The sequence below is a fragment of the Rhizobium sp. RU36D genome (assembly GCF_900176345.1).
GTDB lineage: Bacteria > Pseudomonadota > Alphaproteobacteria > Rhizobiales > Rhizobiaceae > Allorhizobium.
The window spans coordinates 1-56,445 of the sequence record NZ_FWXU01000031.1; the positions used below are offsets into that span (position 1 = coordinate 1).

At 62.2% G+C, this 56,445-nt stretch carries 55 protein-coding genes (1 of these 55 only partly in view); 36 read left to right on the plus strand and 19 right to left on the minus strand.

The features are described 5' to 3' along the window. Window positions 1–150 precede the first annotated feature (150 nt). On the minus strand, window positions 151–1,734 hold the full coding sequence (locus B9A97_RS25690) for a peptide chain release factor 3 (RefSeq protein ID WP_084368685.1): 1,584 nt from the start codon (window positions 1,732–1,734) through the stop codon (window positions 151–153). A 102-nt stretch (window positions 1,735–1,836) separates the two neighbouring features. On the opposite strand from B9A97_RS25690, the gene dut reads away from it, so the two are divergent. The 5 genes from dut (at window position 1,837) to B9A97_RS25715 (ending at window position 6,139) form a co-directional block, all read left to right on the plus strand. Next, window positions 1,837–2,298 carry a dUTP diphosphatase gene (gene dut / locus B9A97_RS25695; RefSeq protein WP_244564362.1) on the plus strand — a complete coding sequence of 154 codons (462 nt, stop codon included), beginning with the start codon at window positions 1,837–1,839 and terminating at the stop codon, window positions 2,296–2,298. 2 nt (window positions 2,299–2,300) lie between these two features. Continuing rightward, a complete protein-coding gene (locus B9A97_RS25700) occupies window positions 2,301–3,188 on the plus strand; it encodes a GNAT family N-acetyltransferase (RefSeq protein WP_084368687.1) in 888 nt (295 codons plus the stop codon). Window positions 3,189–3,299: 111 nt separating this feature from the next. Further along, window positions 3,300–3,914, plus strand: a complete 615-nt coding sequence (locus tag B9A97_RS25705; protein WP_084368688.1) for a LysE family translocator — start codon at window positions 3,300–3,302, stop codon at window positions 3,912–3,914. Between the two features lie 106 nt (window positions 3,915–4,020). Then, the gene (gene cysK, locus B9A97_RS25710) at window positions 4,021–4,989 is read left to right on the plus strand and encodes a cysteine synthase A (protein WP_084368689.1); all 969 of its coding nucleotides are present in this window, start codon (window positions 4,021–4,023) and stop codon (window positions 4,987–4,989) included. Between the two features lie 109 nt (window positions 4,990–5,098). Beyond that, entirely contained in the window at window positions 5,099–6,139 is a 1,041-nt protein-coding gene (locus B9A97_RS25715) for an HWE histidine kinase domain-containing protein (protein ID WP_084368690.1), read from the plus strand. A gap of 43 nt (window positions 6,140–6,182) precedes the next feature. Here the strand turns inward: B9A97_RS25715 and B9A97_RS25720 are convergent, their stop codons facing one another. From B9A97_RS25720 to rsmI, 9 genes are all read right to left on the minus strand, one after another. After that, window positions 6,183–7,715 carry a YifB family Mg chelatase-like AAA ATPase gene (locus B9A97_RS25720; RefSeq protein WP_084368691.1) on the minus strand — a complete coding sequence of 511 codons (1,533 nt, stop codon included), beginning with the start codon at window positions 7,713–7,715 and terminating at the stop codon, window positions 6,183–6,185. A 173-nt stretch (window positions 7,716–7,888) separates the two neighbouring features. After that, a complete protein-coding gene (gene gshB / locus B9A97_RS25725) occupies window positions 7,889–8,836 on the minus strand; it encodes a glutathione synthase (RefSeq protein ID WP_084368692.1) in 948 nt (315 codons plus the stop codon). Between the two features lie 96 nt (window positions 8,837–8,932). Further along, window positions 8,933–9,400 (minus strand): cupin domain-containing protein, encoded by a 468-nt coding sequence (locus B9A97_RS25730; RefSeq protein WP_244564364.1) that lies wholly within the window; start codon window positions 9,398–9,400, stop codon window positions 8,933–8,935. 164 nt (window positions 9,401–9,564) lie between these two features. Then, the gene (locus B9A97_RS25735) at window positions 9,565–10,689 is read right to left on the minus strand and encodes a sn-glycerol-3-phosphate import ATP-binding protein UgpC (RefSeq protein ID WP_084368694.1); all 1,125 of its coding nucleotides are present in this window, start codon (window positions 10,687–10,689) and stop codon (window positions 9,565–9,567) included. 1 nt (window position 10,690) lies between these two features. Further along, on the minus strand, window positions 10,691–11,539 hold the full coding sequence (gene ugpE / locus B9A97_RS25740; protein WP_084368695.1) for a sn-glycerol-3-phosphate ABC transporter permease UgpE: 849 nt from the start codon (window positions 11,537–11,539) through the stop codon (window positions 10,691–10,693). Window positions 11,540–11,548: 9 nt separating this feature from the next. Then, window positions 11,549–12,433: a sn-glycerol-3-phosphate ABC transporter permease UgpA gene (ugpA, locus tag B9A97_RS25745; RefSeq protein WP_084368696.1), complete on the minus strand. Its 885-nt coding sequence runs from the start codon at window positions 12,431–12,433 to the stop codon at window positions 11,549–11,551. A gap of 76 nt (window positions 12,434–12,509) precedes the next feature. Continuing rightward, entirely contained in the window at window positions 12,510–13,826 is a 1,317-nt protein-coding gene (gene ugpB / locus B9A97_RS25750) for a sn-glycerol-3-phosphate ABC transporter substrate-binding protein UgpB (RefSeq protein ID WP_143530716.1), read from the minus strand. A gap of 145 nt (window positions 13,827–13,971) precedes the next feature. Then, a complete protein-coding gene (locus tag B9A97_RS25755) occupies window positions 13,972–14,343 on the minus strand; it encodes a YraN family protein (RefSeq protein WP_084368697.1) in 372 nt (123 codons plus the stop codon). After that, window positions 14,330–15,235 carry a 16S rRNA (cytidine(1402)-2'-O)-methyltransferase gene (rsmI, locus tag B9A97_RS25760; RefSeq protein ID WP_084368744.1) on the minus strand — a complete coding sequence of 302 codons (906 nt, stop codon included), beginning with the start codon at window positions 15,233–15,235 and terminating at the stop codon, window positions 14,330–14,332. Before rsmI ends, B9A97_RS25755 begins: the two co-directional genes overlap by 14 nt. 268 nt (window positions 15,236–15,503) lie before the next feature. Between rsmI and dnaN the strand changes: the two genes are divergently transcribed. From dnaN to B9A97_RS29950, 7 genes are all read left to right on the plus strand, one after another. Further along, the gene (dnaN, locus tag B9A97_RS25770) at window positions 15,504–16,622 is read left to right on the plus strand and encodes a DNA polymerase III subunit beta (RefSeq protein ID WP_084368699.1); all 1,119 of its coding nucleotides are present in this window, start codon (window positions 15,504–15,506) and stop codon (window positions 16,620–16,622) included. Window positions 16,623–16,734: 112 nt separating this feature from the next. After that, window positions 16,735–17,328 carry a phospholipid N-methyltransferase PmtA gene (gene pmtA, locus B9A97_RS25775; protein ID WP_084368700.1) on the plus strand — a complete coding sequence of 198 codons (594 nt, stop codon included), beginning with the start codon at window positions 16,735–16,737 and terminating at the stop codon, window positions 17,326–17,328. 19 nt (window positions 17,329–17,347) lie between these two features. After that, a complete protein-coding gene (locus B9A97_RS25780) occupies window positions 17,348–17,956 on the plus strand; it encodes a histidine phosphatase family protein (protein ID WP_084368701.1) in 609 nt (202 codons plus the stop codon). Continuing rightward, window positions 17,935–18,627: an orotidine-5'-phosphate decarboxylase gene (pyrF, locus tag B9A97_RS25785; protein WP_084368702.1), complete on the plus strand. Its 693-nt coding sequence runs from the start codon at window positions 17,935–17,937 to the stop codon at window positions 18,625–18,627. Before B9A97_RS25780 ends, pyrF begins: the two co-directional genes overlap by 22 nt. A gap of 36 nt (window positions 18,628–18,663) precedes the next feature. Then, entirely contained in the window at window positions 18,664–18,951 is a 288-nt protein-coding gene (locus B9A97_RS25790) for a DUF1330 domain-containing protein (protein WP_084368703.1), read from the plus strand. A 135-nt stretch (window positions 18,952–19,086) separates the two neighbouring features. Next, on the plus strand, window positions 19,087–20,067 hold the full coding sequence (locus B9A97_RS25795) for a complex I NDUFA9 subunit family protein (protein ID WP_084368704.1): 981 nt from the start codon (window positions 19,087–19,089) through the stop codon (window positions 20,065–20,067). Window positions 20,068–20,248: 181 nt separating this feature from the next. Beyond that, entirely contained in the window at window positions 20,249–20,407 is a 159-nt protein-coding gene (locus tag B9A97_RS29950; RefSeq protein ID WP_179145400.1) for a hypothetical protein, read from the plus strand. A 91-nt stretch (window positions 20,408–20,498) separates the two neighbouring features. Here B9A97_RS29950 and B9A97_RS25800 read toward each other — a convergent pair whose 3' ends face one another. Then, window positions 20,499–21,371, minus strand: a complete 873-nt coding sequence (locus B9A97_RS25800) for an undecaprenyl-diphosphate phosphatase (protein ID WP_084368705.1) — start codon at window positions 21,369–21,371, stop codon at window positions 20,499–20,501. Between the two features lie 153 nt (window positions 21,372–21,524). On the opposite strand from B9A97_RS25800, the gene B9A97_RS25805 reads away from it, so the two are divergent. The 16 genes from B9A97_RS25805 (at window position 21,525) to B9A97_RS25880 (ending at window position 38,015) form a co-directional block, all read left to right on the plus strand. Continuing rightward, window positions 21,525–22,217 (plus strand): glutathione S-transferase family protein, encoded by a 693-nt coding sequence (locus B9A97_RS25805; RefSeq protein WP_084368706.1) that lies wholly within the window; start codon window positions 21,525–21,527, stop codon window positions 22,215–22,217. Between the two features lie 12 nt (window positions 22,218–22,229). Further along, entirely contained in the window at window positions 22,230–23,390 is a 1,161-nt protein-coding gene (queG, locus tag B9A97_RS25810) for a tRNA epoxyqueuosine(34) reductase QueG (protein WP_244564363.1), read from the plus strand. After that, window positions 23,387–24,265 carry an SDR family oxidoreductase gene (locus B9A97_RS25815; RefSeq protein WP_084368707.1) on the plus strand — a complete coding sequence of 293 codons (879 nt, stop codon included), beginning with the start codon at window positions 23,387–23,389 and terminating at the stop codon, window positions 24,263–24,265. Before queG ends, B9A97_RS25815 begins: the two co-directional genes overlap by 4 nt. 368 nt (window positions 24,266–24,633) lie before the next feature. After that, on the plus strand, window positions 24,634–24,996 hold the full coding sequence (locus B9A97_RS25820; protein ID WP_084368708.1) for a septal ring lytic transglycosylase RlpA family protein: 363 nt from the start codon (window positions 24,634–24,636) through the stop codon (window positions 24,994–24,996). 93 nt (window positions 24,997–25,089) lie between these two features. Further along, window positions 25,090–26,379: an RsmB/NOP family class I SAM-dependent RNA methyltransferase gene (locus B9A97_RS25825; RefSeq protein ID WP_084368709.1), complete on the plus strand. Its 1,290-nt coding sequence runs from the start codon at window positions 25,090–25,092 to the stop codon at window positions 26,377–26,379. A gap of 124 nt (window positions 26,380–26,503) precedes the next feature. Further along, window positions 26,504–27,814, plus strand: coding sequence for an imelysin family protein (locus B9A97_RS25830; protein ID WP_084368710.1), 1,311 nt, complete (start codon window positions 26,504–26,506; stop codon window positions 27,812–27,814). A 43-nt stretch (window positions 27,815–27,857) separates the two neighbouring features. Continuing rightward, window positions 27,858–29,393 carry a di-heme oxidoreductase family protein gene (locus B9A97_RS25835; RefSeq protein ID WP_084368746.1) on the plus strand — a complete coding sequence of 512 codons (1,536 nt, stop codon included), beginning with the start codon at window positions 27,858–27,860 and terminating at the stop codon, window positions 29,391–29,393. Further along, window positions 29,393–30,493, plus strand: a complete 1,101-nt coding sequence (locus tag B9A97_RS25840) for an imelysin family protein (protein ID WP_084368711.1) — start codon at window positions 29,393–29,395, stop codon at window positions 30,491–30,493. Before B9A97_RS25835 ends, B9A97_RS25840 begins: the two co-directional genes overlap by 1 nt. Before the next feature lie 3 nt (window positions 30,494–30,496). After that, window positions 30,497–31,579 carry a DUF1513 domain-containing protein gene (locus tag B9A97_RS25845; protein ID WP_084368712.1) on the plus strand — a complete coding sequence of 361 codons (1,083 nt, stop codon included), beginning with the start codon at window positions 30,497–30,499 and terminating at the stop codon, window positions 31,577–31,579. A 42-nt stretch (window positions 31,580–31,621) separates the two neighbouring features. Then, window positions 31,622–32,074, plus strand: a complete 453-nt coding sequence (locus B9A97_RS25850) for a TspO/MBR family protein (RefSeq protein WP_084368713.1) — start codon at window positions 31,622–31,624, stop codon at window positions 32,072–32,074. A gap of 66 nt (window positions 32,075–32,140) precedes the next feature. Beyond that, window positions 32,141–32,590 (plus strand): PaaI family thioesterase, encoded by a 450-nt coding sequence (locus B9A97_RS25855; RefSeq protein WP_084368714.1) that lies wholly within the window; start codon window positions 32,141–32,143, stop codon window positions 32,588–32,590. Beyond that, window positions 32,587–33,225, plus strand: coding sequence for a 5'-methylthioadenosine/S-adenosylhomocysteine nucleosidase (locus B9A97_RS25860; RefSeq protein WP_084368715.1), 639 nt, complete (start codon window positions 32,587–32,589; stop codon window positions 33,223–33,225). The genes B9A97_RS25855 and B9A97_RS25860 overlap by 4 nt, the downstream gene beginning before the upstream one ends. A gap of 110 nt (window positions 33,226–33,335) precedes the next feature. Then, a complete protein-coding gene (gene guaA / locus B9A97_RS25865; protein WP_084368716.1) occupies window positions 33,336–34,898 on the plus strand; it encodes a glutamine-hydrolyzing GMP synthase in 1,563 nt (520 codons plus the stop codon). Between the two features lie 172 nt (window positions 34,899–35,070). Then, window positions 35,071–35,745: a FadR/GntR family transcriptional regulator gene (locus tag B9A97_RS25870; RefSeq protein WP_280164099.1), complete on the plus strand. Its 675-nt coding sequence runs from the start codon at window positions 35,071–35,073 to the stop codon at window positions 35,743–35,745. Between the two features lie 10 nt (window positions 35,746–35,755). Continuing rightward, window positions 35,756–36,958, plus strand: coding sequence for a mandelate racemase/muconate lactonizing enzyme family protein (locus B9A97_RS25875; protein WP_084368717.1), 1,203 nt, complete (start codon window positions 35,756–35,758; stop codon window positions 36,956–36,958). Window positions 36,959–37,154: 196 nt separating this feature from the next. Beyond that, window positions 37,155–38,015, plus strand: a complete 861-nt coding sequence (locus B9A97_RS25880; protein ID WP_084368748.1) for a DMT family transporter — start codon at window positions 37,155–37,157, stop codon at window positions 38,013–38,015. Window positions 38,016–38,123: 108 nt separating this feature from the next. Here the strand turns inward: B9A97_RS25880 and B9A97_RS25885 are convergent, their stop codons facing one another. The 6 genes from B9A97_RS25885 to B9A97_RS25910 all read right to left on the minus strand — a co-directional run bounded on the left by B9A97_RS25885 (window position 38,124) and on the right by B9A97_RS25910 (window position 44,530). Continuing rightward, a complete protein-coding gene (locus B9A97_RS25885) occupies window positions 38,124–39,128 on the minus strand; it encodes a TRAP transporter substrate-binding protein (protein WP_084368718.1) in 1,005 nt (334 codons plus the stop codon). A gap of 46 nt (window positions 39,129–39,174) precedes the next feature. Next, on the minus strand, window positions 39,175–40,452 hold the full coding sequence (locus B9A97_RS25890; protein WP_084368719.1) for a TRAP transporter large permease: 1,278 nt from the start codon (window positions 40,450–40,452) through the stop codon (window positions 39,175–39,177). Next, window positions 40,452–40,985, minus strand: a complete 534-nt coding sequence (locus B9A97_RS25895; protein ID WP_084368720.1) for a TRAP transporter small permease — start codon at window positions 40,983–40,985, stop codon at window positions 40,452–40,454. Before B9A97_RS25895 ends, B9A97_RS25890 begins: the two co-directional genes overlap by 1 nt. Window positions 40,986–41,003: 18 nt before the next feature. Continuing rightward, window positions 41,004–42,164 carry a fumarylacetoacetate hydrolase family protein gene (locus B9A97_RS25900; protein ID WP_084368721.1) on the minus strand — a complete coding sequence of 387 codons (1,161 nt, stop codon included), beginning with the start codon at window positions 42,162–42,164 and terminating at the stop codon, window positions 41,004–41,006. 177 nt (window positions 42,165–42,341) lie between these two features. Next, the gene (locus B9A97_RS25905; protein ID WP_084368722.1) at window positions 42,342–43,058 is read right to left on the minus strand and encodes a FadR/GntR family transcriptional regulator; all 717 of its coding nucleotides are present in this window, start codon (window positions 43,056–43,058) and stop codon (window positions 42,342–42,344) included. A 32-nt stretch (window positions 43,059–43,090) separates the two neighbouring features. After that, complete coding sequence (locus B9A97_RS25910; protein WP_084368723.1) at window positions 43,091–44,530, minus strand: FAD-binding oxidoreductase; 1,440 nt, start codon at window positions 44,528–44,530, stop codon at window positions 43,091–43,093. 219 nt (window positions 44,531–44,749) lie between these two features. Between B9A97_RS25910 and denD the strand changes: the two genes are divergently transcribed. From denD to B9A97_RS25925, 3 genes are read left to right on the plus strand one after another with little or no spacing between them, the layout of a single operon-like run. Then, window positions 44,750–45,733, plus strand: coding sequence for a D-erythronate dehydrogenase (gene denD / locus B9A97_RS25915; protein ID WP_084368724.1), 984 nt, complete (start codon window positions 44,750–44,752; stop codon window positions 45,731–45,733). Further along, window positions 45,730–46,653, plus strand: coding sequence for an NAD(P)-dependent oxidoreductase (locus tag B9A97_RS25920; RefSeq protein WP_084368725.1), 924 nt, complete (start codon window positions 45,730–45,732; stop codon window positions 46,651–46,653). Before denD ends, B9A97_RS25920 begins: the two co-directional genes overlap by 4 nt. A gap of 1 nt (window position 46,654) precedes the next feature. Continuing rightward, the gene (locus B9A97_RS25925; protein ID WP_084368726.1) at window positions 46,655–48,439 is read left to right on the plus strand and encodes an IlvD/Edd family dehydratase; all 1,785 of its coding nucleotides are present in this window, start codon (window positions 46,655–46,657) and stop codon (window positions 48,437–48,439) included. A 73-nt stretch (window positions 48,440–48,512) separates the two neighbouring features. On the opposite strand, the gene B9A97_RS25930 is transcribed toward B9A97_RS25925, so the two are convergent. Further along, the gene (locus B9A97_RS25930) at window positions 48,513–49,370 is read right to left on the minus strand and encodes an FkbM family methyltransferase (RefSeq protein WP_084368727.1); all 858 of its coding nucleotides are present in this window, start codon (window positions 49,368–49,370) and stop codon (window positions 48,513–48,515) included. Window positions 49,371–49,571: 201 nt separating this feature from the next. On the opposite strand from B9A97_RS25930, the gene msrA reads away from it, so the two are divergent. Next, window positions 49,572–50,078, plus strand: coding sequence for a peptide-methionine (S)-S-oxide reductase MsrA (gene msrA / locus B9A97_RS25935; protein ID WP_084368728.1), 507 nt, complete (start codon window positions 49,572–49,574; stop codon window positions 50,076–50,078). Window positions 50,079–50,406: 328 nt separating this feature from the next. On the opposite strand, the gene B9A97_RS25940 is transcribed toward msrA, so the two are convergent. Beyond that, on the minus strand, window positions 50,407–52,941 hold the full coding sequence (locus B9A97_RS25940) for a methyl-accepting chemotaxis protein (protein WP_084368729.1): 2,535 nt from the start codon (window positions 52,939–52,941) through the stop codon (window positions 50,407–50,409). Between the two features lie 385 nt (window positions 52,942–53,326). On the opposite strand from B9A97_RS25940, the gene B9A97_RS25945 reads away from it, so the two are divergent. From B9A97_RS25945 to B9A97_RS25960, 4 genes are all read left to right on the plus strand, one after another. Further along, window positions 53,327–54,289, plus strand: coding sequence for a GGDEF domain-containing protein (locus tag B9A97_RS25945; RefSeq protein ID WP_084368730.1), 963 nt, complete (start codon window positions 53,327–53,329; stop codon window positions 54,287–54,289). Between the two features lie 72 nt (window positions 54,290–54,361). After that, complete coding sequence (locus B9A97_RS25950; RefSeq protein ID WP_143530717.1) at window positions 54,362–54,712, plus strand: ArsC family reductase; 351 nt, start codon at window positions 54,362–54,364, stop codon at window positions 54,710–54,712. Window positions 54,713–54,717: 5 nt separating this feature from the next. After that, window positions 54,718–55,191: a Cys-tRNA(Pro) deacylase gene (ybaK, locus tag B9A97_RS25955; RefSeq protein ID WP_084368732.1), complete on the plus strand. Its 474-nt coding sequence runs from the start codon at window positions 54,718–54,720 to the stop codon at window positions 55,189–55,191. A gap of 73 nt (window positions 55,192–55,264) precedes the next feature. Continuing rightward, a protein-coding gene (locus B9A97_RS25960) for an aminopeptidase (RefSeq protein WP_084368733.1) crosses the window boundary here: on the plus strand, window positions 55,265–56,445 show its 5' portion. 73 nt of this gene lie beyond the right edge of the window; the window shows 1,181 of its 1,254 coding nt (coding positions 1–1,181); its start codon is at window positions 55,265–55,267; its stop codon lies beyond the right edge, outside the window.

Genomic DNA, 56,445 nt, shown 5'->3' on the forward strand with positions numbered 1-56,445 from the left:
TCCCCTTTCGTGTCCGAGATCGTCGCCAAACGCTCGAACACAAGTAGAATCAACACCGTGCGCCATGTCCACCAAATTTAAACCGGACAGCAGTGGGTCAAGCCCGACCATGACGGAGGAGAGATTGCCGCACCTTGCCAGCTATTTGAATCACGCCGCCTTGGCGACGTGATATTCCTTGATGGCAACCATCTTGATCGCGGGATAGCGCTCGGCCTCATAGCGAAGGGAGAAACTGTCCTGCGCCATGAAGACGGGGTCGCCATCCAGGTCACGGCAGATATCGCCGCGCCGGGCGGTCATGAACTTATCGAGATCCGCAGGCTGATCGGCCGAAATCCAGCGGCAGACCGAGAAGCGCGAGATTTCGAACGAGACCGGCAGGCCATATTCGGCCGATAGCCGCTCCTTCAACACGTCGAGCTGGAGCGCACCGACTACGCCGACGATGGCCGGCGAGCCGTCTTCCGGCTGGAATAGCTGCACGACGCCCTCTTCGGCCATCTGCTGCAGGGCTTCCTTCAGCTTCTTTGCCTTCATCGCATCCTCAAGCCGCACGCGGCGCAGGATTTCCGGCGAAAAGTTCGGCACGCCCTGGAAAACCAGATTTTCGCCTTCGGTCAGCGTGTCGCCGATCCTGAGCGTACCGTGGTTCGGGATGCCAACCACGTCGCCGGCAAAGGCGGTATCGGCGAGCTGGCGTTGCGAGGCGAAGAAAAATTGCGGTGCGGTGAGGCCGATCTGCTTGCCGGTGCGGGCCAGTCGCGCCTTCATGCCGCGCTCCAGCTTGCCGGAGCAGATGCGGGCAAACGCAATGCGGTCGCGATGGTTCGGGTCCATGTTGGCCTGGATCTTGAAGACGAAGGCCGTCATCTTGTCTTCCGCGGCGTGCACCGTGCGAATATCCGCCACCTGGTCACGCGGCGGGGGCGCAAATTCACCCAAGGCCTCGATCAGGTCGCGCACGCCATAGTTCCGGAGCGCCGAGCCCCAGAAGACCGGCGTCATGTGACCTTCCAGGAAGGCCTGGCGATCAAACGGACGGCAGGCTTCGATGGCAAGCTCGGTTTCGCTGACAAAGGCCTCGCGCTCGTTTTCCGGCAGGCGGTCCGCCACGCTTTGCGGGCCATTGACCGGCGTCGGCTTGACCTCGGTATCGGAGCCGCGAACCGTGTTTTCGGCCAGGTGATAGGATCCGCAGAAGGTCTTGGAGCGACCGATCGGCCAGGTGATGGGCGCGGTGTCCAGCGCAAGCTTTTCCTCGACCTCATCAAGGATCTCGAAGGGATCGCGGCTTTCGCGGTCCATCTTGTTGACGAAGGTGATGATCGGGATGTCGCGCATGCGGCAGACTTCGAACAGCTTCAGCGTCCGCGGCTCGATACCCTTGGCGGCATCGATGACCATGACGGCGGCATCCACGGCGGTCAGGGTGCGATAGGTGTCGTCGGCGAAGTCTTCGTGACCCGGTGTGTCCAGGATGTTGAAGACATTGCCGTCATATTCGAAGGTCATGACCGAGGTGACGACCGAGATGCCGCGCTCGCGCTCGATCTTCATCCAGTCCGAACGGGTCTGGATGCGGTCTTTCTTGGCCTTGACCTCGCCGGCGAGCTGGATGGCACCGCCGAACAGCAGCAGCTTTTCGGTCAGCGTCGTCTTGCCGGCGTCCGGATGCGCGATAATAGCGAAGGTGCGGCGACGGGAGACCGCCTCGGCGAGTGTTTCGGCCATGATATGAATCCTGTGAATTGCGGCCGTATCTAACGACTCAAGCCCCGTATTGCAATTGATCTTGGCCTATCAGGGGCAAACTAATGACGGATGACCAAGCCCATGACCCCTGCTGCGACGCTCAATCTTCAACGCCTGCCCCATGGTGATGGCATTGAACTGCCTTCCTATGAGACCGCGGGCGCCGCCGGCATGGACCTGCGCGCGGCCCTGACGGAGGACGCGCCGCTGACGCTTGCCCCCGGCCGGCGCGCGCTGGTGCCGACTGGCTTCGTGTTCGAAATCCCCGCCGGCTTCGAGGCGCAGATCCGCCCCCGCTCCGGCCTCGCCTTCAAGCATGGCGTGACCTGCCTCAACACGCCGGGCACGATCGACAGCGATTATCGCGGCGAAGTGAAGGTGCTGCTGATCAACCATGGCGAGGAGGATTTCGTCATCACCCGCGGCATGCGGATCGCACAGATGGTCATTGCGCCGGTGACGCAGTTGCCTGTGCTGGAAGTGACGGAAACGACCGAGACCGCGCGTGGCGCCGGCGGTTTCGGCTCGACGGGCGTCAGCTGAGCATGTCCGGGCGTGAAGGACTGGTCTTCCGGCAGGATTATTTTGACGATGCGGCCGGTTGGGCGGCGCTCAAGCAGTTGCTGATCGATATCTTCAACGTCGATATAAGCCCTCTCGACCGCCTCGGCGGCCATGATCCCACCAGCTTTCCCAGCGCCTATTTCGATGCGGCCGGGCGGTGTGTCGCCAATCTCAGCGCCTTTTCGATGCCGCTGGTCATCAACGGCCACCCGGTCAAGGCTGCGGGCTGGCAGTCCGGCGCGGTGCGGCCGGAGTATCGCGGGCTTGGACTTTACCGGGAACTGATCGCGGCAACCTTGGCGTGGTGTGATAACCAAGGCTACGAGGCGATCGTGCTTTATACCGACAAGCCCGGCCTTTACGAGCGTTACGGCTTTCGGATCGTGCCGCAATACAGTTTCCCGGGTTCTCCCCCGCCATCACTGCCGGACAGGCAGCCTGTTGCCCGGGACCTCCACCTTGAAAACGATCTTGGTCTCGTCCAGACAGTGCTTTCCGGCCGAACCCCGGTGTCGCGGCGACTTGCCGTCGTAGATCAGTCCAGACTGTTCCCGCTCAATTGCCTGTTGCAGGAGAGTGTGCGGCTGTCGGCCCTGCGCCACGATAGCGTCATCGTCGCGTGGCGGCGGCCCGAGCCCGGCCTGTTCGAGCTTCTCGACGTGGTTGGCCCTGAGATCCCAACCCTGGCAGAAATATTGGCAGAAATCGGACAGCAGCCCGAAAGGGTCGAAAGCTGCATTCCATCCGACCTGCTGGACTGGGACTCGCCAGCCGTGGCCAACACCGGCTCACTTGTCTTCATGATGCGGGCACCGGATGAACTCTTGCCGGCCGACCCATCCTGCCTCTCACCCCTGGCGGATTTTTGAGGCGGCAGACAGCCAGGTGAGAGCCGCCGCCGACGCTTCTGCCCCAAACCTCGGAATCATTGCGAGGCGATTGGAGAAGCGGTATGACCTGTCGCGAGGGGAGACGCACACATGACTATCACCACGCTGCTGGCCTATGCCGGCGCCTTGTTTATTGCGGCTGCCATTCCGGGACCTGGCATGACGGCCATTGTCGCGCGCGCGCTCGGCTCCGGCTTCCGTCCCACATTCTTCATGGGGCTTGGGCTGATCCTCGGTGACGTGTGCTACCTTACTGCCGTCATCCTGGGGCTGGCGCTCCTGGCCCAGACCTTCACCACACCGTTTCTCATTCTCAAGTATCTGGGTGCACTCTATCTGCTCTACATCGCCTGGAAACTCTGGACAGCGGGCCTGCTCTCGCAGAACATCGAGGCCGACCGGTCGAGCAGCCATGTCGGCATGGCCTTCCTGTCGGGTCTTCTGGTGACGCTGGGCAATCCCAAGACCATGCTGTTCTATGTCGCGCTGGTGCCGACCCTGATACCGCTCAATGAGATCGGTCCCAGAGATTTCGCGATCCTGGTCGGGCTTACCTTCGTGGTGCTGATGGCGGTTCTGCTGCCCTATATTCTGCTGGCCGCCAAGGCGCGGCTGTTGCTCAAGCGGCCCGCCTCGTTGAAGCTTCTCAACCGCTCGGCTGCGAGCGTGCTGGCGGGCACCGCCGCCTATATCGCCGCCCGGTAACATCTCGAATTTTCCTGCGTCCTGCCGGACTGCAGGTGTCTGCTTCTGGCGAGGACGGGGTCTCGGCCCTATCTTGTCATCAACGAAACCAATAGGAGGAACACCCATGTCCGACGTCAAGAAGCCCGGCCGCGGCCGCGTCTATGGATCGATTACCGAGACAATCGGCGACACCCCGCTGGTGCGCCTGGACAAGCTGGCGAAGGAAAAGGGCGTGAAGGCCACGCTTCTGGCCAAGCTCGAATTCTTTAATCCGATCGCCTCCGTCAAGGACCGCATCGGCGTCGCCATGATCGAAAGCCTTGAGGCCCAGGGCAAGATCATCCCCGGCAAGAGCGTGCTGATCGAGCCGACCTCCGGCAATACCGGTATCGCGCTCGCCTTTGCCGCCGCCGCCAAGGGCTATCGGCTGATCCTGACCATGCCCGAGACCATGTCCATCGAGCGTCGCAAGATGCTGGCGCTGCTGGGCGCCGAACTGGTGCTGACCGAAGGCCCGAAAGGCATGAAGGGCGCGATTGCCAAGGCGCAGGAGCTGGCGGAGGCCACGCCTGACGCCGTTATCCCGCAGCAGTTCGAGAACCCGGCCAATCCGGAAATCCACCGCAAGACAACGGCGCTCGAGATCTGGAACGACACGGACGGCGCAGTCGATCTGTTCGTGTCGGGCATCGGCACCGGCGGCACGATCACCGGCACCGGCCAGGTGCTGAAGCAGATGAAGGACTCGGTGAAGGTGATCGCCGTAGAGCCGGCCGACAGCCCGGTTCTTTCGGGTGGCAACCCCGGCCCGCACAAGATCCAGGGCATCGGCGCAGGCTTTGCGCCCGCGATCCTCGACACCGAAATTTACGATGAAGTCGTGACGGTCACCAATGACGAAGCCTTCGAAATGGCCCGGCTGGTCGCTCGGCTTGAAGGCGTGCCGGTCGGCATTTCCTCCGGCGCGGCACTGACGGCGGCGGTGAAGGTGGGCAGCCGCGAGGAGAATGCCGGAAAGACGCTCGTCGTGATCATTCCGTCCTTTGCCGAGCGCTATCTCTCGACCGCGCTGTTTGCCGGATTGGGCGACTGAGGCGGTCTGGACAGGTCGGAGGCACCTATCTTATAAACACTATACAGACAGCTTCTGTGGCATGGCAAAGCCGCGTCGCCTTCAGACGGCATTGGTAAAGACGAGTTGCATGCACGGACTGTTGATCAATCTCCCGGCGTTCCGGGCCATGCGCTCGCCGCCTTCCGGGGCGGCGGTCGCCTTGAGCTACCTTTACAGCCTGGCGATTTTCGCCATTGCGCTGGTATCGCGGCTTTGGCTCGACCCCTATATGCTGGCCGGCTTCCCTTACGTTACGTTCTTTCCGGCCGTGGTGATCACCGGCTTCGTGTTCGGCGTACGCCAGGGAATCCTGGTGGCTTTCCTGTCGTTTTTCGCATCCTGGTACTATTTCATACCGCCGTATCATTCTCTCGAACCGACATTCGGCGCCTTGCTGGCCATGTCGCTGTATCTGTTCGTGGTGATCACGGACCTGCTGTTGATCTTTCTCGTCATGAAGGCCTACCGGGCCGAATCTGAAGCCCGCGCGGAGAACCAGCGCATGGCGGATGAGCGCGAGGTGATGGCACGAGAACTCGACCACCGCCTGAAGAACATCTTTGCCGCCATGAATGCGGTCATCAATCTCTCGGTCAAACACGCCTCCAGCCCCGAGGATCTGGCCAAGGGCTTGCGCGAGCGGCTGAGCGCCATGGGCCGGTCGAATCTCCTGCTGCGCGGCCTCGGCGAGGACGAGGAAGCGACCTTGGAGGCTGTGATCGTGCAGGCGCTCGAGCCTTTTGGGCTCGTTGGCACGGCACGCCTCAGCCTCGAAGGCCCGAAGACTGCGGTCAGCGGCCAGGCGGTAATCATCCTGAGCCTCATCCTTCATGAGCTCGGCACCAATGCCGCGAAATACGGCGCTCTCTCGGTTCCCGACGGCACGGTCAGCGTTCGCTGGTCGTGGGAGGATCAGCAGAACGAAGAGCCGGCAATCCGGATTGCCTGGACGGAACGCGGCGGTCCGCCACCTGCCGCGCCTCAGGGCATGAACCAGGGCTTTGGCTCCACCCTGCTGACCCGGCTTCTGGCGACAGCACAGGGCAGGTCCGTCAGCGAATTCCCCAGTGAGGGTGCCGAGGTCACGCTGTACTTGCCTTTGTCATCCCTCAATCCCGGCATAAAATAGGGCTAAAGCTGACCGTACTCGCAGCGCTTCGAACTGCCGGCCTTCAGGCGACCGCCATCAGTCGGTCCGAGGGGATGCGATAGGAGATCGCCTCGGCGAGGTGGATCCGTCCGAGCTTCTCCGATCCATCGAGATCCGCCAGCGTTCGCGCCACCTTCAGGACCCGATGATAGCCACGGGCGGAGAAGCGGAATTTTTCGGCCGCGTCGCGGAGCAGTTGCAAGGCCCCCGCATCGGGCTCGGCCAGCGCCTCGATCATCGAGGTCGGCGCGCGGGCATTCAGCGCGATGCCGGGAATATCGAGTGCCTGGAACCGTTCGCGCTGCCGCTCGCGGGCTCGCTCGACGCGGCGCGCGACATCCGCGCTACGCTCTGCCGGCATCGGCCTGATGAGATCGACGGCCGTTACCGCCGGTACGTCGATGCGGATATCGATGCGATCCATCATCGGTCCCGATATGCGCGCCTGGTAGTCCGCGGCGCAGCGGATGCCGCGGGCGCAGGTCTGGCCCGGTTCGCCGGCCATGCCGCAGCGGCAGGGGTTCATCGCCGCGATCAACTGGAAACTCGCGGGATAACTGACCCGGTGATTGGCCCGCGCGATGATGCATTCCCCCGTCTCCAACGGTTGGCGCAGCGCATCGAGCACCTGCGGCTGGAATTCCGGAAGCTCATCCAGAAACAACACGCCGTGATGGGCGAGCGATGCCTCGCCTGGCCTTGCCCGCAATCCGCCGCCGACCAGCGCCGCCATGGTGGCGGAGTGATGCGGGGTGCGGAACGGCCTGCGGTCCGAAAGCTTGCCGCCGGATAGTTGCCCCGCGACCGAATGGATCATCGAGACGTCGAGCAGTTCCGTCGGCGAAAGCGTTGGAAGGATGGATGGCAGCCTGGCCGCCAGCATTGATTTGCCCGAGCCAGGAGGGCCAACCATCAGCAGGTTGTGTCCTCCAGCCGCGGCGACTTCAAGCGCGCGCTTGGCGCTTTCCTGGCCCTTGATATCGGCGAGGTCTGGCAGATTGGCCGGCGACGCCCGCACGGCCGGCACCGGCCGCGACAGGACCTGCGTGCCGCGGAAATGGTTGGCCAGCGCAATCAGGCTGCGCGGCGCCAGTATATCCATGCCCTCGCCGGCCCAGGCCGCTTCCGGCCCGCTTTCGGCGGGGCATATCAGGCCTTTGCCTAGGGCATTGGCGCCGATCGCCGCCGGCAGGGCACCGGCAACGGCGGCAATGCTGCCGTCGAGATTAAGCTCACCGATTACCACGAAGTCCGCCAGCGCATCCGCCGGAATGGCGCCTAAGGCCGCCATCAGGCCGAGCGCGATCGGAAGGTCAAAATGCGAGCCTTCCTTGGGCAGGTCTGCCGGTGCCAGATTGATGGTCACCCGCTTGGGTGGAAGCACCAGTCCCGAGGCGTGCAGGGCCGCCTGCACCCGCTCCCGGCTTTCGGCCACGGCCTTGTCGGGCAGACCGACGATCTGCATCCCGATCTTGCCGGGCGCCACCATGACCTGAACATCGACGGGCACGCCCTCGATGCCCTGGAATGCAACCGTACTGACACGCGCTACCATTGCCTGCCCCCATCCGTCCCATCAGGGCCACGAAATACATCTCTCGCGGGTTACCGGTTGAAGATTGGCACGGAATACGGCAGAAAACAAGAACAATAACGGAACAAATTTCCGTCTATGGTTGCATCAGGTTGAGCACACGGAACAAACCGGGTTCATGGCCTTCCGACGGCTCAGGCGCGTTTCTTTTCAATGGCATCCCACAGCAAGGCTGCGATATCGGCGCCGCCGAATTTCTTGACCTCGCGAATGCCGGTGGGGGAAGTCACGTTGATCTCGGTCATGTAGTTGCCGATGACATCGATGCCGACCAGCAGGAAACCGCGCTCGCGCAGCGCCGGTCCGATCCGGGCACAGATTTCCTTTTCGCGCGCTGTCAGTTCCGTCGGCATCGGCGTGCCGCCGGCATGCATGTTGGAACGTGCATCGTGCTCCGCCGGCACGCGGTTGATGGCACCGACAGGCTCGCCATCGACCAGGATGATGCGCTTGTCGCCCTTGCGCACATCAGGCAGGTATTCCTGGGCGATGAAAGGCTCGCGGAACATCTGGCTGAACATTTCCAGCAGCGACGACATGTTGCGGTCGTCGCGCGTAGAGTGGAACACCCCTGCCCCGCCATTGCCGTAAAGCGGCTTCAGGATGATATCGCCCATCTCGGCCCGGAAGCTGGCAATCTCCTGGGGATCGCGGGTGATCAGCGTCTTCGGCATGAGGTCGGCAAACTCGGTGACGAAGATCTTTTCCGGCGAGTTGCGGACCCAGGCGGGATCGTTGACCACAAGCGTCTTGGGGTGGATGCGCTCCAGCAGATGGGTCGAGGTGATATAGGCCATGTCGAATGGAGGGTCCTGGCGCAGCAGCACTACATCCATGGTCGAGAGGTCGATGCGCTCGGGCGCGCCGAGCGTGAAATGATCGCCCTTCACATCGCGCAGCGTCATCGGCTCGACGGTTGCGATCACCTTGCCGTCCCGCAGCGACAGCTGGTTCGGGGTGTAATGGAACAGGTTGTAGCCGCGGGCCTGGGCTTCGAGGCTCATGGCAAAGGTCGAATCTCCCGCGATGTTGATCGTGGAGACGTGATCCATCTGGATCGCAACATTCTTGATTTTCGCCATTGCCTGCCCCTCGGTTAAAAGCAGCAGAGATTTAGGCCGACGGCCTGGCGATGGCAACGGCGGCCTGGCTCAATTTTTCTGCGTGTGGCTTCAGCGTCAGCCGCTTAGCGCCGCAAAGCTCTTCTGCCGCATGGCATTGCGGATCTTGAACAGCGTGGCGAGCGGTTCCGGGAAGGGTTTGCGCAGGAAGGCGATCTTGCGCACATAGCTATCGATCTTCCAGGTCGACCAGGTGCCGTGGCGGAAATAGGCGATGTCACCGGCTCTCAGCACCCGGACGGAGCCGTCCTCCGCCGTCACCTGGACCTCGCCTTCCTGGATGATCACCGTCTCGTCCCAGTGGAAGAACCAGCGGAACTCGCCCGCGGTGCAGTCCCACAAGGCGGTCACGCCGGCCTCGTCGCTACTTTGGGAGTGATCGGCGGCACGGGCGACAGGATTTCCCGCAAGCACCCATTCGGGATTGATCGGAGCCGATTTCAGCGCCAGGCGGTCCACGTGGCTCGCGACGACGGGATCCGGCGCCTGTGCCTCGACAGCCTGATCACGGCGACGCATCGCCATCAGACCAACCACGCCCAGGAAAATCATTTTTACAGGCATGACATCACCCTCGGTATCCAACGATCTGAAGGAGATATCGGATGCGGGTAAACGTCAGGTTCACGCCCTTGGGTAGCGGCATGAACCAAATCGATACAACGTGAACGAAATGCTAGCGACCGCCGTCAGTTGAGCGTCTCGGCTAGGGCCAGGCTGACCGTTGCTGCCTCGACATCACGGTTAAAGGGTGTTTCGATGCGCTTGCCCTTGGCCGCATCGAAGAAGTGCAGCCGATCCGGCGCGATGCCGAGATGCATGTGGCCGGTAATTTCCGCGGCCAGCGGCAGCACCGCGGTCAGCGGCTGGTCGCCCAGCGTGCCATGCACCAGCCTGTTGGCGCCGAGTTCTTCGACATAGTCGACCTGGAACGGCAGGTCGGCGACGCTCCTGGTCAGATCGCGGCGGTCGCTCAGATCTTCCGCACGCAGGCCGACCGTAACAGGACCGTTGACGGCGATGGAGGTTCCAAGCTCGATGGTCGCAGGTCCAAGGGTCAGGCGGGAGCCCTCGACATCGCCCTTGAGCAGGTTCATCGCCGGGGCGCCGATGAAGCTCGCGACGAAGGTGGATGCAGGGCGGTGATAGACCTCCAGCGGCGTGCCGATCTGCTCGATTTCGCCGGCATTCAGCACCACCAGGCGATCCGCCAGCGTCATGGCTTCCAGCTGGTCGTGGGTGACGTAAATCGCCGTCGTCCCGAGCCGCCGCTGCAGCTTGCGGATTTCGCCGCGCATGGTCACGCGCAGCTTGGCATCGAGGTTCGAGAGAGGTTCGTCGAACAGGAAGGCCGCGGGCTTGCGCACGATGGCGCGGCCCATGGCAACGCGCTGGCGCTGGCCGCCGGAGAGGGCCTTCGGCTTGCGCTGCAGATAGGGTTCGATCTCCAGCATGCGGGCGGCTTCCGCGACGCGCGCCTCGATCTCGGCCTTCGGCGTCTTGCGGTTGCGCAGGCCATAGGCCAGGTTGTCATAGACGCTCATATGCGGATAGAGCGCGTAGTTCTGGAACACCATGGCGATGTCGCGGTCGGCCGGTTCCATCTGGTTGACGACGCGGCCATCAATGGAAACCGTGCCTTCGGAGATGGTTTCCAGACCGGCCACCATCCTGAGCAGGGTGGACTTTCCGCAACCCGATGGCCCGACGAGCACGATGAATTCCCCATCACGGATCGAAATCGACACGCCGCTCACGGCTTTCACGCCGCCCGTATAGACCTTGCCGACACCGCCAAGTTCGATGGCCGCCATGTTACTTCTCCGTTTCCACGAGACCTTTGACGAACAACCGCTGCATCACCACCACCACCAGCACGGGGGGCAGCATGGCGAGCACGGCCGCCGTCATCACAATATTCCATTGGGGCACGGCATCGGCCACGTCGGCCATGCGCTTGATGCCCATTACGATCGTGTAGTAGCCACTGTCGGTCGTCACCAGCATCGGCCAGAGATACTGGTTCCAGCCATAGATGAAGAGAATGACGAACAGCGCCGCGATATTGGTGCGCGACAGCGGCAGCAGAATATCGCGGAAAAACTTCATCGGCCCGGCGCCATCGACCCGTGCGGCCTCCATCAGTTCCTCAGGCACGGTGAGGAAAAACTGCCGGAACAGGAAGGTAGCGGTCGCCGAGGCAATGAGCGGGATCGACAGACCGGCATAGGAGTTCAGCAGCCCGAGATCGGCCACGACCTTGAAGGTCGGCACGATGCGCACCTCGACCGGCAGCATCAACGTGATGAAGATGATCCAGAAGGCGAGCTGCCGCAGCGGGAACCGGAAATAGACGATAGCAAAGGCCGAGGTGATCGAGATGACGATCTTGCCGATGGCGATGATGAGCGCCATGGCGAGGCTATTCAGCATCATCGGCCCGAGCGGCGGCGCGCCTGACGTGGTCATGCCCGTCGTCAGCATGCTCCAGTAGTTGCTGAGGGCATGGGGACCGGGCAGCATGGGCAGCACGCCGGTCATGAAGTCGTTCGGCCCGCGCGTCGAGGCGATGACGGCCAGGTAGACCGGAAAGGCGACGATGACGACGCCGATGATCAGCACCAGATGCGCGAGCAGCGTCAGGATGGGTCTGTGTTCAACCATGATGGACCCTCAATATTCCACGCGCCGCTCGATGAAGCGGAACTGCACGAAGGTGAGTATGATGACGATGCCCATCAGCACGACGGACTGGGCAGCGGAAGAGCCGAGATTGAGGCCGATGAAGCCGTCCTGGTAGACCTTGTAGACGAGGATGTTGGTCGCCTGCGATGGCCCGCCTTCGGTGGTGGAATGGATGACCGCGAAGGTGTCGAACATGGTGTAGACCACGTTGACCACCAGCAGGAAAAAGGTGGTGGGCGACAAAAGCGGGAATACGATCGTGAAGAAGCGCTTGGCCGGTCCGGCGCCATCGATGGCGGCCGCCTCACGCAGCGATTGCGGAATGGCCTGGAGGCCAGCCAGGAAGAACAGGAAATTGTAGGAAATCTGCTTCCAGGTGGCGGCCAGCACCACGAGGATCATGGCATCGGTGCCATCGAGACTGTGGTTCCAGTTATAGCCCATGCCACGCAGCAGATAGGGCATGATGCCGATGGTCGGATTGAACATGAACCACCAGAGGGTACCCGCCACGGCCGGCGCCACGGCATAGGGCCATACCAGCAGCGTCGTATAGAGACGCGCGCTGCGGATCATGCGATCGGCGGCGATGGCCAGGAGCAGGGACAGGCAGATCGACAGGAAAGCGACGCTGACGGAAAACACCACCGTCACCTGAAGGGAGGCCAGGTAGCGCGGGTCCTCGAACAGTTCGACATAGTTCGCAAGACCGACAAAGGCCGTCGAAAGGCCAAAGGCGTCCTCGCGCAGGAAGGATTGCCAGAACGCCTGACCCGCCGGCCAGATGAAGAAGGTCAGCGTGATCGCCAACTGCGGCGCAAGCAGCAGATAGGGCAGAAGACGGCTGTTGAAGATGGCGCGCTTGGTTTGCATCGGAAAATCCAGGGGGCGGATGTGAGGAGGCCCGCGTCTGACGACGCGGACCTCCTTATTTCCTGGAGCGCAGGGCTCAGTTGGCGGCTGCGAAGTCGGCGATCAGCTTGTTGCCACGCTCGACCAGGGTGTCGAGGGCCTGCTGGGCGGTCTTCTTGCCCGACAGCAGTTCCTGGAACTCCTCGTCGATGACGGCGCGGATCTGGACGTAGTTGCCGAAGCGCAGACCCTTGGAATTTTCGGTCGGTGCGTTCAGCGTGATCTGCTTGATCGAGACGTCGGAGCCGGGGTTCTTCTCGTAGTAGCCTTCGGACTTGGACAGTTCATAGGCAGCCGTGGTGATCGGCAGGTAGCCGGAGAACTGGTGCCAGTCAGCCTGAACCTTGGCAGATGCGAGGTGGGTGAAGAAATCCGCTACACCCTTGTATTCTTCCTCGTTGCGGCCCTTCAGGACCCACAGCGTTGCGCCACCGATGATGGAGTTCTGCGGAGCGCCCTTCACGTCTTCGTAGTAGGGCAGCATGCCGTAGCCGACCTGGAAGTCCTTGGCATTGGCGATAACGCCAGCGCGGGAAGCAGACGAGTTCATGTAGATGGCGCATTCCTGGCTGTAGAACTTCGGAGGCGCATCATTGCCGCCGGCCGGGCCGCCATACTGGAACACGCCAGCATCCTGCCACTTCTTCAGGTTTTCCCAATGCTTGACCTGAACCGGGCCATTGACGGTCAGCTTGCTGTCGGTGCCGCCGAAGCCGTTTTCAAGCGTGCCGATCGGCTGGTTGTGCCAGGCCGAGAGGTTTTCCAGCTGTACCCAGGAGATCCAGCCGGTCGTGAAGCCGCACTTGGCAGCGCCTGACTCCATGATCTTCTTGGAGAAGGCTTCCACATCAGCCCAGGTCTTCGGCGCGACTTCCGGATCCAGGCCGGCCTTCTTGAAGACGTCCTTGTTGTAGTAGAGGATCGGGGTCGAAGAGTTGAACGGCATGGACAGCATGTTGCCGTCGGTGTCGGTGTAATAGCCGACGACGGCCGGCAGGTATTCCTTCGGATCGAACTTGGCGCCAGCATCCTTCATCAGTTCGTAGACCGGGTAGACGGCGCCCTTGGCGGCCATCATCGTGCCGGTGCCGACTTCGAAGACTTGGACGATGGCGGGCTGCTCGCCGGCGCGGAAGGCAGCGATGGCAGCCGTCATGGTCTCGGCATAGGAGCCCTTGTAGGTCGGAACGATCTTGTACTTGTCCTGCGAGGCATTGTAGCCGGCAACGATCTCTTCAAGCTTGGCGCCGAGTTCGCCGCCCATGGCATGCCACCAGGCGATTTCGGTTGCGGCCAGCGTGGACGATGCCGACAGACCAAGGGCCATAGCGGCCATGGAAAGTTTCTTGAACATGGTAAAATCCTCTCCGCCAGAATTGGGGTGAGGATTGCATTAGTGGCTGCATGTGACGCCAAATTAATAGTTTGATGTCACTTTTGTTACAAAGCACAGCTGTGCAACGCAAAACTATTCCTCTTCGTGCCTGCCGTTGTGAGGATCAGAACGCGTCGGGAAAATGCCTGGGCCAGGCGAAGGGTGCCACGGCCAGGATATCGTAGCGTTGGGTCAGGAGATGGGCGTCCTTCTGCTTGGCCAGCCATAAGTCGCTCGCCGCACGGATCCGGCGCTGGGAGGCGGCGGTGACCGCATCGACCGAGCTTGCGGCATCGCGCCGCGCCTTCACTTCGACGAAAGCGACCACGCTGCCCTTGCGGGCGATGATATCGATTTCGCCAAGCCTAGTCCGGTGGCGAAGAGCCAGGATGCGATAGCCTTTCAGCATAAGGTAGAGGGCGGCGACATATTCCGCCCTGTGGCCCTGACGCTCAGCCTTGCGTCTGCTGGGGTCTGCGCCTTCAGGTCGCGCCACGCGTGCCGTCCTTCATCGCCAGCAGCCGCTGATACAGGTCCTTCTTCGCAAGCCCGGTGCGGCGCGAGGCCTCAGCCGCCGCCTTTGCCGCCGGAAGATCACGAACCAGCTCCGCCAGCAGGGCATCGACGGCCCCATCCTCCATCGGCTCTTCGGCCAGTGGCGGGCCGATGACGATGACGATCTCGCCCTTCACCACCCGCTCGTCATCATAATATTGTGACAGGTCCTCGAGGGTTCCGCGCCGGAACTCCTCGAAGGTCTTGGTCAGTTCCCGGCAGACGGCGGCGGGACGCTGAGCGCCCAGCACCTCGGCAGCCGCCGCGAGCGTTGCGCCGACGCGATGGGGTGATTCAAAAAAGATAAGCGTTGCCGGCACCGCCTTCAGCGCATCGAGGCGATCGCGCCGCGCCTTGTCCTTGGTTGGCAGGAAGCCTGCGAAGAAGAAGGCGTCGTTTGGCAGGCCCGATCCCACCAGCGCGGCAAGCGGTGCAGATGCACCGGGGATCGGCACCACCCGGTGCCCGTTGTTGAGCGCCAATTGGCCGAGGCGATAGCCGGGGTCGGAGACCAGCGGCGTACCCGCATCGGAAACCAGCGCCACCGATTTGCCATTGGCCAGCGCCTCGATCAGCTTCGGCCCCACCTCGTCGGCATTATATTCGTGATAGGCATAGGGCCTTGTCTGTATGCCGTAGCGATCCAGAAGCACACGGGTCACGCGGGTATCCTCGCATGCGAGCACATCCGCGCCCGCCAGCGTCTCCAGGGCGCGCAGGGTGATGTCGCCGAGATTGCCGATCGGGGTCGCCACCAGGTAAAGCGCGGCTTCCAGGGGGCGGGCCGTCACAACCGTGTCGTTCAGGCGATAGGTCCGCGGCGCGGCAGTCATCAGCATGTCCCGTCTGTTCAGCAAGAAGCCCATGGGGGCTCACTCGAGCACTTTATGGGCCAGCGGCATCGGCACGGCAAGGCCGGCCCCGGCACCCAGGACGGAAAAGCCGGGGATGTTTGTCCTTATGTTGGCACCGAGGGCCTTGCATTTGGGTCCTGTTTGCTGCCATTTTGCCCGTCCACATTGTCCGGCCTGATCATGGCCGGTTGAGAATATCGTGACGGTCCACATATAAGGGCCGTCCAGGTCGAAAGCGGTAGCCTCCATGCGTCTTACTCTTGAGCGGTCCAATCTTCTGAAGTCGCTGAACCATGTGCATCGCGTGGTCGAGCGCCGGAATACGATCCCGATCCTCTCGAACGTGCTGCTGCGTGCCGATGGGGTGAGCCTTGACATGAAGGCGACCGACCTCGATCTCGAAATTACCGAGGCCACGCCCGCGAACGTGGAACAGGCCGGCGCCACCACGGTGCCCGCCCACCTTCTCTATGAAATCGTCCGCAAGCTGCCCGATGGCGCCGAAGTATTGTTGTCGACGACGCCCGATGGCGGTTCGATGACGGTCGCCTCCGGTCGCTCCAAGTTTTCGCTGCAATGCCTGTCGGAAGCCGATTTCCCAGACCTGAACGCGGGCACCTTCAGCCATTCCTTCCGGCTGAAGGCCAGCGACTTCAAGATGTTGATCGACCGCACGCAATTTGCGATCTCGACGGAAGAAACCCGCTACTACCTGAACGGCATCTTCCTCCACACGATCGAGAGCAAGAATGCGCTGAAGCTGCGCGCTGTCGCCACCGACGGCCACCGGCTGGCCCGTGCCGACGTGGAGGCGCCATCCGGTTCGGAAGGCATGCCGGGCATCATCATCCCGCGCAAAACCGTCGGCGAACTCCAGAAGCTGATGGAAAATCCCGACACGGTCGTGACCTTCGAACTGTCGGATGCCAAGATCCGCCTGACCATCGGCTCGGTCGTCATCACATCAAAGCTGATCGACGGGACGTTCCCCGATTACCAACGCGTCATCCCTGCCAATAATGACAAGGAAATGCGCGTGGATTGCTCGACCTTCGCCCAGGCGGTCGACCGCGTCTCGACGATCTCGTCCGAACGCGGCCGTGCGGTCAAGCTCGCCCTGTCTGACGGGCATCTGACGCTGACCGTCAACAACCCGGATTCTGGCAGCGCGACGGAAGAAGTTGCCGTCGGCTATGACCATGATCCGATGGAAATCGGCTTCAACGCCAAGTATCTCCTTGATATCACGGGCCAGCTTTCCGGCGACGATGCGATCTTCCTGCTGGCCGATGCGGGCTCGCCGACCCTGATCCGCGACACGGCGGGCGATGACGCGCTCTATGTCCTGATGCCGATGCGCGTCTGATAATGGTGCGCAAGCAACGAATTTTTAATCGGCCGCCTTGTTTTTGCGGCAAATGAAAACAACATGGGTGTTAGATTTCATCACTGTTTTTCAATGATCGGCAGCACGCGACATGGCAGTTCGCTTGAAGAGGCATATTAGCCAGAAGTTCGATAACGAAATTCGCTTTATAAAAGGCATGCTCAACGGCCCGAAAACCGTTGGCGCGATTGCTCCGACGTCAATCTATACCGCCCGGCGCATGGCGAGCGTCATCGACCTCACCTCGGATCTTCCGGTGCTCGAATTGGGGCCTGGCACCGGCGTCATCACCAAGGCGATCCTGGAGCGCGGCGTTGCCCCGGAAAAGCTGGTGGCCATCGAATATTCCGCCGATTTTCATAGCCGCCTTGTCGAGGACTTTCCGGGCGTCAAGTTCATCCATGGCGATGCCTTCGACCTGACGCGGACGCTGGCGCCTCTGGGCGACATCAAGTTCCAGACCGTCGTGTCCGGGATACCGCTCCTGAACTTCCCGATGGCCATGCGCATCAAACTCTTGGAAGACCTGCTGGATCGTCTACCCGTTGGCCGGCCGGTGATCCAGTTTTCCTATGGCCCGGTTTCGCCAATTGCGCCGAAGCCCGAGAGCTATCACATCCAGCATTTCGACTTCATGATCCGCAATATCCCGCCGGCCCAGCTCTGGATCTATCGTCGCGGCTGATCCGCTTTCGGGAGCCGCCATGTTCGCAATCTATATCACCCATCCGCAGGTGGCGATCGACCCTGATGTGCCGGTTCCCCAATGGGGTCTTTCCGACCTGGGGCGGGCGCGGACAATCGAAACGGCCTTGCTGCCCTGGGTGTCTAACCTGAAACGCATAGTCTCCAGCGCGGAAGTGAAGGCTGTCGAGACAGCCGACATACTGGCCAAGGCTGCGGGTATTCCCTTCGAGACAGTGGACGTCATGCATGAGAACGATCGCTCTGCGACCGGATTTCTGCCGCCACCGGAATTCGAGAAGGCCGCCGACTGGTTTTTCGCCCATCCGCATGAGAGCTTCAAAGGCTGGGAGCGGGCCATCGATGCCCAAGCCCGTATCGTCTCTGCGGTCATGTCGACGCTTGGCGATCATGACAGGGCCTCGCCTATTGCCTTCGTTGGCCATGGCGGTGTCGGCACGCTGTTGAAATGTCATTTGGAAAAGCGGCCGGCTTCACGGGCCTATGATCAGCCCGGCGGCGGCGGCAATCTTTTTGCCTTCTCCCTTGCAGACCATTCCGTCCTATGCGACTGGACACCGATGGAAACTTGGCGGGGCGTTGAGCAATGGATGCACGCGAAAGGCTGATCGTCGGACTTGACGTGCCGGACACCGGAACGGCGTCAAAACTGGTCTCGACGCTTGGCGACGATATTCTCTTCTACAAGATCGGCTACCAGCTGGCTTTTGCCGGCGGCCTGGAATTTGCCCGCGAACTGGCCCAGGACGGCAAGAAGATCTTCCTCGACATGAAGCTGCTCGATATCGACAATACCGTCGCTTCGGCTGTCGAAAATATCGCAAAGATGGGCATGTCGATGCTGACGCTGCATGCCTATCCCAAGGCGATGCGGGCCGCCGTCAAGGCGGCGCAGGGCTCCGACCTCTGCCTGCTGGGCGTCACCGTGCTCACCTCCATGGATGAGCAGGACCTCTCCGAGGCGGGATATGAATATGATCCGCACACCCTGGTCCTGAAGCGCGCCGAGCAGGCGCGGCTTGCCGGCATGGGAGGCGTGGTCTGTTCGGCGGAGGAATCGAAGGCCGTGCGGCCGATCGTCGGTCCTGATATGGCGATCGTTACCCCCGGTATTCGTCCCGCCGGCGCCGATGCCGGCGACCAGAAGCGGGTGATGACGCCGGGCGACGCCTTGAAGGCCGGTTCAAGCCATCTGGTGGTGGGCCGTCCCATCGTCAAAGCTGGCGATCCGAAGGCTGCCGCTCGCGCCATTCTCGAGGAAATGAACGGCGCCCTGTAACGGCGCTTGCAACAACAGGCTGCAGGGAGAAACAAGATGGCCAAGGGATACTGGATTGCCCGCGTGGATGTCCGCGATGCGGAGCGCTACAAGGACTACGTTGCGGCAGCAAAGCCGGCTTTCGAGAAATACGGTGCGACCTTTCTGGCGCGCGGCGGTGAGCTGACGGTGCTCGAAGGCGTTGCCCGCGGACGCAACGTGGTCATCGAATTCCCCTCGGCCCAGGCCGCCGTCGACTGCTACAACTCGCCGGAATACCAGATCGCCGCGAAGATCCGCCAGGAAGTCGCCGATGCCGAGATGATCGTCGTCGCCGGCGTCTGATCCCGATTGCCTTGGGGCTGCGGGACCGACTGACGCAGCCTGGGCAACATTGATTGTTCACCACTTCCAGTCACGCTGCGATTCGGCTAAGAACCGCAGTTAGACCATACCGCCCATAGACCCAGGAGCGCTCCCATGACCTTGTCGAACCTTCCGCCGCTCGTCACCGTGTTCGGAGGATCGGGCTTCGTTGGCCGTCATGTGGTCAGGGCGCTGGCCAAGCGCGGCTATCGCATTCGTGTTGCGGTCCGTCGGCCTGATCTCGCCGGATTCCTGCAGCCGCTGGGCAATGTCGGCCAGATCTCTTTCGTCCAGGCCAATCTGCGCTATCGCAACTCGGTCGATCGCGCGGTGGAAGGCGCAAGCCACGTCGTCAACTGCGTCGGTATCCTGTTTGAAAGCGGCCGCAACAGCTTCGATGCGGTGCAGGACTTCGGCGCCCGGGCCGTAGCGGAAGCCGCGCGCGCCCAAGGCGCACGCCTCACCCATATCTCAGCCATCGGCGCCGATGCCAATTCTCAGTCCATCTATGCCGCGAGCAAGGGCAAGGCGGAAAACGCCATTCGCCAGATCCTGCCGGACGCCATTATCCTGCGCCCCTCGATCGTCTTCGGACCGGAAGACGGCTTCTTCAACAAGTTTGCCGCGATGGCACGCATTGCGCCGGCCCTGCCCCTGGTTGGCGGCGGGAAAACCAAGTTCCAGCCTGTTTATGTCGAGGATGTCGCCGAGGCCGTTGCCCGCAGCGTCGATGGCAAGCTCCTGGCCGGCAAGACCTATGAACTGGGCGGCCGCGAGGTTGTGAGCTTCCGCGAATGTCTCGAGATCATGCTCCGCGTCGTCGGCCGCGAGAAGGTGCTTCTGCCGCTCCCCTTCTCCCTCGCATCGCTGATCGGCAGCGTCGCATCGCTGGTGCCCTTCGTCACGCCTCCCCTGACAAGCGACCAGGTGACGCTCCTGAAGAAGGACAATGTCGTCTCGCAGGCAGCGATTGCCGAGGGACTGACGCTGGAAGGCATGGGCATCACGCCATCTCTGATGGAATCGATTCTTCCTTCCTATCTCGTCCAGTACCGGCCACACGGGCAGTTCACGGGAACCGGCAAAGCCGCCTGATTTCCGCCTTGTTTGGAACAAATTGTGCGTCTCAACGTTGCACAAATATCGCAGGCCTGACCAAGTCTCGTTAACCGCGGATTCAGCAAGCCTGCGCTATTGAAGTTCCCGTTCGTACTGCGTAAACACGCCCTCGCGCCGATCAAACGGCGCCACTTAATGATCTGAGGAAGCATTCTTCATGGGTAAATCCATCGCCCTTTTCTTTGCGTGTGCAGCTATCGTGATCCTGGCCGGATCCTTCATGGCGCCGAACACGGTCGCCGCCGGCAAGGGCAATTGCGCGCCGGCCTATGGCGTCGATCCCTGCAGCACCGGTTTCGCAGAAGCCAGCCGCTAAGCAAAAGGGCCAGCAAGATCGCGCTTGCTGGCCACATATTGAGAGCCGGACGAACCTTTCAGTCCCTCCGGCCTATTCGAAGTCCCAATCCTTAAAATCCGATGAGCAGGGCGATCAGACCGATCGTGCCGACACCTATTCTCCACCAGGCGAAGGGTGCGTAGCCGCGTTTCGAGACGAAATCGAGCAGGGCGCGCACGACGATCAGCGCGGAGATGAAGGCTGCGATGAAGCCGACACCGATGACGGTGACGTCGTCGAAGGTCAGCAGATGCCTGTTCTTGTAGAGATCGAGCGTGAACGCGCCGACCATGGTCGGCATAGCGAGGAAGAACGAGAATTCCGCGGCCGAACGCTTGTCTGTTCCCAAAAGCAGGGCGCCGACAATCGTGGCGCCCGAACGGGACGTGCCGGGGATCATGGCGACACACTGGCAAAGGCCAATCTTGAAGGCCAGGGAATAGGGATAGTTCATCACGTCGGTATAGATGGGCGTCGCCTTGATGCGGTCGATGACCAGAAGGCGGATACCCTGTTCACGTGCGGCGGTGCCGGGCTTCTTGAACGCGTATTTGTCGATGCCGAGCAGCACGAAGCCGCCGAGGATCAGAACGACGCAGATCAGCACCGGCGTCTCGAACAGCACTGTTTTGATGAAGTCGTGGGCGATAGCGCCGATCACGGCCGCAGGCAGGAAGCCGAGCAGGACCGAAACGACGAAGCGTCGGCTTTGCGGATTGCTCGGCAGGGAGACCGCGATCGAGATGAGTTTGTGGGCATAGACGCTGAGGATCGCGAGGATCGCGCCGAGCTGCACCAGAACGGCAAATGTATTGCCGGGAGATTGAAAGCCGAGAAAATGGCCGGCCAGAAGGATATGGGCGGTCGAGGAAACAGGAATGAATTCCGTCAATCCTTCGATGACGCCGAGCAGAAGTGCCGAGAGTATGGAGTGGATATCCATGGGGGGTCCTTGTCAGGCGAGAAACGGCTGGGAGTCCGGTTCCCTTGTATTCAGTGGGCCAAGCACCTATAGCTTGGAAGCCGACGCGCTGGCCAGCGGCCGAGACGCGCTGCAGTGCAATAGCGCGAAAAGCAATCAGAGAATTCAGTTATAATGCCTACCTTGTATCATCATCCCATGTCCACCGCGTCCCGGTTCATCCGGTTGGTGCTTTCCGAATACGGTTACCAGGCCGATCTCGTGGAAGAGCAAACTTGGGAAAAACGGCGCGAATTCCTGACCATCAATCCGGCGGGCACGCTGCCCGTCTATGTCGATGACAACATGCGCGCGCTCTGTGGCGCCACCGTGATCTCGGAGTTTCTCGACGAGACCCATGGCGTGCTCAAACGCGACCGGCGCCTGTTGGCAGAAGACCCGTTCCAGCGGGCTGAAATCCGGCGACTGGTCGAGTGGTTCCTGCAGAAGATGGAGCAGGATGTTACCCGGCCACTGGTGCGCGAGCGCGTGCACAAACTGCAGATCCCCAACGGCCTGGGCGGCGGCGCGCCCGATTCCAAGGTGCTGCGCATGGCCCGCAGCAATATCCGCCAGCACCTTAAGTACTTGAGTTGGCTTGCAGCTTCGCGTCCGTGGCTGGCCGGCGACCGGCTGAGCTATGCCGATCTTTCCGCGGGTGCTGCGATATCCGCGCTCGACTACATGGGCGAAATCGAATGGTCCGAGGCGCCCGTGGTGAAGGATTGGTACCAGCGGCTGAAGTCCAGGCCGTCCTTCCGCCCGTTGCTGGCAGAGCGCATCCGCGGCCTGACCCCGGCGTCGCATTACGCCGATCTCGATTTCTAGCGGGTGGCGGCCATGGCAGGCATGCAGGCCGCGACCAAGGACCAGAAGCGCAAGCTTGACCTGACCCAGTTCATCAAGGCCGAGGCCGTGGCCCAGGGCTTCGACCTCTGTCGTGTCACCCGGCCGGACGCCATCCCAAATGCCGGGGAGCGGCTGTCGGCCTTTGTCGCGGCCGGACACCACGGCACAATGGAATGGATGGCCGAGACAATGGAACGGCGCTCCAGCCCGCAGGCGCTGTGGGGAGACGTGCGGTCGGTCGTGATGTTCGGCATGAACTACGGTCCGGACCATGACCCCCGACTGCTGCAGGAGCAGCCCGAAAAAGCCGCCATTTCGGTCTATGCACGCAATCGTGATTACCACGACATCATCAAGGGCAGGCTGAAGGAAATCGCCACGCGCTTTGCCGCCCGCTCGGGTGACGATGTGAAGGTGTTCGTGGACACCGCCCCGGTCATGGAAAAGCCGCTTGCCTCGGCCGCCGGTCTGGGGTGGCAGGGCAAGCACACCAATCTGGTCAGCCGCGACTTCGGCTCCTGGCTCTTTCTCGGCAGTCTGTTCACCACGGCGGACCTTGCGATCGATGATGCGGAAGCGGATCATTGCGGACGCTGTCGCGCCTGCCTCGATGCCTGCCCGACATCAGCCTTTCCGGCGCCCTACCAGATCGACGCGCGGCGCTGCATCTCCTATCTCACCATCGAGCACAAGGGGGTCATCGATCCCGCGCTTCGGCCCGCCTTCGGCAACCGGATCTATGGCTGCGACGACTGTCTTGCCGCCTGCCCCTGGAACAAGTTTGCCAGCGTGGCCCGCGAGATGAAGCTGAAGGCCCGGGAAGACTTGCGCGAACCCGATATTGCCTTCCTGATGACGCTCGACGATGCGGCGTTCCGCAGCTTCTTTTCCGGCTCGCCGGTCAAGCGTATCGGCCGCAACCGCTTCGTGCGCAATGTGTTGATCGCGGCGGGCAATTCCGGGCTGGCGTCTCTGGTCGAACCATGCAAATTGCTGTTGCAAGATGCTTCGCCTGTTGTTCGCGCCATGGCGGTCTGGGCGCTGTCGCGTCTGATGGACCCATTGGAATTCAACGGCTTGCGCGAACAACATGCAGGCGAGACGGATGATGAGGTGATGGACGAATGGCGGATGGCGGGAGAGCGGACATGAAGGCGATGATCTTTGGTGCGGGCTATTCCGGCAAGGCAATCGCTCGGGTTCTGGCTGCGCGGGGTGCCGAGGTTTGCGGGACGACACGCACGTTCGAAAAGTCCGCCGGCGTTGCCGCCGCCGGCGCGCGTCCGATGATTTTCGACGGCACCGCCCTCTCCGAAAAAGTCATTGAGGAACTGGCCGGGGTCACCCATCTCGTCCAATCGATCGCCCCCGGAAAAGACGGCGATCCGCTCCTGCGACTGCTGTCCGACCATTTCACGGACCGCATGCCGTCCCTGCGCTGGATCTGCTATCTCTCGACCGTCGGCGTCTATGGCGACCACGGCGGCGCCTGGGTTGATGAAGACACGCCCTGTCGGCCGGTCTCTGATCGGTCCGTCGAGCGGGTCGACGCCGAAAATGCCTGGGCAGACCTGGCGGCCAAATCAGGCCTGCCACTGGCCGTTGTCAGGCTTTCCGGCATTTACGGACCGGGTCGCAACGGCTTGATCAATATTTCCAATGGCACGGCGCGCCGCCTGGTTAAGAAGGACCAGGTGTTCAATCGCATCCGGGTCGAAGATATCGGCAGCGCCACGGCCTTCCTCGCCGACAGGGTCCAAGGCGGCATCTTCAACGTCACGGATGACGAGCCGGCCCCGCCGCAGGATGTCGTCACCGAGGCCGCACGGCTGATGGGCGTCGAGCCGCCACCGGAACAGCCCTTCGAAACCGCCGAGCTCAGCCCCATGGCCCGCTCCTTCTACGGCGAGAACAAGCGGGTCTCCAATGCCCGCATCAAGGGGCTCGGTTTCAACTTCCAGTATCCGGACTATCGCGTTTCGCTCGCTCAGCTTCTTGAGAGCGGGACCTGGAACATCCCCGCCTAACGGGCGTTTTTCGAAGCCTGGTGCTCAGCCGCGCGTATGAAATTGCGCTTAAGGCTGGCCGTCTGCCCGAATTTTTCCATGGTTCGGGCAGCAATTTCGGCTGAGCGCAAAAATATTCCTGATGTGTTTTTGTGAACGCGGGGGCGAGTGTCGCCTCGCCGGGCGCCTACACGCTTCGGACTGATTCCAAATCGCTTTTTTCTATTGGAAGCCGGGACTCCGCAAGGCATGCGGCGTCGCGGCCAATCACGAATGTTTTATTCATTAATATACCGTGATCACATTCGGCACTTTTCTGCCATTTTCTGCCTCGCTTAAGCAGCCCCACGCAAATTTTGGCTCACTCAACAGAATATGGATCGGTAGCATTGGAAATCAGAAAGCGTTCTATTATCACCGTCGTAACAATTGCAGCTCTGTCTACTTTTGGAACACATAGTGCAAATGCAGCAACGTCCTGCGGCGGCGCTTCCTGGTATGCTCTTCACTCAAAGACAGCTTCCGGCGAACGGATGAACCCGTCGAACATGACGGCGGCCCACAAGACCCTTCGCTTCGGAACCAAGGTCAAGGTGACCAACCGCAACAACGGCAAGAGCGTCGTCGTGCGGATCAACGATCGCGGTCCTTTCATTCGCGGCCGGGTTCTCGATCTCTCCAAGGCCGCGGCCCAGAACATCGGCATGGTCCGTTCCGGTCACGCCAAGGTCTGCTACGAAATCATCGGCTGAACCGTCGCCCAAAGGCCGGGCCCGACCGCTTAAGCGCTTGCTCTCGGAACCGTTCGGCTTTACCACCCAGACTTTGACAGATGGGAGCATGACATGCGTTTGGGCGGGCGACTGGCCGGAGCGATCGAGGTTCTGGACGATATCGAGACACGCCGACGGCCCGTCGCCGATGCGTTGAAGGATTGGGGCCTGTCCCACCGGTTTGCCGGCTCCGGCGATCGTGCCGCGATCGGCAACATCGTCTACGACGCGCTGCGGATGAAACTCTCCCACGCCTATCTGATCGACGATGACAGCCCCGCCGCCCTGGCGCATGCCGTGCTCCTGCGGCAATGGGGCTATACGCTGGAAAGCATGGCCGCGGCGCTGGATGGCGACAGCTATGCGCCCGCACCACTTACCCCGCAGCAACAGCAGGCATTTACCGAGCGGCGGATCGAAGACGCGCCGCTGCACGTTCAGGGCGACATTCCGGACTGGGTCCAGGCCTCCTTCGAGACCGCCTTTGGCGAGGACTGGCTGGACGAGGCCAAGGCGTTGGCCAACCGGCCGACGCTCGACTTGCGCGCCAACACCTTGAAGGCCAACCGCGAGAAGGTCCTGAAGGCCTTGGATCGTGCAGGCGCCCAGGCCGCCCGCATTGCCTCCAATGGCATGCGCATCCCGGCCGGCGAAGGCGCTTCCCGCCTGCCGAATGTCACGGCGGAGCTTTCCTTCCAGAAAGGCTGGTTCGAAGTGCAGGACGAGGGTTCGCAGATCGTCGCGGAACTCGCCGAACCGCGCGAAGGCGACCAAGTGCTGGATTATTGCGCCGGCGGTGGTGGCAAGACGCTCGCCATGGCAGCCGCCATGGGCAACAAGGGCCAGATCCACGCCTTCGATACGGATCGCAAGCGGCTGGCGCCGATCATCGAGCGCCTGAAGCGCGCCGGCACCCACAATGTCCAGGTCCATGACGCCGCCAAGGCGCTGGCGCCGCTCGCCAACAAGCTTGACCTGGTCTTCGTCGATGCGCCTTGCACCGGTACGGGCACATGGCGCCGCCGGCCCGACACCAAATGGCGCCTGAACCAGCGCAACCTGCAGGAAAGAACCGCGCAGCAGCAGGAAGCCCTTGGCGAGGCGGCCGCCTTCGTTCGCCCCGGCGGCGCGCTGATCTATGTGACCTGTTCCCTATTGCCTGAGGAAAACGAAGCGCAGGTCGAGGCCTTCTGCCGCGATCATCCGGAGTTTTCGATCGAGCCGGCACTCGATAGTTGGTCCCGGCGCTTCAAGTCCGCGAGCCTCAACCCCCACTCCCGCGATGGACGGACGATCACGCTGACGCCCGCCACCACGGATACCGACGGCTTCTTCTTCTGCCGAATGCGCCGGGCCAACTGATCGGTCAGACGCAAAAAATGACGACTGTCAGGTCATTCTGGACAGTTTGACACCAGTTTGTTTTTCCGCCAAGAAGGTCGCCAGAGGCTTCATGGACCGACGCATCCGCGTCAAAGGAGGGACAATGATCCGTCAATCTGGGACCCATCAATCCGGGACTCGCAAGGCCGGTTTCCGCGCCGTCGTCGCACTTCTCGCATGCTCAGCCGCGTTCATCGCGGGTGGTGCGCAGGCCGCAACCGACCAGGCCGCCGTGCTCAAGCACTACGCGGCCATGGCAGAGGCGAAGTTTGAGGACGCGCTGACGACGGCCAAGGCATTGGATGCGGCTATCGATGCGCTGATTGCCACGCCGAGTGACGAAACCCTGAAGGCTGCCCGCGCCGCCTGGATCAAGTCCCGCGTGCCTTACCAGCAGACGGAAGTCTACCGGTTCGGTAACCCGATCGTGGATGCCTGGGAAGGCAAGGTCAATGCCTGGCCGCTGGACGAAGGCCTGATCGACTATGTGGACGCCGGCTACGGCACCGAAAGCGACGAAAACGCGCTCTACGTGGCCAATGTGATCGCCAATCCCAAAATCAAGATCAATGGCGAGGAAATCGACGCATCGAAGATCACGCCAGAGCTTCTTTCGGAAAAACTGCACGAGGCCGGAGAAGTCGAAGCCAATGTGGCGACCGGCTATCACGCCATCGAATTCCTCCTCTGGGGCCAGGACCTGAATGGCACCAAGGCAGGTGCCGGCAATCGAGCCTATACGGATTTCGACACGAAGAACTGCACCAATGGCAATTGCGATCGCCGCGCTGCCTATCTGAAGGCCGCTTCGACGCTGCTCGTCACGGACCTGCAGGAGATGGTAACCGCCTGGGCGCCTTCCGGCGAAGCCACCAAGGCCGTCGAAGCCGATCCGAAGGCCGGTATTGCGGCGATCCTGACCGGCATGGGATCGCTTTCCTATGGGGAACTGGCGGGCGAGCGCATGAAGCTCGGCCTGCTGCTGCACGACCCCGAAGAAGAGCACGATTGCTTCTCCGACAACACCCATGCCTCCCATCTCAATGATGCGATCGGCATTGCGTCGGCCTATACCGGCGAATATGTCCGCGCCGATGGCAGCAAGATGACCGGCCCCTCGCTGTCCGAACTGGTGGCAGCGAAGGATGCGGCTCTCGATGCGGAAATGAAGACCAAGCTCGGCAAGACCGTGGATGCGATGAACGCCATGGCCAAGCGGGCCGAGACCGTCGAGGCCTATGACCAGATGATCGGCGAAGGCAATGCCGAGGGCAATGCCGTGGTTCAGGCGGCCATCGACGGGCTGATCGACCAGACCAAGACCATCGAGCGCGTCATTGCGTCGCTGGAGTTGGGCTCGATCTCGCTTGAAGGTTCCGACAGCCTGGATAATCCTAGCGCCGTGTTCCAATAATATGAGGCGGGCCACCGGCCGGTTTCGGTGGCCCGATTATTCCATGGCGAGCCCATCGATGCGTTTCGTGCAGGCGGCTCTGCTGGCCGGCGTGGTTTCCCTGCCGGTTTTTCCCTCAGGGGCCACAGCATCCGAGCCGGTCACGCGAACGGACCTTAGTGCAAAGGATCTGAAGCGCGTCGAGGCCGTCACGCGCCCGACATCCGATTTCACCAAGGCTGAAGCCTTCGAGGCGATGCAGGGCGGGGCAGCGACGTCGCGGCATCCTGTTAATGGCGATGCGTTCTCGCATTTTTCCCCCAATATCAGTTTCGGCGAGCAGGAAGATTTCAAGCTCGGCAATGCACTGTTTCGCAAATTGTGGGTCTCCTCCCCCTCCTCCACCCAGGCTTCGGATGGGCTGGGGCCGTTGTTCAATGCCCGCGCCTGCCAGAGCTGCCATCTGAAGGATGGGCGCGGCCATCCGCCCGAAGGCAATCGTGACGCGACGTCGATGTTCTTGCGGCTCGCCCGCCCGGCCAGGACAGAGGAAGAGCGGCAGGCGGTCGCCTCCATGCAGGTCCTCAACTTTCCGGATCCTGTCTATGGCGAGCAGTTGCAGGACCAGGCCATTCCCGGTCTCGCAGCCGAGGGCCGGATGACCATTTCCTACACCGAGACGCCCGTGACCCTGTCCGATGGCGAGATCGTCATGCTGCGCAAGCCGCATTACGGCGTGTCCGACCTGCAATATGGTCCGCTTGATCCGGCAACGACGCTTTCTCCCCGCATTGCCAATCCCATGCCCGGGCTCGGCCTGGTGGAAGCGATCGCGGATGCCGACCTTCTGGCGCTGGCCGATCCTGACGATGCCGATGGCAACGGCATTTCCGGCCGCGTGGCTGAGGTGCGCGACCACGCAAGCGGCGCGTTGAAAATCGGACGCTTCGGCTGGAAGGCGCAGAATGCGACAATCCGCGACCAGAGTGCGGCTGCCTTTGCCGGGGATATCGGGATCTCCACGCCGGACCGGCCGCAGCATGCCGGCGACTGCACGCCGGCGCAGAGGCAATGCCGTGACATGCCGGATGGGGTGCAGCAGCGGTTGGGCGAGACGGAAGCGCCCAGCCCCGTGCTCGACCTCGTGACCTTCTATTCCCGAAACCTCGCGGTGCCGGCCCGGCGCGAGGTCGACGACCCGCGCGTGCTGGCTGGCAAGGCCGCCTTCTACCGCGCGGGCTGCACCGGCTGCCATCAGCCGAAATTCGTGACGCGGCGCGATGCCCTGCACAAGGCGCAGGCCTTCCAACTGATCTGGCCCTATTCCGACTTTCTGCTGCACGACATGGGCGAGGGCCTGGCGGATGGCCAGCAGGTCGGCGTGGCCAGCGGACGGGAATGGCGCACACCGCCGCTTTGGGGTATAGGTCTCACACGCCAGGTGAACGGCCACACCTTCTTTCTTCATGACGGCCGCGCCCGAAACCTTGCAGAGGCCATCCTCTGGCACGGCGGCGAAGCGGAGGCGGCACGCAATGCTTTTGCCGCCTTGTCGCGTGCCGACCGCGCCGACCTTATTACCTTCCTGGAGTCGCTCTGATGCGCTTGCTCGCCACGGTCATCGCCCTGTCCGCCCTCGTCTCCTCGGCTGCGGCACAGGAGGCGGGCCTTCCGCCACCAGCGATTATGCGCGAAGCGGTGCCCGGCGTCCTGGAGCGCGCGGTCGACGGGTTCATCCTTCCGGGCTATCGCCGGCTCGAGGCTGAGGCGGGCAAACTGGAAGAGGCAATGAAGGGGCTGTGCGATGCGCCGTCCGCATCGGCCCTGGCATCGACGCAAGCGGCGTTCACGCAGACGGTCATGGCGTGGTCCACCATCGAGATCGTGCGAGTCGGCCCCGTCATCGAGGCGAACCGCCTCGAGCGCGTGTTGTTCTATCCGGATCGCAAGAGCACGGGCCTGAAGCAGGTCCAGGCCTTGCTCGCCAAGCCCGAGGAAAACGCCACTGATGCTGACAGCCTGAAGGGCAAGAGCGTTGCGATGCAGGGGCTCGGCGCGCTGGAATTCGTGCTCTACGGCACCGGTTCAGAGGCGCTGGCACAGGAGACGGCGGGTTTCCGCTGCCGCTATGGCGCAGCCATATCAGGCAATCTGGAGGCGGTGGGGCACGAACTCGTCACGGCCTGGGCCGCGCCTGACGGCATCCAGGCGGCGTGGAAACATCCCGGGCCTGATAATCCGGTGTTTCGCACGGACGAGGAAGCGATCACCGCCCTGCTCGGCATTCTCGTGCATGGGGCGGAGGCGATCCGCGACCAGCGCGTCGAGACCTTATACAAGGGCGCGGACGCCAGACCAGCACCGAAGCAGGCCATCTACTGGCGTTCCGGCAACACATTTACGTCGATCTCCGCCAATCTCTCGGGCCTTGAGAGCCTGATCGATACCGCCGACATCAAGCAATTGCTGGATCCGGAGACCCATTCGATCGTGGGCTCGATCGATTTTGTGCTGAAGTCCCTTGTCCGCGTCACCAACGGGATCGGCGCGGATGTCGAGGCGGCGACCGACACACCGGAGGGCCGCGCGAAACTTGATTTCCTGCTTCTGAACTCCCGTGACCTGATTGTCAGGCTCAACGACGATCTCGGCGGCGCGCTTGGCCTTGGCGCCGGCTTCTCCTTCTCCGACGGCGACTGACCGATGGCACGCACTGGCTTGATCGACCGCCGGGATTTCCTGAAGGCCGCAGGCATCGGCTTCCTGGCATCCTTGCCCTCCGGCAAGGCGCTTGCGCTGGAGCGGGCGGATGCGGTGTTCGGCGCCGGCTTTCGCGGTGCCGATGGGGCTTACGGCCTTGCCCTGGTCAGCGAGCGCGGCGAGATCATCACGCCCGTGACCCTACCGGATCGCGCCCATGGGCTTTGCCGCTGCAAGGTCAGCGGCCGGGTGGTGGCCTTTGCCCGAAGGCCCGGCACCTTTGCCGCGATCCTCGATCCTGCCGCTGGCAATGCGCTGACGGTGATCGCCAGCCCGGAGGGCCGCCATTTCTACGGCCATGGCCAGTTTTCGCCCGATGGCAGGCTTCTCTATGCCAGCGAAAACGACTTCGACAACAACAGGGGCATGATCGGCCTTTACGACGCCATGTCAGGCTTTCACCGGGTCGGGGAGTTCCCGGCCTATGGGCTTGGAACCCACGACATGACGGTGAGCGACGACGGACGCGTGTTGATCGTCGCCAATGGCGGCATCGAAACCCATCCCGATTTCGGCCGGACCAAGCTCAATCTCGACCGGATGCAGCCGTCCCTCGTTCTTGTCGATGCAAAGAGCGGCGCACTGATCGAAAAACACGACATGCCTGCGGAACTGAGCCGCCTGTCCACTCGGCACGTGGATGTGGCCGACGATGGGCGCATCTGGTTTGCCTGCCAATATGAGGGGCCGCGCAACGACACCCCGCCGCTCGTCGGCTACTTTTCCAGGGGAGAAGCGCCCGCGATGATCTCGCTGCCCACTGACATCACCGAGGGCCTGGCAAATTATGTCGGTGCGATCGCCGTCAACCGACAGCAGGGCCTGGTCGGAATCACTTCGCCGGTGGGTGGCCTGGAGGTCACGCTTGAGGCTGCGTCCGGCAAGGTGTTGGCGACAAAACGCGTGGTCGATGCCGCCGGCATCGCCGCTGCTCCCACGGGATTTGCTGTCTCCTCCTATCGCGGCACATTCGCGCAAACCCAGAGCCAGGTGGCCTGGGACCAACATATTGTCCGGCTGACCTGAATGGCCCCTTGGCCTCCGGGATGACCGCGCTATCTCCTGCGCATGCGCACTGTTCTTACCCACGTCATTTTCATCGCCCTCGTCATGGGGCTAGGCACGCTTTCCGGCTTCGCCAACATGCCGGGCGACTGGTATGCGTCGCTGCAGAAGCCGTTCTTCAACCCGCCGCCATGGGTCTTTGGGCCGGCCTGGACTTTTCTCTATATCCTGATCGGGGTCGCTGGCGCGCGGATCTGGCTGCGGAAGCCGTCGTCATCCGCCATGCAGATCTGGTTTGCGCAGCTGGTGCTGAATCTTGCCTGGTCGCCGGCCTTCTTCGGCATGCAGAACCCGCTCCTGGGCTTGATCGTGGTGCTGTTGATGCTGGCGTCCATCCTCGCCTTCATCTGGTCGGCCAATCGCATCGACCGCGTGTCAGCATTGCTGTTCCTGCCCTATGCAGCCTGGGTCACCTTCGCCACGATTCTGAATTTTTCCATCCTGATCCTCAACTGAAACCGCGGCTCTTGCTTGCCTGAGGCGGCGTGACATGCCAATTTCGCGACTGCGAGAGGGGCTCGAATGAACGACATTGACAACGGCGATTTCCGCGAGCGGATCCGACAGAGCTTTGCGCGGCAGGGCGCCATGGAAACGCTCGGTGCGGAACTCACGCGCATCAACCAGGGCGTGGTGGAAATCGAACTGCCATTCGACATGAAGCTTACGCAGCAGCATGGCTTTCTCCATGCCGGTGTCATCTCGGCGGCGCTGGATTCCGCCTGCAGCTATGCCGCCTATACCCTGATCGAGCCGCAGGCCTCGCTGCTGACGATCGAGTTCAAGGTCAACCTGATGTCCCCCGGGCGCGGCGAACGCTTCCTGTTCCGCGGCGAGATCACCAAGCCGGGCTCCACCATCATCGTGGCCGATGGCCGCGGCTATGCCATCAGCGACGGCCCCGCCAAACTCATCGCATCCATGACCAGCACGATGATGATCATCCGCGGACGTGAGGGGATTACGGGATGAAATTCGAACTGAAGTCGGTGGCCGGCAAGTCGATCCTGTTCGTCATGGCGGTCGATGCGGAATACGGGCCGTTCCTCAGGTCGCGCATCACCCCGTTGATGACGGGCGTCGGACCGGTCGAGGCGGCGATCACGCTGACACGCACGCTCGCCGAACTCAGCCTGCAGGATGAGCTGCCCGACATGGTCGTGTCGCTCGGCTCGGCAGGCTCCAACCGCCTGCAGCAGACGGAGGTCTATCAGGCCTCGTCGGTCTCCTATCGCGACATGGATGCGTCACCGCTCGGCTTCGAGAAGGGCCAGACCCCTTTCCTCGACCTGCCCATCACGATCGAATTGCCGCTGCGCATCCCCGGCCTGCCGACGGCGTCGCTGTCGACGGGCGCCAATATCGTCTCGGGCGCCGCCTATCAAGGCATCGACGCCGAGATGGTCGACATGGAAACCTTCGCCGTGCTGCGCGCCTGCCAAGCCTACAATCTGCCGCTGATCGGCCTTCGCGGCATTTCGGATGGCGTGTCGGATCTGAACCACATCGATGACTGGAAACAGTATCTGCATGTCGTCGATCGCAAGCTTTCGTTTGCCGTGGACAGTCTGTCCGCCGCCTTGGAAGATGGCGTGTTCTGGTTCTGACGCAGAGCGCACCACCGCAACACACGTTCGGTAGCCGAACCGCCGGAGAATCTTGACATAGGGACATTTCGGCGATTGCCATGCAGCATGCTTTTATTTAAAGGCTCGCCATGACCCAGACAGCACATCCCGACAGCATCCTCATCGTCGATTTCGGCAGCCAGGTGACCCAGTTGATCGCCCGGCGTGTTCGTGAAACCGGCGTCTATTGCGAAATCGTTCCCTTCCAGTCCGCGGAAGAGGGCATGAACCGGCTGAAGCCGAAGGGCGTGATCCTTTCGGGCAGCCCGGCCTCCACGCTGGACGAAGGCAGCCCGCGGGCGCCGCAGATGCTGTTCGACAGCGGTTTGCCGGTCTTCGGCATCTGCTACGGTCAGCAGACCATGTGCATGCAGCTGGGCGGCAAGGTCGAAAGCGGCCATCACCGGGAATTTGGTCGCGCCTTTCTCGAGGTCGAGAAGGAATGCGAATTGTTCGAGGGCCTGTGGTCCGTCGGCTCGCGCCACCAGGTCTGGATGTCCCATGGCGACCGCGTTACCGCGATCCCGCCGGGGTTCGAGGTTCTTGCCACCTCCTCCAACGCGCCTTTTGCCTTCATTGCCGATGAGGCCCGCAAATATTATGCGGTGCAGTTCCATCCCGAGGTCGTCCATACCCCCGACGGCGCCAAGCTGATCGCCAATTTCGTGCACAATGTCGTGGGCATCAAGGGCGACTGGACCATGTCGGCCTATCGGCAGAAGGCCGTCGAACAGATCCGCGCGCAGGTCGGCGACAAGCGGGTCATCTGCGCTCTGTCCGGTGGCGTCGATAGCTCTGTCGCAGCGCTTCTCATCCATGAAGCGGTCGGCGACCAGCTAACCTGCATCCTGGTCGACCACGGCCTGATGCGCAAGAACGAGGCGGCCAATGTCGTCGCCATGTTCAAGGAACACTACAACCTGCACCTGATCCATGTGGACGCCGTCGACAAGTTCGTCGGCGAGTTGGAGGGTGTCAGCGATCCCGAGACCAAGCGCAAGATCATCGGCCGCCTGTTCATCGAAACCTTCGAGGAAGAAGCCAAGAAGCTCGGCGGCGCCGACTTCCTCGGCCAGGGCACGCTTTACCCCGACGTGATCGAAAGCGTCTCCTTCACCGGCGGCCCGTCGGTGACGATCAAGTCGCACCACAATGTCGGCGGCCTGCCCGATCGCATGAACATGAAGCTGGTCGAGCCGTTGCGCGAACTTTTCAAGGACGAAGTGCGCGTCCTCGGGCGCGAACTTGGCCTGCCGGACTCGTTTATCGGCCGCCACCCCTTCCCCGGCCCGGGCCTTGCCATCCGTTGCCCCGGCGGCGTGACCCGCGAAAAGCTCGACATCCTGCGGGAAGCCGATGCCATCTATCTCGACGAGATCCGCAAGGCCGGCCTCTACGACGCCATATGGCAGGCCTTTGCCGTACTGCTGCCGGTCCAGACCGTCGGCGTCATGGGCGATGGCCGCACCTACGAGTTCGTCTGCGCACTGCGCGCCGTCACCTCGGTCGATGGCATGACGGCCGACTTCTATCATTACGACATGGAATTCCTCGGCCGCGCCGCCACCCGCATCATCAACGAAGTCCGCGGCATCAACCGCGTCGTCTATGACGTAACCTCTAAGCCGCCCGGCACGATCGAGTGGGAATGACATAAAAGCCAATGGCTTGATCTTGGGGCGGGGGCCAATGGCTCCCGCCTTTTTCTTTGCCCAGCGACCCATCAGTGCGTTGCGCCACCAAAAGCTATAGTATAGGTTCTCGAAAGATATAGGATTTTTCGTGAACACGTCCCCCTCCCTTCAGAGTCCCCAGGGCGATTTCGTGACAGGCGCCATCAGCCGGATCGCGTCGATGATCCGTGAGCAGGATCTGAAGCCAGGCGACCGGCTGCCGTCGGAGGCGAGGCTCAGCGAAGACCTGCAGGTCTCGCGGACCGTGGTGCGGGAGGCGCTGCGGTCTTTGGCGGCCTTGCGTCTGGTGGATCTCGGGGCCGGCAAGCGGCCGACCGTGGCAGAGCTTGACGATGCCTCGATGTCGCTGATGATCCAGCACGGGGTCATCACCGACCAGATCGACATCCAGCAGATCTACGACGCCCGCCGCACCATCGAAGCGCGGACCGCGGCCCTGGCAGCGCTCCGCCGCACGGATGCGGAGGCCAGGGAGATCCTGCGCCACGCCGAGGCTATGGAAGCAAGCCTCGAGCATAGCGACGTGGTGATGGCCCATGACATCGCGTTCCATCTCGCCATTGCCCGGGCCTCGCGCAATCCGGTCTTCGCCTTGATCATCGGCGCCTTCCAGGGCGTGATGCGGGAGACCTGGCCGATCGGCTGGAAGAGCCGCCGGTCGGACGAAGAACGCGCCGACATGAACCGGCTGCATGTGGATCTTGCCCGAGCGATCGAGGCCGGCGATCCGCAAGCGGCCGCAAGCCTGATGGACAGGCATTTCGACCAAAGCATCAAGGCGCTGCTGGCCGCCGGGATCATCTGAAAGGACATCCATGAAAATCACCCGTCTGGAAACCGTGCGCGTCGCGGAGCGCGCCAATCTTCTCTGGCTGCTCGTCCATACGGACGAGGGCATCACCGGCCTGGGCGAGACCTTCTTCGGCGCGGAAACAGTCGAGGCCTATGTCCACGAATATATCGCGCCGCGCGTCATCGGCCGCGATCCCCTGCAAATCGACCTGCTGGCATCCGATCTCGTCGGCTATATCGGCTTCCGCTCGTCGGGGGTTGAGGTGCGCGGCAATTCGGCTTTCGACATCGCGCTGTGGGACATCTTCGGCAAGGCCACGGGGCAGCCGATCGCGCAATTGCTCGGCGGCTTCACGCGCCGGGAAATCCGCACCTACAACACCTGCGCCGGCACCGAATACATCAAGAAGGCCACCGGCCAGACCACTGGCAATTACGGTCTCGCCACCGGCAAGGACTACGACGATCTGAACGGCTTCCTGCATCGGGCCGACGAACTGGCGCATTCGCTGCTGGAAGAGGGCATCACGGCGATGAAGATCTGGCCCTTCGATGCGGCGGCGGAAAAAACGCGCGGGCAGTATATCTCGATGCCGGACCTCAAGCAGTGCCTGGAGCCCTTCGAGAAGATCCGCTCGGCCGTTGGCGACAAGATGGACATCATGGTCGAGTTCCACTCGATGTGGCAGCTGCTGCCGGCCATGCAGATTGCCAAGGCGCTGGCGCCCTACCAGACCTTCTGGCATGAAGATCCGATCAAGATGGACAGCCTGTCTAGCCTCAAGCGCTACGCAGAGGTCTCGCCAGCGCCGATTTCCGCATCCGAGACACTCGCCACCCGCTGGGGCTTCCGCGACTATCTGGAGACGGGCGCCGCCGGCGTCGTGATGCTCGACATCAGTTGGTGCGGCGGGTTGTCGGAAGCCCGCAAGATCGCCTCCATGGCGGAAGCCTGGCACCTGCCCGTCGCACCGCATGATTGCACGGGACCTGTCGTGCTCTGCGCCTCCACCCATCTCTCGCTCAATGCGCCAAATGCCTTGGTGCAAGAAAGTGTGCGTGCTTTCTATCGCACCTGGTACCGGGATCTGGTAACAGCTTTGCCCGAGGTGACGAACGGCATGATCACCGTTCCGCCTGGGGCCGGTCTTGGGATGGAGCTCAATCCCGAGTTGGATCGTGCCTTTACCGTCAGCCGGCGCAGCTCCGACGCCGCCAGCCTATAACAATCCTAGAGCATGTCGCGCAAAAGTGTGCAGCGGTTTTGCGATCACGACATGCTGAAAGACAACAGACTAAAGCCTGGCAAGCGAATCTGAAAGATCGCGACACGCTTTAAACGTTCCGGGGAGGAATGACGTGACACATACCGACACACGCGCGGCCAGTTTTGGCCTTGGCGCCTTTGCCGGGCCGGCCGTGATGCTGCTCGGCATCCTGCTGTTTGCGCTGAACGACGCCATGGGCAAGTGGCTGTTGCGGGATTACGGCCTGGGCCAGGTGATCCTGATCCGCAGCGTGGCCGCCCTGCTGATCCTCTCGCCATTTCTCATCAAGGCCGGCTGGAAGCCGATCCGCGACGCAGAGCAGCCGCGCATGCAGCTCGCCCGCGTCATTCTCTCGACCATGGAAGTCTTCAGCTTCTATTACGCGGTCATGTATATGCCGCTCGCCGACGTCATGACCTATTGGCTGGCAGCGCCGATCTATGTGGCCGCCTTGTCCCCGCTATTGCTCGGCGAAAAGGTCGGCTGGCGGCGCTGGACGGCCATCTTCATCGGATTCATCGGCGTCATCATCACGCTGGAGCCGTCGGCCGCCATGTTCAGCGCGCCGGCGCTCATCTCCATCTTCGGCAGCGGCGCCTTTGCCTTCATGATGCTGTCGGGTCGCAGCCTGCGCAACACGCCTGACAAGACGCTGGTGTTGTTCCAGACCGGAGCGGCGGGCCTTGCAGGCCTGGTGTTTGCCCCGCTCGACTGGACGCCTTTGCAGTCAGGCTCCGATCTGCTCCTGCTCGGCCTGCTCGGCATCGTCGCGATGGCGGCGCATATGCTGGTGAACCGGGCGCTGAAGATCTCCGATGCCGCCACGGTGGCCCCGCTGCAATATACCATGCTGCTCTGGGCCATCCTGTTCGGCTGGATGTTCTTCGACGACCTGCCGCGCGCGACGATGATCCTGGGTGCCACGCTGATCGTCGGCTCGGGCCTCTTCATCTTCTTCCGGGAACAGCAGTTGAAGAAGCGGGACAAGGTCCTGCCGGCCGTTCCGGAGGAATAACCGAGGGGTCTGCGAGCCACTACGCGGTACAAACAAAAAACCCGCAACGATCGCTCGTTGCGGGTTTCTCTATTGTGGAGACAGCGGCGCCGAAGCGCCGCCGGTCCATTACTTGCGGATCGCAGCCAGCTCGGCCAGGATCGAGTCGACCACGTCGGCGCCGATCGTTGCCTTGTGCTTTTCGTAGACCACCATCGACTTCTCGCGGATGCGGGCCTGCTCTTCAGGCGACAGAACGTTCACTTCGAGGCCGGCAGCCTTGATCTTTTCCAGCGACTTCTTGTTGAGGTCGCCGATCACCTGACGCTCGACATCACGGCCAACAACGGCGCATTCGCGCAGTGCTGCCTGCTCTTCAGGCGTATAGGTGTCGAAGATCGCCTTGGAGAAGAGGAACAGGAAGGGCGTGTAGGCGTGGTTGGTCTCGGTGACATACTTCTGCACTTCGAAGAACTTCGAGGTGTCGATCGTCACATAGGGGTTTTCCTGGGCGTCGATCGTCTTGGTTTCCAGCGCCGAGAAAACTTCGCCGAAGGCCATCGGGGTGGCGTTGGCGCCCAGGTTCTGGAAGGTGTCGAGGAACACGTTGTTCTGCATGACGCGAACCTTCATGCCCGAGAAGTCTTCCCACTTGGTAACCGGACGAACCGAGTTCGACAGGTTGCGGAAGCCGTTTTCCCAGTATGCAAGGTTCACGAGACCGACAGCAGCCAGCTTCTCGTTCATCATGTCGCCGAACTTGCCGTCGAGAACCTTGTAGGCTTCCTGCGAATTGGCAAACAGGAACGGCAGGTCGAACACGCCGAGCGCCGGCTCGATGCCAACAAGCGGAGACGAGGAGGTGACGACGGCTTCCTGGACGCCCGAACGGAGCGCCTGGGTGGCCTGAAGGTCGCCGCCGAGTGCGCCGCCCCAGAAGGCGGTCAGCTTCAGCTTGCCGCCGGTCTTGGTGTCAAGGCATTCCTGCATGGCCTTGATGCCGTTGCCGACGGGGTGGTCGGCATTGATGCCGTTCGATACGCGGATGTTGCGATCGTTGTATTCGGCAAATGCCGGAGCCGAAGCCGAAACGGCGAAAGCCATAGCGGTGGTGGCGAGTAGCAGTTTCCTCATGATATCCTCCCTTGGATGGTTGATTGAGGGTTTACTTAGCTCGGGATCATCGCAGCCATTGGGCCGGAACGATGACCAGATCGGGGAACAGCACCAGCAGCAGCAGCACGAGTGTCTGGGCGAGCAGGAACGGCATCACGCCGGCCGTGACCTTGCCCAGCGGAATGCGGGCCACGCCGCTGACCACGTTCAGCACCACGCCGACCGGCGGGGTGATAAGGCCGATGCAGTTGTTCATGATGAACATCACGCCGAAATAGACCGGGTCGATGCCCGCCTGCTTGATGATCGGCATCAGGACAGGCGTCAGGATTAGGATCGTCGGCGTCAGGTCAAGCGCCGTGCCGACGATCAGAACGAGCACCATGATCGCGAACATCAGTAGAATAGGCCGGTCGATCAGGGGCTCGATATAGCGGGTGATTTCGGCCGGAATATTGGCCGCCGTGATCAGCCAGGCGGAAACCAGCGCCGCGCAGACCAGGAACATGATGACCGACGTGGTCTTGGCCGCCTGCAGGATGACGCGGGGCAGATCCCGTGGCTTCAGCTCCCGATAGATCACCATGCCGACGAACAGGGCATAGGCAGCGGCGATGACGGCGGCTTCGGTCGGCGTCACCACGCCGGCCTTGATGCCGCCGAGGATGATGACGGGCATGCCGAGCGCCCAGAGGGCACGGCCGGTGGCGTTCAGACGCTCCTTGGCGCTAGCTTTCGGCAGGGCCTGGACATTGTCCTTGCGCACGACGATCAGCCAGGTCACGACAAGCGCCACACCCATCAGGATGCCCGGAAAAATGCCGGCCATGAAGAGCTGGGTGATGGAGACATTGGCGGCGACACCGAAGACGATGAAGGCCATGGATGGCGGGATGACAGGCGCGATGATGCCGCCGGCAGCGATCAGGCCGCCCGAGCGGGGCACGTTATAGCCGGCCTTCGCCATCATCGGGATCAGGATGGCGGCCAGTGCTGCCGTATCGGCAGCGGCGGAGCCGGAGATGCTGGCCATGATCAGTGCGGCCATGATGGCAACGATGCCAAGACCACCCCTGATGTGACCGACACAGGCAATTGCAAATTCGATGATGCGCTTGGACAGGCCGCCCGAGTTCATCAGCTCGCCGGCCAGAATGAAGAAGGGGATGGCCAGCAGCGTGAAGGTATCGGCACCCGCGATCATGTTCTGAGCGATGATCTGGGTGTTGAACATGCCCATGTACCACATGAGCACGACGCCGCAGAACATCAGTGAGAAGGCGACCGGCACGCCGATGGCCATCGCGCCCAGCAGCGACCCTACAAAAACGAGAAGGGTCATCAGGTACGCTCCGCCAATTGTTCGATGGACATGTTTTCGCCGGCAAAGGCGGAGATTTCATCCTCCGTGACGCGGCCAGTCAGCAGGCGGAACAAGCGTTCCAGGCCGATCAGCACGCAACCGGCGCCGGTGAAGAAGCCGATGCCATAGACCCAGGCCATCGATAGGCCGGTGACCGGTGCGGCCATGCTTGCATTGATCGGCAACTGCTTCCAGGTGCCCCAGAAGAAGATCGCCGAACAGGCGATGATGATGACGTTGCTGAGGATCATGCAGATGATGCGGCCGCGGCGTCCGAAAATCGCAACCAGGGTTTCGACGCCGAGATGCCCGTATTCCCGGAAGGTGACGACCGCGCCGATGAAGGTCAGCCAGACGAAGAAGTAGCGGGAAAGCTCGTCCGAGACGGTCAGGCCGGAGTTGAACGCGTATCGCAGGATCACGTTGCCGAAAACCATGAGCGCCATGCCGGACAGCAGCAGGATCAACAGGATTTCGAGGATTTTGTAGAATATATCGACTGCCTTTTGCACTCGTAATCCTCCCTGACCTTACAGAAGCCCACGGCGGGCAAGGTTCTTCATCAGCGCGCCGGTGCCGAAGGTCCATTCCGGGCAGGCATCGGTGCGTTCGACCCAGTTGACCAGACGGCCGAGCTTGGGCGTCGCGATCTCGACGCGGTCGCCCACTTCATGGGTGAAGCCGAGGCCGACGCCGCGGCGATCCTTGACCGGCGCGAACATGGTGCCGAGGAACAGCACGGCACCATCGGGATACTGGTGATTGCGGTTGCGCAACTGCGAAACCAGGTTCTCCGGCGAGCGGCTGATGGCTTCCATCGGGCTTTCGCCGGTCATTTCGAAGCCATCCTCGCCCTTGACCAGCAGCGAAACACGGACCTTGCGTAGGACATCGATGGTAAAGCTGTCGTCGAACAGGCGAATGAAGGGGCCGATCGAGCAGGAGGCGTTGTTGTCCTTGGCCTTGCCAAGCAGCAGCGCGGAGCGGCCTTCGACATCGCGCAGATTGACGTCGTTGCCGAGCGTGGCGCCGAGGATCGTGCCATCGGAGCGCACCGCTAGCACGATTTCCGGCTCCGGATTGTTCCACTGCGAAATCGGGTGGATGCCAACAAGCGCACCGCAGCCGACCGACGACATGGGCTGCGACTTGGTGAAGATCTCTGCATCCGGGCCGATACCGACTTCGAGATATTGCGACCAGAGGCCCATATCCTGCAGCAGCGCCTTGACCTTGGCCGCCTGTTCGGAGCCGGCGACCAGACCGCGCAGGCTGTCGCCCAAAACCGGCGCCAGCTTGGCGCGGATATCCTGGGCACGACCGGCATCGCCCTTGGCCTGCTCCTCGATCACCCGCTCCAGCATGCTGTCGGCGAAGGTCACGCCGGCTGCCTTGACGGCCTGCAGGTCCACGGGCGCCAGAAGCGCGCCTTTTTCGCCGGAGAGGTAATCGTCCAGGGAACCGAGATCGGCAAAGGCGGACTTGTCGCGGAGCCGATCCTTCAGATCGGACCGCTCGAGCAATTCCGACATGGTCGGCGCGACCGATGTCAGGTCCAGCAACCGGCCATCCGACACCAGTACGGGACAGGGACCATCATTGGCATTCGACCATACGCGGCCCAGCAGCAAGGCCTGCGCTGCGTCTTCCGGCAAAATTGCGTCTGCGCGCAGATTGCGACTGGAACTCATTGAAACCTCCGCATGAACCTCCGCAGCCCGGCCTCCAGCGAGGCTGCCTTATTGTCAGGATGTCTGACAACGTATAATCGGCTTTTAGTATGGGTTTTGCGGCCTGTCCAGCACCGAAATTTTAGGGCTGGAAAATGCTGACTGCAACGTTACCGCTACCCTCTGATATTTTGCAGGCTAGAAAATTTCGAGCGTCAGGTTGATGCGGGCTGCAGCCCCCAACAGATGCTGGCGCATGGCTTGGCGTGCCTTTAGCGGATCGCGAGAGGCCACCGCATCGCGGACCGCCACATGCTCGGCGATGGTGATCTCGACGATTTCCTCCAGCACGGCCGTGGCGCGCGCGGCATTGATCGCTAGGCTGATGCGTTCGGCGATGAAACCGATGAACAGCGGGTAATATTCGTTGTGGGTCGCCGCCGCCAGGACCCGGTGAAACACCAGGTCGGCAGCGATGCCCTGCTCAGTCCATTTTTCCGCGCCTGTCATCTGCGCCAGGGCCTCGTCCAACTTCTGCAGGTCGTCGGCATCGTGATGCAGGGCAGCAAGACCGGCCGCCTCGATTTCCAGCGGCATGCGCAGTTGGAACAGGCTGCGGAAGCTTTCCCGGTCGTGGAGTTCACCCTGCTCGATGCGCAGGGACTGTCGCGCGCTCGTCTCCGTCACGAAGGCGCCGACACCCTGGCGGGTTTCGACCAGGCCCTCATTGCGCAACTGGGCGATCGCCTCGCGCACCACCGAGCGGCTGACGCCGAATGTCTTCGCAAGGATGTGCTCGGTCGGCAGCTTGTCGCCGGGGGCAATGCGCCCCTCGGCAATCTCGCGTCCGATCTGCCCGGCAATCCGTGCCGGCAGATGCTCACTCCGCCTGATCTGGCCAAAATCCGCAGCCATATTCTCTCCCGCTCCCACCGGGCCAGACTATTCTACGAATTCCGGCCCAAGTTCAATTGGCATCCAGGGTTCATCATCAAGGTCGGGTCGATGGCGTGCTTCAGGGCCGAGAGAAGACCACGCCGCGCCGGATCCAGGCGCTTCTCGAAATCCTCGCGCTTCAACCGGCCGATGCCATGCTCGGCACTGATGCTGCCGCTATAGTCGTCCAGCACGGCATTGATCGCGTATTTCGCCGCGGTGATGCGATCCAGCCGCTCCTGGGGGCTCAAGCCTGCCGGCGGCAGCACATTCAGATGCACATTGCCGTCGCCGACATGGCCGTAGGACACATTGGTGCAATCGGGCACGACATCCAGCACCGCCTGTTCTGCATCGCGGACGAAATCGGCAAGGCGCGACAGCGGCACGGAAATATCGGTGCGCAGATGGGTGCCGCGCTTGGCCTGGCCTTCGTTCATGCCTTCGCGGAAGAGCCAGAGATTGCGAGCCTGGGCATGGGACGTCGCCACGACACCATCAAGCACCAGCCCGCTTTCCATCACGCCTTCCAGGAAGCGCTCCATCAGGTCGGATACGTCGACGAGACCGGATCCGGAGATCTCCATCAGCACATAGGCCGGGTAGTCACCCGCAATCGGCATCGGCAGATCCGGGATCGCCTCGCGCGCCAGGGTAAAGGCCAAGGGCGGCATGAATTCGAAGGCCGACATCAGGTCGCAGCAATCGCGCCGCGCCCGGCGATAGAGGCTGATGGCATCATCCAGGGAGGCAAGGCCCAGGAGTGCCGTTGCCACCTGGTCGGGATTGGGCATGAGCTTGACGGCGACTGCCGTGACGATGCCGAGCGTGCCTTCGGCGCCGATGAACAACTGCTTGAGGTCGATGCCCCTGTTGTCCTTGCGCAGGGTGGAGAGCCCCTCGAAGATGGTGCCGTCGGGCAGCACCACTTCCAGGCCCAGCACCAGTTCGCGGGTCATGCCGTATTTCAACACATTGATGCCGCCGGCATTGGTCGAGACATTGCCGCCGATTCGGCAGGAGCCTTGCGCGCCCAGCGCCAGCGGAAAGAACATGCCCTGGGCCGCGATCGCATCCTTCAGCTCCGACAGGATGCAGCCGGCCTCGACGACGGCCGAGAAATCGTCGGCATCGATCTTGCGAATGCGGTTCATGCGCTCCAGGCTGATGACCACCTGCCGCTCCGACTGATCCGGGATAGCGCCCAGTACAAGGCCGGTATTGCCACCCTGCGGCACAATGGCCAGACCGAATTCCAGGCAGGTCTTGACCGCAGCGGACACCTCTTCTGTCGAACGCGGGCGCAGCACCGCCACGGCACCGCTGGTGACATCGCCGTGCCAGTCGCGGCAGAAACGCAGCAGTTCGGCGGGATCGGTCAGGACCATGTCGTCCCCCAGCCTGGTCTTCAGTGTCTGCTGCATGTCCCCGTCGCTCACATTCGTCTCCATCTTGTCCCAATACCCCGGCCATAGAACCCCAAGGCCGTAACCGGAAGGCCGCCCGCGACAAAATCGCTTTTTCGCGTGCGATCCAACTCTGCTATTTTCAAGCGGATGATATAAGGTTATCAGACAACCTTACAATATAAATTTCGGGCGCGACGACTGGACGCAGTGACGGCGTTGATCCAAGCGTTTCGATGACGTCAGTTCCAAGGAGGAAAAACCGTGCATATTCTGATCATCGGTGCCGCCGGTATGGTGGGCCGCAAGCTTTCGCAGCGCCTCGTCCGCGATGGCGGGCTTGGCGGCCGCGCCATCGACGAAATGACCTTGGTGGATGTTGTCGCGCCGGAAGCGCCAGAGGGTTTCGCGGGCAAGGTCAATGCCCGCGAGGCCGATCTCTCGGCTCCGGGCGAGGCGGAGGCACTCGTCGCTGCCCGTCCTGACGTCATCTTCCACCTCGCCGCCATCGTGTCGGGCGAAGCGGAACTCGATTTCGACAAGGGCTACCGAATCAATCTCGATGGCACGCGTTATCTGTTCGACGCCATCCAGCGCGCCCATGTCGCCGATGGCTACAAGCCGCGCGTGGTCTTCACCTCCTCCATCGCTGTCGTTGGCGCGCCGCTCCCCTATCCGATCCCGGATGATTACCACCTGACGCCGCTCACCAGCTACGGCACCCAGAAGGCCATCGGCGAATTGCTGCTGGCCGACTATACCCGCCGCGGCTTCTTCGATGGCATTGGCATCCGCCTGCCGACCATCTGCATCCGTCCCGGCAAGCCGAACAAGGCGGCATCGGGCTTCTTCTCCAACATCCTGCGCGAGCCGCTGGTGGGCAAGGAAGCCATTCTGCCGGTCTCCGAGGACGTGCGTCACTGGCACACGTCCCCCCGCTCGGCCGTAGGCTTCCTCATCCATGGCGCGACGATGGATCTCGAAAAGGTCGGTCCGCGCCGCAACCTCTCCATGCCGGGCTTGAGCGCCACGGTGGGCGAGCAAATCGAGGCGCTGCGCCGCGTTGCCGGCGACAAGGCGGTCGCGCTGATCCGCCGCGAGCCGGACGAGATGATCATGAAGATGGTTGCCGGCTGGGCGCCGGGCTTCGAGGCAAAACGCGCCCGCGAACTTGGCTTTACCGCCGAGACCTCCTTCGATGATATCATCCGCGCCCATATCGAGGATGAACTGGGAGGAAAGCTTTGAACGCTCCAACACTTGAAGGCGCTGCCCGCCGGATCGCCTTTCTCGGCACCGGCCTGATGGGCGGGCCGATGGCACGCCGGCTGCTGGCGGCAGGCCATGCCGTGACCGTGTGGAACCGGGATCCGGCCAAGGCGCAAGCGCTGGTCCCGCTTGGCGCTGTCGTAGCGGCATCTGCCGCAGAGGCGGTTGCCGAAGCCGAAATCGTCTTCACCATGCTGAGCGACGGCAAGGCGGTCGAGGCCGTGCTGTTCGGCGCCGGTGTGGCCGACGCCCTGAAGCCTGGAACGGTGGTGATCGATTCCAGCTCGATTGCACCACCGATTGCCAAGGATCAGGCAACGCGGCTTGGCGCCATGGGCATTGCCCATATCGATGCGCCCGTGTCCGGTGGCGTGGTCGGGGCCGAAGCCGGCACGCTCGCCATCATGGCCGGCGGTGACGGCGACGTCATTGCCAGCCTCGCCGACGTCTTCAAGGCGCTCGGCCGGGTGACCCATGTCGGCCCATCCGGCGCCGGCCAGATCTGCAAGCTCGCCAACCAGCAGATCGTCGCCATCACCATCGGCGCGGTCGCCGAAGCCATGATCCTGGTGGAAGCCGGCGGCGCATCGCGGGAAAAATTCCGCGAGGCGATCCGTGGCGGTTTCGCCGAAAGCCGCATCCTGGAGCTTCATGGCCAGCGCATGGTGGCGCGCACCTTCGAGCCGGGCGGACCGTCGAAGCTGCAGCTCAAGGACCTTGACGCGGTCGCTGCCATGGCCGACCTCTTCTCGCTCGAACTGCCGCTGACCCAGCAGGTCCGGCAGGAGTTTTTCGGCTTCGTCGCTGGCGGCGGCGGCGACAAGGATCACAGCGGCCTGCTGCTTCATCTGGAGGCACTGAACGAGGCGCGCAACAAGACCGGGGGCGAGGAGGCCTGACATGAGCGAAGAGACTAAGGGCAAGCGCCGGCTGCGCTCGCAGGACTGGTTCGACAATCCCGACCATCTCGACCTGACCGCGCTCTACCTGGAGCGCTTCATGAACTACGGCACGACGCCGGAGGAATTGCGCGCCGGCAAGCCGATCATCGGCATTGCCCAGAGCGGCAGCGACATCAACCCGTGCAATCGCCATCACCTGGAGCTCGCGAAGCGCCTGCGCGACGGTATTCGCGATGCCGGCGGTATCCCGATCGAGTTTCCGAGCCATCCACTGTTTGAGAACTGCAAGCGCCCGACGGCCGCGTTGGACCGCAACCTCGCCTATCTCGGCCTGGTCGAAATCCTCTATAGCTACCCGCTCGACGGGGTGATCCTGACCACCGGTTGCGACAAGACCACGCCTTCGGCGCTGATGGCGGCCTCCACTGTTGACATCCCGGCGATCGTCTTCTCAGGCGGCCCGATGCTGGATGGCTGGCATGAGGGTGATCTGGTCGGCTCGGGCACAGTCATCTGGCGGTCCCGGCGCAAATATGCCGCCGGAGAAATCAGCAGGGAAGAGTTCCTGCAGGCAGCGCTGGATTCGGCGCCGTCACCGGGTCACTGCAACACCATGGGCACGGCCTCGACCATGAATGCCATGGCCGAAGCGCTGGGCATGGCACTGACCGGCTGCGCCGCCATCCCCGCCGCCTATCGCGAGCGTGGCCAGATGGCCTATCGCACCGGCCGCCGCGCGGTGGAACTCGTGCTGGAAAACATCCGCCCCTCCGATATCCTGACGCGCGAGGCCTTCCTCAATGCCATCAGGGTCAATTCGGCGATCGGCGGCTCGACCAATGCCCAGCCGCATCTTGCTGCCATGGCCAAGCATGCCGGCGTGGAGCTGAAGCCCGAGGACTGGCAGGTCCATGGCTTCGACATTCCGCTGCTGGCCAATGTGCAGCCGGCGGGCGCCTATCTCGGCGAGCGCTTCCACCGCGCCGGCGGCGTGCCCGCCATCATGTGGGAACTGCTGAAGGCCGGCAAGCTCGACGGCAGCTGTCCGACGGTCACCGGCAAGACCATGGCCGAGAACCTGGAAGGCCGCGAATCCCACGACCGCGAGGTGATCAAGCCCTATGACGCGCCGCTGCGCGAACGGGCTGGCTTCCTAGTGCTCAAGGGCAATCTGTTCGACTTCGCCATCATGAAGATGAGCGTCGTGTCTGAGGATTTCCGTCGCCGCTATCTGAGCGAACCCGGTCGCGAAGGCGTGTTCGAAGGCAAGGCGGTCGTCTTCGACGGTTCGGAGGATTACCACAAGCGCATCAACGATCCCGCCCTTGCGATCGACGAGCGCACCATTCTCGTCATTCGCGGCGCCGGCCCGCTCGGCTGGCCGGGATCGGCTGAGGTGGTCAACATGCAGCCGCCGGACCATCTGATCAAGAAGGGCATCATGAGCCTGCCGACCATCGGCGACGGCCGCCAGTCCGGCACTGCCGATAGCCCCTCGATCCTCAATGCCTCGCCGGAAAGTGCGGCTGGCGGCGGGCTTTCGTGGCTGCGCAGCGGCGATGTCATCCGCATCGACTTCAACGAAGGGCGCTGCGACGCACTGGTCGAGCCATCCGAGATCGACAAGCGCAAGGCCGAGGGCATTCCGGCCGTGCCGCCCGATGGTACGCCGTGGCAGATGATCTACCGCCAGACGGTCACCCAGCTTTCGGACGGCGCCACCATCAAGGGTGCGGACCAGTTCCGCGGACTTGCCAAGACGCCGCCGCGCCACAACCACTGAGCCGGCCTTGATAGCCTGGTCGTCGCGACCTTTGAGCATGGAGCGTGGAAAGCGAATAAATTCGCACCACGCTTCAGGGCCGCGGCGCACCGATTTCCGTGAGGTGGGTGAGGTAGCCGTGCAGATCCTCGCGGGAAATCGCCTTGCGATTGACCAGAACCACCAGAAGGCGCAGCGCCAGGTCGAAGGATCCGTAGAGGTGATGGGCAATGATGGCGAGATGCTTGATCTGTTCGTCTGACAGATTGTCCGGCCGGGCGAAATCACGGACATAGACGATGTCCGCCTCCAGCAGGTGGTTCAAGGGCGTCATGTTCTTTGCCGTCTGATAGGGGGCAATCGGCCATTGCTTGACGTCCGCAAAGCAGTGGGGAACGAAACCCTGCGACCGCAACTCGATGTCGATCTCGCCAAAACCGGGCTGCCCCTTATAGAGCTTGGTGAAGGAGACCTCCGTCTGGATCGCCACGGCCTTGGCCAGCTTCTTCTTGCCTGACTTGAAGACCTCGAGTTCGGCGCCCTGGATGTCGATTTTCAGGAAATCGAGGTCCTGGATCTCGGCGATGTCGTCGAGCCTCTTGGTCGCGAGCTTTTCCTTGCCCACCACTCTTGCCAGCGGCACCAGAAACTCGAACATCCCGATATTGACGGGATCCGGCTCGAACAGGCTTGCCATGCCAGAGCCATGGCAGAGGTAGAGGTCGTGCGGCTTACCGTCGTACACGACGTAAGGCAGGTAAGTTTCGTTCTCCGATTTCTGTTCGTTGAGCTTGGCCAGCGCGTGGTCCTGCGGTTCGAAACCCGTGACCCGGCAGAGTTTCGCATCCAGCAGCGACTTGTAGGGCGGCTCTCCGTCAATCATGTTGGCGCCGATATCGACCACTTCAGTGAGACGCGCAGGCTTCAACAGCTGATGCAATTTCGTAATCATGGGTTTCTTTCGACAAAATAGCGATTGCTCGACGCATTGCAGCCGAATCGCCTGCCTGCCCCTGAAATGCGGTCAGTAGAGCATGGCGCACCGGGTGGCGCCATCCGGGGCGCGGATCCGAGATAAGTGGCATCACCCATTTGATTTGGCGGGCCGGATACACCATCTATAGCGGGAACCCAAACCGCAAAGGAGGATGCAATGTCGACCACCGAACGCGCCGTACTGGCAGGCGGATGTTTCTGGGGCATGCAACAACTGATCCGCCGGATGCCCGGCGTCGTCTCGACCCGCGTCGGTTATACCGGCGGCGACGTCAAGAACGCGACCTACCGCAATCACGGCACCCATGCCGAAGGCATCGAAATCGTCTTCGATCCGTCCAAGACAAGCTATCGCGACCTGCTGGAATTCTTCTTCCAGATCCATGATCCGACGACGCGCAACCGCCAGGGCAATGATGTGGGCATGAGCTACCGCTCCGCCATCTATTACACCAGCGACGAACAGAAGCGCGTCGCCGAAGACACGATTGCCGATGTCAACGCGTCAGGCCTGTGGCCCGGCAAGGTGGTGACGGAAGTGGAGCCGGTGGGTGACTTCTGGGAAGCCGAGCCGGAGCACCAGGACTACCTGGAGCGCTATCCCAACGGCTATACCTGCCACTTCGCCCGCCCGAACTGGAAGCTGCCGCGCCGCGCCGCGTGATTTTCCATCGTCCCGATTAAACGACAACGCCGCCAATCCACTGGGATCGGCGGCGTCCATTTTGCTGACAAGATAGGTTTTCCGCGAGGCCCTATTCAGCCGTCATTCCGGCGAAGGCCGGAATCCAGCCACGGCGCGTCTGCGCCGTGAAAAGAGTCTTTCGTAATCAAGGACTTGATTGCGCTGGATGCCGGCTCGGCGGCCGGCATGACGGTGAGGTTTTCGGTCAAAACCAACATCGAAAGACCTTGAATGAGAGTTTGTCAGCAGCCTAAACGCCGCCAATCCACTGGGATCGGCGGCGTTTTTTGTGTCGGGATGCCCAATTTCAGGCTGCGCGATGTACCCGCGGTGCGGCCGACGCTTCGTTTGAAATCTTGAAGCGGTTGACCAATTGCATCAGGGCGTCGGCCTCGTCCGCCAGCTGGCGCGTCGCGGCATTGGTTTCCTCGACCATCGCGGCGTTGCGCTGGGTCATCTGGTCCATCTGGTTGACTGCCGAATTGACCTCGCCCAGGGCCTCGGACTGCTCGCGGCTGGCGGTCGCGATGACATTGACCCGGTCGGAGACGGTGACGATCTTGGAAGAGATTTCCGCCAGCACCGTGCCGGTCTGCTGCACGAGCCGCGCGCCGGACGATACTTCCGTGCTCGACTTGTTGATGAGGTCCTTGATCTGGTGCGCAGCATTGGCCGAGCGCTGGGCCAGTTCCCGAACTTCCTGGGCGACCACCGCAAAACCCTTGCCGGCCTCGCCCGCGCGAGCGGCCTCGATGCCGGCATTCAGGGCCAGGAGATTGGTCTGGAAGGCAATGTCGTCGATCACGTCGATGATCTGCACGATCTGGCCCGAGGCATTTTCGATGCGGTCCATGGCTTCGATCGCGTCGGCCACGACAGCGGACGAGGTGTCGGCCGATTTCTTGGTTTCGCCAACGATGCGATTGGCCTCTTCCGCCCGGGCGGCGGAGGATTTCACAGTCGTGGTGATCTCCTCGACGGCTGCCGCCGTCTCTTCCAGGGAGGCCGCCTGCTGTTCGGTGCGCTTGGCCAGTTCGTCGGCCGCCTGGCTCATCTCGCCGGCATTGCGCTGGATCATGTAGGTGTTGGAACGGATCTGGGTCATCGTGTCCTGCAAGCGGACCAGCGACGAGTTGAAATCGTTGCGCAACTGCTCCAGGCGGCCGAAGAACGGCGTCTCGATGGTCTGGGAAATATCGCCCTGGGAAAGGCGGCCAAGGCCCTGGGCCAGCGCGGTGACGGCGAAATCGATCTGCCGGTCGATTTCCTGCTTCTCCTGGTCGTTGCGGCGGCGTTCCTGTTCGGCCTGCTCGCGCTCCGCTTCGCTGCGGTTTTCCACCTCGATCTTGGAGAGCGCATTCTGCTTGAACACGCCAAGCGCACGGGCCATCTCGCCGATCTCGTCGACGCGGGCCTCGCCGCTGATGCGCGTATCAAGAACGCCCTCCGCCAGCCGGCGCATGGCGTCGGTAATCTGGCCGATGGGCCCCTTGAAGGTGATGACGAGACCGATGCCGGCAAACAGCGAAATCAGGATGCCGACAATGGTGGCGCCGATGGAGATGGAGTTGGCGCTCTGCCGCTCCTGCCCGGCGCTGCTCTTCTGCTGCTCCGCAAAAGAGGTGAGCTGCTTCCAGATCTTGTCGAGGTCAGCAGCCGCGGTGGCGAAATTGACGGAGCGCTCCTTGCTGACCTTGACCAGGTCGGCGCTCGACTGGGCCATGCCGGACAAGGCCTGCTCCAGCTTGGCCTTCAGCGGCGCCACGAAGTCCCGGCCGGTCGATGCCGTCTCCCAGGCCGCCAGATCCTTTCCCACCACAGCCAGATTGTCATTGAGCCGGGCGAGGTTTTCATCCGTCGGCTCCAGCATGAAGCTCGCCAGCATGATTTGCAGCGAATAGGAGGAGCTGATCAGCGTGCGGCTGGCATCGGCGATCCTCTGGGCCGCCTCGATCGGCTGGTCGAGTTCGCCGAAGCGGGCGATGGCATCCTTGCTCTTCTGCTGGGCGGCGAGGTTCAAATAGGCGGACATCTGCGTGAAGTTGCGCAGCTTGGTGCCCATCTCGTCGACCACCGGCTGGGATTGGTCACCGGCAGCGACCAACGTGGAGAGATCCTTGATGATGGTCTCCAGCGTGCGAACCGCCGACTTGTTCTTTTCCGGCAGCGCAGCCGCCAGCAGGTCACGCCGGGCCTTCATCTCGTCGATGCTGGCAGCGACATGGGCGAATTTTTCCTCGGGCGTCGGCAGCTTGGTGAACTTGCTGCCGATTGCGGACAGGGTGGTGGCGCTCAGAGCAATGCCATCGGCGTCGCGCAGCATCTGCTTGGCGGCGGTTTCGTCGTCGCGAACGGCAGCGAGCACCTCGCCCATGGCGGTATTGAGCTCAGCCTGGGCAGCGACCACGGTATCGGTGCCGGCACGCATGGCGGCAACCAGGCCGGATTCCGTCTCGTGCAGGCTCCACAGCGTGTCCATGTGCTTGACGACGCCATCCACAGCGGTGGCGGCGGCCTCCAGGTCGGCGCGCCCATCGGCGTCGGCAGAAAGCTGCGACAGCGTGGTTTTCAGCACCGCCTGCTGCGCCTGCAATTCGCGCGTCACGCCATCGCGATTGTCGGCGGTTGCCTGCTCCAGAAACCGGTTCATGGCGGCAGAGACGTCACGGAAGCCGCTTAGCGACTGCAACACGCTGTTCGAGATCTCGATGCGGCCCTGCAGGAGACCCGAGGCATAAAGACCCGTGAAACCGACGGCGGTGATGCTGATGATGAACGGCAAAATGAAGATCAAGACCTTCGTCTGAATCCTGAAACGGGACAGGAGACGGTCGATGAACATTACATAGCACTCCGCTGCATTTTACCCAATATCCGTGTGAACAGGCGTTGCCCGCTGGCACGGCCGGAACCTCGGTTTTGCATCTTATGTGGGGGGTTGCTAATAATTGTTAAATCGATTCAAATAATCATACAATTTAAGAAAAACACGCATCCCGCTTGGTTTTCGGGGGTTGCGCGACAACAAGACCAGCATGCGCCGAAGCAACATTAGCCATCTGTATTTTCGAATATTCTTATATTAAAGAAGAAAATGCCAATTTAAGTCCGTCGAACCAGCGGGATTCTGTCTTCAACACTTCAAGCCGGACAATATAGGTTAACCACTCTCTGTTTCGATGCCGTTCACCTCTGATGCGGAAACCATTGAATAGCGAGCGCAAGCCATGCCCAACAACGACCTGACGGTCCTTGACGAGGATATCTTTGGCAAGATCGTCTGGGAAATGGACGACGGGATCGTCGCCATCGATGTCCATGGCGTCATCACCTTCTGCAATCCGTCCGTCGAGCGGCTCTTCGGTCATTCCCCTGGCTATCTCACGGGCAAGCCTCTCGACGTGCTGCTGCCCCATCGCTTCCGCCGGAACCATGGAAGCCATCTCGCCGCCTTCCTGAAGGGTAGCGCCGACACGGCCTATATGGGCAGCCGCAAGGCGCATATCCTGGGGCTGAGGGCCGATGGGACCGAAGTGCGGCTCGGCGCCACGATCCTGCGGACGCAGACGATGGCGGGTCCGATCATGGTGGCCGTCATGCGCGACCTGACGGAGCGGCTGAGCTATCAGAGCGAGCTCGAGCGGCTGGCCAATACCGATCCCCTGACCGGCATCTATAACAGGCGCGCCTTCACCGACGCTGCCGGACAGCATCTCGCGGAAGCCAACCGCACCGGCGGGCAGATCTCCCTGATGCTCTTCGATATCGATCACTTCAAGTCGATCAACGACCGTCACGGCCACGATACCGGTGACCAGGTGATCCGGGATTTTGCCCGCATCATCTCCTCCATCCTCCAAGGAGAGGATATCGCCGCGCGCTGGGGCGGCGAGGAATTCATCGTGGCCATGCCGCACACCGGCCTCGACAGGGCGGTGCTGATGGCCGAGATGGTCAGGCGCAATGCCGAAATCGTGACGTTCTCCGGCTCCGCGGGCCAGGACCTGCGGCTCACCATCAGCGCCGGCGTCGTCTGTTCCTGCGCGGCGACCGAAGACCTGGAAAGCCTGATCAAGCATGCCGACAACGCGCTCTACGCGGCGAAGGATGCCGGCCGCAACACCGTGACGGCACTGATGTCGCACTGGCCGATGCCGGCGCATTTTGCGCTCCATGGGGCAATCGGGTAAAGCATTTGCGGTTTTCGCGATAGGACAACCGAAAACAGGAAACGCGAGCCATCGCAGAGGACTGGCGAGGACATCATGACGACGATCTACGGCATCAAGAATTGCGACACGATGAAGAAGGCGCGCACCTGGCTGGACGCCCAGTCGGTGGCCTATGACTTCCACGACTACAAGGCCTCGGGCATCGACCGAGCCCATCTGGAGCAGTGGTGCGATTCCAAGGGTTGGGAAGTCGTGCTCAATCGCGCGGGCACCACGTTCAAGGCCTTGCCCGATGAGCAAAAATCGGACCTCTCCCGCGACAAGGCCATCGAGTTGATGCTGGCGCAGCCGTCGATGATCAAGCGGCCGGTGCTAGAGCACCAGGGCAGGCTCATCATCGGCTTCAAGCCGGAGCTCTATGCCGATTTCTTCAAGGGCTGAGTGCCATGTCGAAGACGACGCGCGCCACGCAGGCCCTGGCCAAGGCCGGAGTGGCCTTCACGGTTCATACCTATGACTACGACCCAGATGCGTCACGCATCGGGCTTCAGGCCGCGGAAGCGATCGGCGAACACCCGTCGCGGGTGCTGAAGACGCTGATGGCGGAACTGGACGGCAAGCCGGTCTGCGTCGTCGTTCCCTCCGACCGGGAGGTCAGCATGAAAAAGCTGGCGGCTGCCCTGGGCGGCAAGTCGGCCGAGATGATGAAGCCGCCCAATGCTGAAAAGATCACCGGCTATGTCGTCGGCGGCATCAGCCCCTTCGGCCAGAAGAAGCAGGTTCCGACCGCGATCGAGATCTCGGCACTCTCGGAGCCGCAGGTCTATATCAATGGCGGCCAGAGGGGGCTGCAGGTCCGGCTTTCGCCTCTGGACGCACAACGCGTGCTCAACGCCGTGGCGGCACCGGTCGTCGCATAAAGCATCGCTTCATTTTGACCACAAAGCGGCTTAGCCTAAGCTGCAGACTCACGCCAAAGACAAAGCAGGTATCATGACGACAGCGCCCGATTTCGCCAATTCCGTGGATCCCGTGAAGCTCGACAAGCTGGCGGAGGTCGCCATCCAGGTGGGGCTTCGGCTGCAGCGGGGGCAGGACCTGATCATGACGGCGCCGATGGCCGCGCTGCCGCTCGCCCGGCTAATCACCAAGCATGCCTATAAGGCGGGTGCCGGCGTGGTGACCACCATGTTTGCCGATGAGGACATGACCTTGGCGCGCTATGCCCATGCGCCGGACGAAAGCTTCGACAAGGCGGCGAACTGGCTTTACGACGGCATGGCCAAGGCCTTCGGGTCTGGCGCGGCGCGGCTTGCCATTTCAGGCGACAACCCGATGCTGTTGTCCTCTCAAGATCCGGGCAAGGTGGCACGCGCCAACAGGGCCAATTCGATGGCCTACAAACCGGCGCTGGAGCATATCTCGAATTTCGACATCAACTGGTCGATCTGCTCTTATCCGAACCCGTCCTGGGCCAAGCTGGTCTTCCCGGACCTGCCGATCGAGGCCGCGGTCGCAAAGCTTGCCGACGCCATCTTCGCCGCCTCGCGCGTCGATCTCGACGATCCGGTATCCGCCTGGCGGCAGCACAATGCCGATCTCGCCAAGCGTTCGAAATGGCTGAACGAAAACCGCTTCTCGGCGCTGCACTACACCGGCCCCGGCACCGACCTGACGCTCGGCCTTGCCGATGGCCATGAATGGTTCGGCGGGGAATCGACCGCCAAGAACGGCGTGACCTGCAATCCGAACATCCCCACCGAGGAGGTGTTCACCACGCCGCATGCGCTGCGCGTCGAGGGCACCGTTTCCAGCACCAAGCCGCTCAGCCACCAGGGCACGCTCATCGACAATATCCAGGTCCGCTTCGAAGCCGGCCGCATCGTCGAGGCCAAGGCGACGAGGGGCGAGGAAGTGCTGCTGAAGGTGCTGGACACCGACGAGGGCGCCCGGCGCCTGGGCGAAGTGGCGCTCGTGCCGCATTCCTCGCCGATCTCGGCCTCAGGCATCCTGTTCTACAACACGCTGTTTGACGAAAACGCCTCCTGCCACATCGCGCTCGGCCAGTGCTATTCCAAGTGCTTCATCGACGGTGCCAAGCTCTCGCCTGACGAGATCAAGGCCCGCGGCGGCAATACGAGCCTGATCCACATCGACTGGATGATCGGCTCCGA

Coding starts and splice junctions, on each gene's coding strand:
- B9A97_RS25690 (WP_084368685.1), bottom strand. CDS start 1,734: ATGGCCGAAACACTCGCCGAGGCGGTCTCCCGTCGCCGCACCTTCGCT.
- dut (WP_244564362.1), top strand. CDS start 1,837: ATGACCCCTGCTGCGACGCTCAATCTTCAACGCCTGCCCCATGGTGAT.
- B9A97_RS25700 (WP_084368687.1), top strand. CDS start 2,301: ATGTCCGGGCGTGAAGGACTGGTCTTCCGGCAGGATTATTTTGACGAT.
- B9A97_RS25705 (WP_084368688.1), top strand. CDS start 3,300: ATGACTATCACCACGCTGCTGGCCTATGCCGGCGCCTTGTTTATTGCG.
- cysK (WP_084368689.1), top strand. CDS start 4,021: ATGTCCGACGTCAAGAAGCCCGGCCGCGGCCGCGTCTATGGATCGATT.
- B9A97_RS25715 (WP_084368690.1), top strand. CDS start 5,099: ATGCACGGACTGTTGATCAATCTCCCGGCGTTCCGGGCCATGCGCTCG.
- B9A97_RS25720 (WP_084368691.1), bottom strand. CDS start 7,715: ATGGTAGCGCGTGTCAGTACGGTTGCATTCCAGGGCATCGAGGGCGTG.
- gshB (WP_084368692.1), bottom strand. CDS start 8,836: ATGGCGAAAATCAAGAATGTTGCGATCCAGATGGATCACGTCTCCACG.
- B9A97_RS25730 (WP_244564364.1), bottom strand. CDS start 9,400: ATGGCGATGCGTCGCCGTGATCAGGCTGTCGAGGCACAGGCGCCGGAT.
- B9A97_RS25735 (WP_084368694.1), bottom strand. CDS start 10,689: ATGGCGGCCATCGAACTTGGCGGTGTCGGCAAGGTCTATACGGGCGGC.
- ugpE (WP_084368695.1), bottom strand. CDS start 11,539: ATGGTTGAACACAGACCCATCCTGACGCTGCTCGCGCATCTGGTGCTG.
- ugpA (WP_084368696.1), bottom strand. CDS start 12,433: ATGCAAACCAAGCGCGCCATCTTCAACAGCCGTCTTCTGCCCTATCTG.
- ugpB (WP_143530716.1), bottom strand. CDS start 13,826: ATGTTCAAGAAACTTTCCATGGCCGCTATGGCCCTTGGTCTGTCGGCA.
- rsmI (WP_084368744.1), bottom strand. CDS start 15,235: ATGACTGCCGCGCCGCGGACCTATCGCCTGAACGACACGGTTGTGACG.
- dnaN (WP_084368699.1), top strand. CDS start 15,504: ATGCGTCTTACTCTTGAGCGGTCCAATCTTCTGAAGTCGCTGAACCAT.
- pmtA (WP_084368700.1), top strand. CDS start 16,735: ATGGCAGTTCGCTTGAAGAGGCATATTAGCCAGAAGTTCGATAACGAA.
- B9A97_RS25780 (WP_084368701.1), top strand. CDS start 17,348: ATGTTCGCAATCTATATCACCCATCCGCAGGTGGCGATCGACCCTGAT.
- pyrF (WP_084368702.1), top strand. CDS start 17,935: ATGGATGCACGCGAAAGGCTGATCGTCGGACTTGACGTGCCGGACACC.
- B9A97_RS25790 (WP_084368703.1), top strand. CDS start 18,664: ATGGCCAAGGGATACTGGATTGCCCGCGTGGATGTCCGCGATGCGGAG.
- B9A97_RS25795 (WP_084368704.1), top strand. CDS start 19,087: ATGACCTTGTCGAACCTTCCGCCGCTCGTCACCGTGTTCGGAGGATCG.
- B9A97_RS29950 (WP_179145400.1), top strand. CDS start 20,249: ATGGGTAAATCCATCGCCCTTTTCTTTGCGTGTGCAGCTATCGTGATC.
- B9A97_RS25800 (WP_084368705.1), bottom strand. CDS start 21,371: ATGGATATCCACTCCATACTCTCGGCACTTCTGCTCGGCGTCATCGAA.
- B9A97_RS25805 (WP_084368706.1), top strand. CDS start 21,525: ATGCCTACCTTGTATCATCATCCCATGTCCACCGCGTCCCGGTTCATC.
- queG (WP_244564363.1), top strand. CDS start 22,230: ATGGCAGGCATGCAGGCCGCGACCAAGGACCAGAAGCGCAAGCTTGAC.
- B9A97_RS25815 (WP_084368707.1), top strand. CDS start 23,387: ATGAAGGCGATGATCTTTGGTGCGGGCTATTCCGGCAAGGCAATCGCT.
- B9A97_RS25825 (WP_084368709.1), top strand. CDS start 25,090: ATGCGTTTGGGCGGGCGACTGGCCGGAGCGATCGAGGTTCTGGACGAT.
- B9A97_RS25830 (WP_084368710.1), top strand. CDS start 26,504: ATGATCCGTCAATCTGGGACCCATCAATCCGGGACTCGCAAGGCCGGT.
- B9A97_RS25835 (WP_084368746.1), top strand. CDS start 27,858: ATGGCGAGCCCATCGATGCGTTTCGTGCAGGCGGCTCTGCTGGCCGGC.
- B9A97_RS25840 (WP_084368711.1), top strand. CDS start 29,393: ATGCGCTTGCTCGCCACGGTCATCGCCCTGTCCGCCCTCGTCTCCTCG.
- B9A97_RS25845 (WP_084368712.1), top strand. CDS start 30,497: ATGGCACGCACTGGCTTGATCGACCGCCGGGATTTCCTGAAGGCCGCA.
- B9A97_RS25850 (WP_084368713.1), top strand. CDS start 31,622: ATGCGCACTGTTCTTACCCACGTCATTTTCATCGCCCTCGTCATGGGG.
- B9A97_RS25855 (WP_084368714.1), top strand. CDS start 32,141: ATGAACGACATTGACAACGGCGATTTCCGCGAGCGGATCCGACAGAGC.
- B9A97_RS25860 (WP_084368715.1), top strand. CDS start 32,587: ATGAAATTCGAACTGAAGTCGGTGGCCGGCAAGTCGATCCTGTTCGTC.
- guaA (WP_084368716.1), top strand. CDS start 33,336: ATGACCCAGACAGCACATCCCGACAGCATCCTCATCGTCGATTTCGGC.
- B9A97_RS25875 (WP_084368717.1), top strand. CDS start 35,756: ATGAAAATCACCCGTCTGGAAACCGTGCGCGTCGCGGAGCGCGCCAAT.
- B9A97_RS25880 (WP_084368748.1), top strand. CDS start 37,155: ATGCTGCTCGGCATCCTGCTGTTTGCGCTGAACGACGCCATGGGCAAG.
- B9A97_RS25885 (WP_084368718.1), bottom strand. CDS start 39,128: ATGAGGAAACTGCTACTCGCCACCACCGCTATGGCTTTCGCCGTTTCG.
- B9A97_RS25890 (WP_084368719.1), bottom strand. CDS start 40,452: ATGACCCTTCTCGTTTTTGTAGGGTCGCTGCTGGGCGCGATGGCCATC.
- B9A97_RS25900 (WP_084368721.1), bottom strand. CDS start 42,164: ATGAGTTCCAGTCGCAATCTGCGCGCAGACGCAATTTTGCCGGAAGAC.
- B9A97_RS25905 (WP_084368722.1), bottom strand. CDS start 43,058: ATGGCTGCGGATTTTGGCCAGATCAGGCGGAGTGAGCATCTGCCGGCA.
- B9A97_RS25910 (WP_084368723.1), bottom strand. CDS start 44,530: ATGGAGACGAATGTGAGCGACGGGGACATGCAGCAGACACTGAAGACC.
- B9A97_RS25925 (WP_084368726.1), top strand. CDS start 46,655: ATGAGCGAAGAGACTAAGGGCAAGCGCCGGCTGCGCTCGCAGGACTGG.
- B9A97_RS25930 (WP_084368727.1), bottom strand. CDS start 49,370: ATGATTACGAAATTGCATCAGCTGTTGAAGCCTGCGCGTCTCACTGAA.
- msrA (WP_084368728.1), top strand. CDS start 49,572: ATGTCGACCACCGAACGCGCCGTACTGGCAGGCGGATGTTTCTGGGGC.
- B9A97_RS25940 (WP_084368729.1), bottom strand. CDS start 52,941: ATGTTCATCGACCGTCTCCTGTCCCGTTTCAGGATTCAGACGAAGGTC.
- B9A97_RS25945 (WP_084368730.1), top strand. CDS start 53,327: ATGCCCAACAACGACCTGACGGTCCTTGACGAGGATATCTTTGGCAAG.
- ybaK (WP_084368732.1), top strand. CDS start 54,718: ATGTCGAAGACGACGCGCGCCACGCAGGCCCTGGCCAAGGCCGGAGTG.